This window comes from Kitasatospora sp. NPDC038210, from assembly GCF_055600605.1.
Map to the genome: position 1 here is coordinate 1 of NZ_JBVJYK010000035.1, position 55,135 is coordinate 55,135.

General features: G+C 74.7%; 55 protein-coding genes (1 of these 55 cut by a window edge). 24 read left to right on the forward strand and 31 right to left on the reverse strand.

The genetic code is table 11. The annotated features are described in order from the left end of the window. Positions 1-163: 163 nt before the first annotated feature. Complete coding sequence (locus ACZ7KX_RS38250; RefSeq protein ID WP_470330549.1) at positions 164-658, forward strand: hypothetical protein; 495 nt, start codon at positions 164-166, stop codon at positions 656-658. 61 nt (positions 659-719) lie between these two features. Here the strand turns inward: ACZ7KX_RS38250 and ACZ7KX_RS38255 are convergent, their stop codons facing one another. Next, the gene (locus ACZ7KX_RS38255; protein WP_470330550.1) at positions 720-1,019 is read right to left on the reverse strand and encodes a hypothetical protein; all 300 of its coding nucleotides are present in this window, start codon (positions 1,017-1,019) and stop codon (positions 720-722) included. Here ACZ7KX_RS38255 and ACZ7KX_RS38260 point away from each other — a divergent pair. The 3 genes from ACZ7KX_RS38260 (at position 997) to ACZ7KX_RS38270 (ending at position 4,649) form a co-directional block, all read left to right on the forward strand. Beyond that, the gene (locus tag ACZ7KX_RS38260) at positions 997-1,533 is read left to right on the forward strand and encodes a hypothetical protein (protein ID WP_470330551.1); all 537 of its coding nucleotides are present in this window, start codon (positions 997-999) and stop codon (positions 1,531-1,533) included. The two genes, ACZ7KX_RS38255 and ACZ7KX_RS38260, sit on opposite strands and share 23 nt — an antisense overlap. Positions 1,534-1,825: 292 nt before the next feature. Then, positions 1,826-3,091 carry an MFS transporter gene (locus tag ACZ7KX_RS38265; RefSeq protein ID WP_470330552.1) on the forward strand — a complete coding sequence of 422 codons (1,266 nt, stop codon included), beginning with the start codon at positions 1,826-1,828 and terminating at the stop codon, positions 3,089-3,091. Between the two features lie 367 nt (positions 3,092-3,458). Beyond that, a complete protein-coding gene (locus ACZ7KX_RS38270; RefSeq protein ID WP_470330606.1) occupies positions 3,459-4,649 on the forward strand; it encodes a CapA family protein in 1,191 nt (396 codons plus the stop codon). Positions 4,650-4,748: 99 nt separating this feature from the next. On the opposite strand, the gene ACZ7KX_RS38275 is transcribed toward ACZ7KX_RS38270, so the two are convergent. After that, positions 4,749-5,711 (reverse strand): ArsR/SmtB family transcription factor, encoded by a 963-nt coding sequence (locus tag ACZ7KX_RS38275; RefSeq protein WP_470330553.1) that lies wholly within the window; start codon positions 5,709-5,711, stop codon positions 4,749-4,751. 101 nt (positions 5,712-5,812) lie between these two features. Here ACZ7KX_RS38275 and ACZ7KX_RS38280 point away from each other — a divergent pair, with 101 nt between their 5' ends. The 3 genes from ACZ7KX_RS38280 to ACZ7KX_RS38290 all read left to right on the forward strand — a co-directional run bounded on the left by ACZ7KX_RS38280 (position 5,813) and on the right by ACZ7KX_RS38290 (position 8,532). Next, positions 5,813-7,066: an alpha/beta hydrolase gene (locus ACZ7KX_RS38280; protein ID WP_470330554.1), complete on the forward strand. Its 1,254-nt coding sequence runs from the start codon at positions 5,813-5,815 to the stop codon at positions 7,064-7,066. Positions 7,067-7,154: 88 nt separating this feature from the next. After that, positions 7,155-7,952, forward strand: coding sequence for a DUF1963 domain-containing protein (locus ACZ7KX_RS38285; RefSeq protein ID WP_470330555.1), 798 nt, complete (start codon positions 7,155-7,157; stop codon positions 7,950-7,952). A gap of 166 nt (positions 7,953-8,118) precedes the next feature. Then, positions 8,119-8,532, forward strand: a complete 414-nt coding sequence (locus tag ACZ7KX_RS38290; protein ID WP_470330556.1) for a hypothetical protein — start codon at positions 8,119-8,121, stop codon at positions 8,530-8,532. Positions 8,533-8,588: 56 nt separating this feature from the next. On the opposite strand, the gene ACZ7KX_RS38295 is transcribed toward ACZ7KX_RS38290, so the two are convergent. Beyond that, positions 8,589-9,701, reverse strand: coding sequence for an ABC transporter substrate-binding protein (locus ACZ7KX_RS38295; protein WP_470330557.1), 1,113 nt, complete (start codon positions 9,699-9,701; stop codon positions 8,589-8,591). A gap of 536 nt (positions 9,702-10,237) precedes the next feature. Here ACZ7KX_RS38295 and ACZ7KX_RS38300 point away from each other — a divergent pair. Continuing rightward, on the forward strand, positions 10,238-10,957 hold the full coding sequence (locus ACZ7KX_RS38300; RefSeq protein ID WP_470330558.1) for a DUF2278 family protein: 720 nt from the start codon (positions 10,238-10,240) through the stop codon (positions 10,955-10,957). A gap of 108 nt (positions 10,958-11,065) precedes the next feature. Here the strand turns inward: ACZ7KX_RS38300 and ACZ7KX_RS38305 are convergent, their stop codons facing one another. Further along, positions 11,066-11,749, reverse strand: coding sequence for a lysophospholipid acyltransferase family protein (locus ACZ7KX_RS38305; protein WP_470330559.1), 684 nt, complete (start codon positions 11,747-11,749; stop codon positions 11,066-11,068). A gap of 403 nt (positions 11,750-12,152) precedes the next feature. Here ACZ7KX_RS38305 and ACZ7KX_RS38310 point away from each other — a divergent pair, with 403 nt between their 5' ends. Next, on the forward strand, positions 12,153-12,602 hold the full coding sequence (locus ACZ7KX_RS38310) for a helix-turn-helix domain-containing protein (protein ID WP_470330560.1): 450 nt from the start codon (positions 12,153-12,155) through the stop codon (positions 12,600-12,602). A 124-nt stretch (positions 12,603-12,726) separates the two neighbouring features. Here the strand turns inward: ACZ7KX_RS38310 and ACZ7KX_RS38315 are convergent, their stop codons facing one another. Further along, positions 12,727-13,329 carry a ClpP family protease gene (locus ACZ7KX_RS38315; protein WP_350520437.1) on the reverse strand — a complete coding sequence of 201 codons (603 nt, stop codon included), beginning with the start codon at positions 13,327-13,329 and terminating at the stop codon, positions 12,727-12,729. Position 13,330: 1 nt separating this feature from the next. After that, entirely contained in the window at positions 13,331-13,969 is a 639-nt protein-coding gene (locus ACZ7KX_RS38320) for a ClpP family protease (protein ID WP_396548021.1), read from the reverse strand. Between the two features lie 470 nt (positions 13,970-14,439). Between ACZ7KX_RS38320 and ACZ7KX_RS38325 the strand changes: the two genes are divergently transcribed. The 3 genes from ACZ7KX_RS38325 (at position 14,440) to ACZ7KX_RS38335 (ending at position 18,065) form a co-directional block, all read left to right on the forward strand. Next, positions 14,440-14,991 (forward strand): glycosyltransferase, encoded by a 552-nt coding sequence (locus tag ACZ7KX_RS38325; RefSeq protein ID WP_470330561.1) that lies wholly within the window; start codon positions 14,440-14,442, stop codon positions 14,989-14,991. Positions 14,992-15,237: 246 nt separating this feature from the next. Further along, the gene (locus tag ACZ7KX_RS38330) at positions 15,238-15,936 is read left to right on the forward strand and encodes a DUF1062 domain-containing protein (RefSeq protein ID WP_470330562.1); all 699 of its coding nucleotides are present in this window, start codon (positions 15,238-15,240) and stop codon (positions 15,934-15,936) included. A 620-nt stretch (positions 15,937-16,556) separates the two neighbouring features. Beyond that, positions 16,557-18,065 carry a hypothetical protein gene (locus tag ACZ7KX_RS38335; protein ID WP_470330563.1) on the forward strand — a complete coding sequence of 503 codons (1,509 nt, stop codon included), beginning with the start codon at positions 16,557-16,559 and terminating at the stop codon, positions 18,063-18,065. Positions 18,066-18,254: 189 nt separating this feature from the next. Here the strand turns inward: ACZ7KX_RS38335 and ACZ7KX_RS38340 are convergent, their stop codons facing one another. The 6 genes from ACZ7KX_RS38340 to ACZ7KX_RS38365 form a co-directional block, all read right to left on the reverse strand. Continuing rightward, positions 18,255-18,716: a hypothetical protein gene (locus tag ACZ7KX_RS38340; RefSeq protein ID WP_350520429.1), complete on the reverse strand. Its 462-nt coding sequence runs from the start codon at positions 18,714-18,716 to the stop codon at positions 18,255-18,257. Between the two features lie 138 nt (positions 18,717-18,854). After that, positions 18,855-19,676: a DUF4389 domain-containing protein gene (locus ACZ7KX_RS38345; RefSeq protein WP_470330564.1), complete on the reverse strand. Its 822-nt coding sequence runs from the start codon at positions 19,674-19,676 to the stop codon at positions 18,855-18,857. A 111-nt stretch (positions 19,677-19,787) separates the two neighbouring features. Next, complete coding sequence (locus tag ACZ7KX_RS38350; RefSeq protein ID WP_470330565.1) at positions 19,788-20,963, reverse strand: DUF4190 domain-containing protein; 1,176 nt, start codon at positions 20,961-20,963, stop codon at positions 19,788-19,790. A gap of 341 nt (positions 20,964-21,304) precedes the next feature. After that, the gene (locus tag ACZ7KX_RS38355; RefSeq protein ID WP_470330566.1) at positions 21,305-22,636 is read right to left on the reverse strand and encodes a type III PLP-dependent enzyme domain-containing protein; all 1,332 of its coding nucleotides are present in this window, start codon (positions 22,634-22,636) and stop codon (positions 21,305-21,307) included. A gap of 268 nt (positions 22,637-22,904) precedes the next feature. After that, positions 22,905-24,602, reverse strand: coding sequence for a PucR family transcriptional regulator (locus tag ACZ7KX_RS38360; RefSeq protein ID WP_470330567.1), 1,698 nt, complete (start codon positions 24,600-24,602; stop codon positions 22,905-22,907). Positions 24,603-24,713: 111 nt separating this feature from the next. Then, complete coding sequence (locus tag ACZ7KX_RS38365) at positions 24,714-25,643, reverse strand: aminoglycoside phosphotransferase family protein (RefSeq protein ID WP_470330568.1); 930 nt, start codon at positions 25,641-25,643, stop codon at positions 24,714-24,716. A 253-nt stretch (positions 25,644-25,896) separates the two neighbouring features. Between ACZ7KX_RS38365 and ACZ7KX_RS38370 the strand changes: the two genes are divergently transcribed. Beyond that, positions 25,897-27,867 carry a Tn7 transposase TnsA N-terminal domain-containing protein gene (locus tag ACZ7KX_RS38370; RefSeq protein WP_470330569.1) on the forward strand — a complete coding sequence of 657 codons (1,971 nt, stop codon included), beginning with the start codon at positions 25,897-25,899 and terminating at the stop codon, positions 27,865-27,867. 44 nt (positions 27,868-27,911) lie between these two features. Here the strand turns inward: ACZ7KX_RS38370 and ACZ7KX_RS38375 are convergent, their stop codons facing one another. Beyond that, entirely contained in the window at positions 27,912-28,271 is a 360-nt protein-coding gene (locus tag ACZ7KX_RS38375; RefSeq protein ID WP_470330570.1) for a SpoIIAA family protein, read from the reverse strand. A 77-nt stretch (positions 28,272-28,348) separates the two neighbouring features. Beyond that, positions 28,349-30,025 (reverse strand): hypothetical protein, encoded by a 1,677-nt coding sequence (locus ACZ7KX_RS38380; protein ID WP_470330571.1) that lies wholly within the window; start codon positions 30,023-30,025, stop codon positions 28,349-28,351. Between the two features lie 300 nt (positions 30,026-30,325). Between ACZ7KX_RS38380 and ACZ7KX_RS38385 the strand changes: the two genes are divergently transcribed. Then, positions 30,326-31,291 carry a molybdopterin-dependent oxidoreductase gene (locus tag ACZ7KX_RS38385; protein ID WP_470330572.1) on the forward strand — a complete coding sequence of 322 codons (966 nt, stop codon included), beginning with the start codon at positions 30,326-30,328 and terminating at the stop codon, positions 31,289-31,291. Positions 31,292-31,604: 313 nt separating this feature from the next. Here the strand turns inward: ACZ7KX_RS38385 and ACZ7KX_RS38390 are convergent, their stop codons facing one another. The 3 genes from ACZ7KX_RS38390 to ACZ7KX_RS38400 all read right to left on the reverse strand — a co-directional run bounded on the left by ACZ7KX_RS38390 (position 31,605) and on the right by ACZ7KX_RS38400 (position 34,314). Continuing rightward, the gene (locus ACZ7KX_RS38390; RefSeq protein ID WP_470330573.1) at positions 31,605-32,804 is read right to left on the reverse strand and encodes an NAD(P)/FAD-dependent oxidoreductase; all 1,200 of its coding nucleotides are present in this window, start codon (positions 32,802-32,804) and stop codon (positions 31,605-31,607) included. Continuing rightward, positions 32,801-32,998, reverse strand: coding sequence for a ferredoxin (locus tag ACZ7KX_RS38395; RefSeq protein ID WP_350520416.1), 198 nt, complete (start codon positions 32,996-32,998; stop codon positions 32,801-32,803). Before ACZ7KX_RS38395 ends, ACZ7KX_RS38390 begins: the two co-directional genes overlap by 4 nt. Before the next feature lie 116 nt (positions 32,999-33,114). Next, positions 33,115-34,314 (reverse strand): cytochrome P450, encoded by a 1,200-nt coding sequence (locus ACZ7KX_RS38400; protein WP_470330574.1) that lies wholly within the window; start codon positions 34,312-34,314, stop codon positions 33,115-33,117. A gap of 368 nt (positions 34,315-34,682) precedes the next feature. On the opposite strand from ACZ7KX_RS38400, the gene ACZ7KX_RS38405 reads away from it, so the two are divergent. Continuing rightward, the gene (locus tag ACZ7KX_RS38405) at positions 34,683-35,219 is read left to right on the forward strand and encodes a MarR family winged helix-turn-helix transcriptional regulator (RefSeq protein WP_470330575.1); all 537 of its coding nucleotides are present in this window, start codon (positions 34,683-34,685) and stop codon (positions 35,217-35,219) included. 33 nt (positions 35,220-35,252) lie between these two features. Here ACZ7KX_RS38405 and ACZ7KX_RS38410 read toward each other — a convergent pair whose 3' ends face one another. Next, entirely contained in the window at positions 35,253-36,080 is an 828-nt protein-coding gene (locus ACZ7KX_RS38410) for a maleylpyruvate isomerase family mycothiol-dependent enzyme (protein WP_470330576.1), read from the reverse strand. Positions 36,081-36,499: 419 nt separating this feature from the next. Between ACZ7KX_RS38410 and ACZ7KX_RS38415 the strand changes: the two genes are divergently transcribed. Continuing rightward, positions 36,500-36,844 (forward strand): hypothetical protein, encoded by a 345-nt coding sequence (locus ACZ7KX_RS38415; protein WP_350520412.1) that lies wholly within the window; start codon positions 36,500-36,502, stop codon positions 36,842-36,844. Between the two features lie 255 nt (positions 36,845-37,099). Beyond that, positions 37,100-37,534 (forward strand): VOC family protein, encoded by a 435-nt coding sequence (locus tag ACZ7KX_RS38420; RefSeq protein ID WP_350520411.1) that lies wholly within the window; start codon positions 37,100-37,102, stop codon positions 37,532-37,534. A gap of 55 nt (positions 37,535-37,589) precedes the next feature. Here the strand turns inward: ACZ7KX_RS38420 and ACZ7KX_RS38425 are convergent, their stop codons facing one another. Beyond that, a complete protein-coding gene (locus tag ACZ7KX_RS38425) occupies positions 37,590-38,636 on the reverse strand; it encodes a class I SAM-dependent methyltransferase (protein ID WP_470330577.1) in 1,047 nt (348 codons plus the stop codon). Positions 38,637-39,209: 573 nt separating this feature from the next. Continuing rightward, positions 39,210-39,554, reverse strand: coding sequence for a DUF6223 family protein (locus ACZ7KX_RS38430; RefSeq protein WP_470330578.1), 345 nt, complete (start codon positions 39,552-39,554; stop codon positions 39,210-39,212). 191 nt (positions 39,555-39,745) lie between these two features. Between ACZ7KX_RS38430 and ACZ7KX_RS38435 the strand changes: the two genes are divergently transcribed. Together ACZ7KX_RS38435 and ACZ7KX_RS38440 are read left to right on the forward strand one after the other, a co-directional pair. Then, positions 39,746-40,873, forward strand: coding sequence for a sensor histidine kinase (locus ACZ7KX_RS38435; RefSeq protein ID WP_470330579.1), 1,128 nt, complete (start codon positions 39,746-39,748; stop codon positions 40,871-40,873). Then, positions 40,870-41,538 carry a response regulator gene (locus tag ACZ7KX_RS38440; protein ID WP_470330580.1) on the forward strand — a complete coding sequence of 223 codons (669 nt, stop codon included), beginning with the start codon at positions 40,870-40,872 and terminating at the stop codon, positions 41,536-41,538. The genes ACZ7KX_RS38435 and ACZ7KX_RS38440 overlap by 4 nt, the downstream gene beginning before the upstream one ends. A 30-nt stretch (positions 41,539-41,568) precedes the next feature. On the opposite strand, the gene ACZ7KX_RS38445 is transcribed toward ACZ7KX_RS38440, so the two are convergent. From ACZ7KX_RS38445 to ACZ7KX_RS38460, 4 genes are all read right to left on the reverse strand, one after another. After that, positions 41,569-42,306, reverse strand: coding sequence for a hypothetical protein (locus tag ACZ7KX_RS38445; RefSeq protein ID WP_470330581.1), 738 nt, complete (start codon positions 42,304-42,306; stop codon positions 41,569-41,571). Between the two features lie 15 nt (positions 42,307-42,321). Further along, positions 42,322-42,633, reverse strand: coding sequence for a hypothetical protein (locus tag ACZ7KX_RS38450; protein WP_470330582.1), 312 nt, complete (start codon positions 42,631-42,633; stop codon positions 42,322-42,324). A 46-nt stretch (positions 42,634-42,679) separates the two neighbouring features. Next, positions 42,680-43,420, reverse strand: coding sequence for a hypothetical protein (locus tag ACZ7KX_RS38455; RefSeq protein ID WP_470330583.1), 741 nt, complete (start codon positions 43,418-43,420; stop codon positions 42,680-42,682). A gap of 64 nt (positions 43,421-43,484) precedes the next feature. Continuing rightward, complete coding sequence (locus ACZ7KX_RS38460) at positions 43,485-43,877, reverse strand: hypothetical protein (RefSeq protein WP_470330584.1); 393 nt, start codon at positions 43,875-43,877, stop codon at positions 43,485-43,487. A gap of 270 nt (positions 43,878-44,147) precedes the next feature. Here ACZ7KX_RS38460 and ACZ7KX_RS38465 point away from each other — a divergent pair, with 270 nt between their 5' ends. Next, on the forward strand, positions 44,148-45,326 hold the full coding sequence (locus tag ACZ7KX_RS38465) for an alpha-hydroxy-acid oxidizing protein (protein WP_470330585.1): 1,179 nt from the start codon (positions 44,148-44,150) through the stop codon (positions 45,324-45,326). A 338-nt stretch (positions 45,327-45,664) separates the two neighbouring features. Here the strand turns inward: ACZ7KX_RS38465 and ACZ7KX_RS38470 are convergent, their stop codons facing one another. Then, positions 45,665-47,317 (reverse strand): FAD-binding oxidoreductase, encoded by a 1,653-nt coding sequence (locus tag ACZ7KX_RS38470; RefSeq protein WP_470330586.1) that lies wholly within the window; start codon positions 47,315-47,317, stop codon positions 45,665-45,667. Between the two features lie 67 nt (positions 47,318-47,384). Here ACZ7KX_RS38470 and ACZ7KX_RS38475 point away from each other — a divergent pair, with 67 nt between their 5' ends. Continuing rightward, positions 47,385-48,095, forward strand: a complete 711-nt coding sequence (locus tag ACZ7KX_RS38475; protein WP_470330587.1) for a TetR/AcrR family transcriptional regulator — start codon at positions 47,385-47,387, stop codon at positions 48,093-48,095. Positions 48,096-48,199: 104 nt separating this feature from the next. On the opposite strand, the gene ACZ7KX_RS38480 is transcribed toward ACZ7KX_RS38475, so the two are convergent. The 3 genes from ACZ7KX_RS38480 to ACZ7KX_RS38490 form a co-directional block, all read right to left on the reverse strand. Then, positions 48,200-49,009 (reverse strand): class I SAM-dependent methyltransferase, encoded by an 810-nt coding sequence (locus ACZ7KX_RS38480; protein WP_470330588.1) that lies wholly within the window; start codon positions 49,007-49,009, stop codon positions 48,200-48,202. Between the two features lie 166 nt (positions 49,010-49,175). After that, entirely contained in the window at positions 49,176-50,174 is a 999-nt protein-coding gene (locus tag ACZ7KX_RS38485; RefSeq protein WP_470330589.1) for an ArsR/SmtB family transcription factor, read from the reverse strand. 312 nt (positions 50,175-50,486) lie between these two features. After that, on the reverse strand, positions 50,487-50,687 hold the full coding sequence (locus tag ACZ7KX_RS38490) for a hypothetical protein (RefSeq protein ID WP_470330590.1): 201 nt from the start codon (positions 50,685-50,687) through the stop codon (positions 50,487-50,489). 351 nt (positions 50,688-51,038) lie between these two features. On the opposite strand from ACZ7KX_RS38490, the gene ACZ7KX_RS38495 reads away from it, so the two are divergent. Further along, complete coding sequence (locus ACZ7KX_RS38495) at positions 51,039-51,299, forward strand: hypothetical protein (RefSeq protein WP_470330591.1); 261 nt, start codon at positions 51,039-51,041, stop codon at positions 51,297-51,299. A 3-nt stretch (positions 51,300-51,302) separates the two neighbouring features. On the opposite strand, the gene ACZ7KX_RS38500 is transcribed toward ACZ7KX_RS38495, so the two are convergent. Together ACZ7KX_RS38500 and ACZ7KX_RS38505 are read right to left on the reverse strand one after the other, a co-directional pair. After that, positions 51,303-51,845: a hypothetical protein gene (locus ACZ7KX_RS38500; protein ID WP_470330592.1), complete on the reverse strand. Its 543-nt coding sequence runs from the start codon at positions 51,843-51,845 to the stop codon at positions 51,303-51,305. A 142-nt stretch (positions 51,846-51,987) separates the two neighbouring features. Next, positions 51,988-52,449, reverse strand: a complete 462-nt coding sequence (locus ACZ7KX_RS38505; RefSeq protein WP_470330593.1) for an SsgA family sporulation/cell division regulator — start codon at positions 52,447-52,449, stop codon at positions 51,988-51,990. 568 nt (positions 52,450-53,017) lie between these two features. Here ACZ7KX_RS38505 and ACZ7KX_RS38510 point away from each other — a divergent pair. Further along, positions 53,018-53,743 (forward strand): alpha/beta fold hydrolase, encoded by a 726-nt coding sequence (locus ACZ7KX_RS38510; RefSeq protein ID WP_470330594.1) that lies wholly within the window; start codon positions 53,018-53,020, stop codon positions 53,741-53,743. A 64-nt stretch (positions 53,744-53,807) separates the two neighbouring features. Then, a complete protein-coding gene (locus ACZ7KX_RS38515; protein ID WP_470330595.1) occupies positions 53,808-54,359 on the forward strand; it encodes a Dps family protein in 552 nt (183 codons plus the stop codon). Between the two features lie 148 nt (positions 54,360-54,507). Here the strand turns inward: ACZ7KX_RS38515 and ACZ7KX_RS38520 are convergent, their stop codons facing one another. Next, positions 54,508-55,135: the 3' portion of a 3'-5' exonuclease gene (locus tag ACZ7KX_RS38520; protein ID WP_470330596.1), read on the reverse strand. Its footprint extends 38 nt past the window's final position; only the last 628 of its 666 coding nucleotides appear in the window; the start codon falls outside the window, past its right edge; it ends in the stop codon at positions 54,508-54,510.

The following is a 55,135-nucleotide window of genomic DNA, read 5'->3' on the forward strand; positions in this document are numbered from 1 at the left end:
ATGCTCCGAGACGGCACCCTCTACGAAACCCGCACCCCCGAAACCGCGGCAGCATGACCCCTTCAGCCTTGACGAAGGACATAGAGGCACCCCCCCGGTCGGTGGCGCCGGAGCCCGCGCCCGGGGCTTCAGCGCGGCGACGGGCGGTGGCACGATGCGCAGCATGACCGTTCTGGAAGCGCGTTCGTGGCAGTGGCAGGGAACCGGCGGACCGGCGGGGTGGGAGGCGGCGTGGGCGCGGACGCGGGAACTGCTCGTCCCCGTCGTGCCGGACAAGCGCTTCGCCTTCGAGAGCGACCCCCACCGCGGTGAGATCGCCGACGGGGCGGCCGGGTTGGCGACCGCGTTCTACCTCCTCGCCGGCGGGTGCGCAGCAGCGGTGGCGGACGTACGGCGCGACCAGGTCGAGGAGTTGCTGCGACCGGGAGCGGGCGAGACGGACAGCGACGTCGTGCGCCGGTGGGAGGAACGCCTGCGGACGCTCGGCCACGAGCCGGTGACCGGCCCCGACCCGGTGTGCGAGCGGTGGCGCGTCCTGCGGACCGACTTCGGCTGGGAGGACGACCTCACCGTCATCGGGGAGGTGCTCGTCCGGCAGGGGTACGGCCTCCTGGCGGGCCTCGGGTCCGTCCTCGCCGACCTGCGGGGGGCCTTCTGACCCGACCGCGGCACCCGTCACCCCCGGACGGCTCCCGCCGGGTCGCCGGTCGCCGGTCGGGTCAGTAGCGCTGGGCCTGAGCGACCCTGGAGACCAGCGCCTGGTCCCGGTCGATCGGGCTGAACGCGGTCGGGGTGGCCTTCGCGCCCGGGGCGAGGTCCGTGACGCCCAGGTAGGAGGTGTCCACGACCTTGCCGGTCTCGTCGAGGAACTCCACCTTGATCGCGTACGACGCCGTCGAGCTCGTGCTGTTCACCACCGTCACCAGCGCGGCGTTGAATCCCGCCGCCTGTGCCTTGGGCAGACCGGTGAGCGTGACGTCCGACAGGGCGTTGCCCGTGCCCTGGGTCTTCGACAGCACCTCCTGCGCCTTGGCGCGGCCCGCGGCCACCTGGGCCGAGACCGACGCCTCGAACGAGGACGCCGCCGCCGACAACGAGGACACGGCCTGGGAGGCGGCCGCCGCCGCCGAGGAGGCCGCCGCCGAGGCCGACTCCAGCAACGAGGACTTGGCCGAGGCGATCGAGGAGGGGAGCTGGCCCGAGAAGGAGCTCGCGTTCGGCGAGAACGGGCGCGACGGCGAGCTGGTCGACGACGTACTCGACGAGCTGCAGCCGGCGGCCACCAGCACCGTGCAGCCCAGCACCACGGCGGCGACACCGACCCGCCGGCTCGTACGGCCGGTGCAGCCCGTGCGGTCCGTGCGGTTCGACGTGCTCCCCAGCCTTCCGCGGCCACGTGACATCTTGGTCTGCCTTCACCTCACGGCCGGACACCCAGCGGCCCGACCCTTCTCCGCACCACCCTCTGCCCCGGCGCACCGATCCGACCACCGGGCCTACTGCGATCAGGTTGCCGCCCGGCACTCCCGGTGACCCACCGGCCGCGGCGGCAGGACGCCGGACGCCGGACGCCGGACGCCGCCCCGGCCGGGCGCCCTCCACCGCCGTCCGCCCGCCCCCGCCCTTGGTGACTCCTCCGACCGTCCCCTTCCCGCCGCCCCGCGCGGCCGGACGATCGGACGATTACCGGTGCCCCGCCGTCGCCCCTACGGTCGGGGGGTCACCCGCAGGTCGCTGTCGCCTGGTCGGGCCGGTTGCGGGAGGCGGGCGCCCGGACCGGCTCCGCAGAGGGGCGTGGACCGTGTCCGTGACCGGGAACTTCCGCATGGCGAAACAGCTGACGGGCGGCCGGGTGCTGCTGTGGTCGCTGCTCGGCCGGCTGCCGACCGCGATGAGCCCGATCGGCACCCTGCTGCTGGTCAGCCGGAACACCGGCAGCGTGTGGTCCGGTTCGCTGGTCGCCGGGGCGCTGGCGGGCGGTCAGGCGGTCGGCGGCCCGATCGTCGGCCGGCTCGCGGACCGCCGTGGGCAGCGGACGGTCGGGCTGGCCGCCGCCCTGGCCAATGCGGCGGCCCTGGTCGTGCTGGTCGCCGCCTCCGAGCGCGGGCTCGCACTCAGCTGGCAGATCGCGCCCGCCGCTCTGACCGGTCTGTCGGTCCCGCTGGTGGGCCCGCTGTCGCGCAGCCGCTGGGTCCGACTGGCCTCCGGCGACACGGAGTTGACCTCGGCGATGCTGTCACTGGACGGGATCGTCGACGAGTTCGCCTTCACCGCCGGGCCGGCCCTCGTCGGCGTGCTGGCCGGCGCCGCCTCCCCCGCCGTCGCCCTGCTCGCCGCGGCCGTGCTCTCCGGCGTCTGCGCCGGCCTGTTCGCGCTGCACCCCACCGCCGCACCGGGCGTCCCGGCGTCGTCCCACCCCCAAGGCCGCTCTGCTGGGCGGCTGTTGAGCACGCCGTACGTCCTCCTGCTGGTCGGGACGGCCCTGCTGGGCGCCTGCTTCGGCTCGGTCCAGGTCGGTGTCACCGCGACCACCGAGGCGCTGGGCCGGCCGGGCACCGCCGGGCTGGTGTACGGCTTCCTGGGCTGCACCAGCTCCCTCGCGGGCGTCGTCATCGCCTCGCTGCCCGCCCGCCGGGGCCTGCCGGCCCGCCTCCGGGCCGGCGCGGCACTGCTCTTCGCCGCCTCCTGCGTCCTGCTGCTCACGAGCGGCAACCTCATCGACGACAGCCCCACGAACGGCAGTCTCGCGGCGCTCACCGCGGCCGTCGGCCTCCTCGGCGTCGCCGTCGCGCCGCAGATCATCACCGTGTTCGGCCTGGTCGAGCGCACGGTGCCCGCCACCCGGCTCGGCGAGGCGATGGCAGCGCTGGTCAGCGCGCTGATCCTGGCACAGTCGGCGGGCACCTTCCTGGCCGGCTGGGCGGCCGACCGCGGCACCCCCGGCTCCCCCTTCGCCGTCACCGCCGCGGCCGCCGCCACCGCCTTCGTCCTCGCCGCCCGCACCGCGACCGACCGCCGCTACCACCGCCGCAACGCCGAACCCCGGACGCCCGGGCCCGCCGAGGCCCGCACCGCCGACCCGGCCTCGTGACCGATCCGTCCGTGAAGACCCGGTCGGCCCAGTGGCGGCCCTCGATCGCGTACCGCCGCAGGATCGGCGCCGCGTCGACCCGGCCGAGGGCGGGCAGCAGGGCGAGCACCTGCAGGGCCGGTGCGACCTCGTCCGGATCGTCGCCGTCGTACCCGAACAACCGGTTTCAGGCGACGGGCGCCCGGGCGTCGCCTCGTCCGGTCGCAGCGGTCCGGTCGCAGCGCCGTCCGGTCGTCGCAGGAGGACGGCACCCCCGGGCGGCGGCTGGCCCCGTCGGGTGATCCCAGGGCGCGGGTTCCGCGCCGGCCGGCCGAGGGCTCGCATAGTCGGGAACGTTCATACCAGCCGATCGTGGGACGAGCCGATGATGCGCCTGAAAGGCCGAGAGATCCTCACCGCCGCCACCGCCCTGCTGCTCGCCCTCGCCGGGTGCGGGGCGCCGCAGGGACGGCAGGCCGTACCGTCGCCGCTGCGGGACCCGAGCCCCGCGGCCACGCCGACCCCGACCTGGCCGCGGGCGTTCACCCTGGTCGCGACGGGGGACGTCCTGCCGCACACCGAGATCATCCGGCAGGCCGAGGAGGACGCCGGCGGCGACGGGTACGACTTCAGCCGGATGTTCGCCGGCGTCAAGCCGGTCATCGGCGCCGCCGACCTGGCCATCTGTCACATGGAGACGGTGTACGGCGCCGACGGCGGGCCCTTCACCGGCTACCCGTCGTTCAAGTCGCCCCCGCAGGTCGCCCGGGCGCTCAAGGACGCCGGCTACAGGTCCTGCGACACCGCCTCCAACCACACGCTCGACGACGGGCCGGCCGGCATCCGGCACACGCTGGACGCCATGGACGCCGTCGGCCTGAAGCACACCGGCTCCGCGCGCAGCGCCGACGAGGCGGGCCGCCCCGCGCTGCTCACGGCGGGCGGCGCCACGGTGGCCCAACTCGCCTACACCTACGGCACCAACGGCATCCCCCTGCCGAACGGGCAGCCCTGGGCGGTGAACCTCATCGACCGGGACCGGATCCTCGCCGACGCGAGGGCCGCCCGGGAGCAGGGGGCTGACATCGTCGTGGTCAGCCTCCACTGGGGCACCGAGTGGCAGGACACCCCGGACGAGCAGCAGCTGACACTGGCTCGTGACCTGGCCGCCGAGCAGAGCCCCGGCCGGCCCGACGTCGACCTGGTCCTCGGCACCCACGCCCACATCCCGCAGGCGTACGAGAAGATCAACGACACCTGGACGGTCTACGGCATGGGCGACCAGCTCGCCGGGCACATGTTCAACCACACCGGCGCCGAGGACCCGCGCGGCAACTGGAGCTCGATCGCCCGCTTCACCTTCTCCCCGCCGACGCGACCTGGGCAACGATGGGCCGTCACCAAGGCCGAGTTCGTCCCGCAGCTGACCGACCTCGGCCCGCCCTACCGGGTCCTCGACCTGGCCGAGGCCGTCCGCCGCGACCCCGGGCGCAGCGACTACGCCCGGGCCCTGGACCACATCCGGGAGGTCGTACTGAGCCGCGGCGGCGCGTCGGCCGGACTGACCATGGCGTCCTGAGCGGACGCCTCGCCGCCGGAGCTGCACGTCGGCGGCTGCACGTCGGCGGCCGTCCGCCGGGGGCTGCGCGTCGACGACCACTGGTCGGCGGCACGGGGGTCACCCGGTGCCCGGCCGGAGCAGCAGGCTGCCGAGTGCGGTGCGGCGGTGCAGGACGGCCTTGCCGGCGCGGGAGGTGGAGATCAGTCCGGCGCCGCGAAGCGCCGCGGTGTGGGCCGAGACCGTGGCGGCGCTGACGCGGAGGCGTCGGGCGAGTTCGGTCGTGGTGCGTTCCTCGGCCAGCAGGCGCAGCAGTTCGGCGCGGGTGTTCCCGATCACCCTGGCCAGCGCCTCGGGGCCGGCGGAGCCGTCGGGCTGCGGCGGGAGGCCGGCGCCCGCCGGGTAGGTGACCACGACCGGGCGGTCCGGGAGGTCGGACAGCAGCGGCCCGCCGGTCCAGTGGAAGGTGGGCAGGAGGAGCAGCCCGCGCCCGCCGAGGTGGATCTCCCGCGGCCCGCCCGGGATCTCCCAGACGCCGTCGCGCAGGCGGGCGCCGGGCAGCAGCCCGGCCAGCACCGCACCGACGCCGCCCTCGGCGAACTGCACGGCCCGGCGCACGAACTCGGCGTGGTGCAGGTCCTGCACCTGTGCCCAGACCGGGCCGAGCAGCACCTGGAACGCCGTGTGCTGGGCACGCTGGACCAGGCGCCAGGCCTCGGCGTCGCCGCGGTGCAGGTCGTGGATCCACGCCGGGGCGGGCGTGCGCACGGGGGCGTAGACGCGCTCCAGTTGGGCGCCGACCAGCGCGGGCGGGGCCGAGCGGACCTGTTCCAGGGCGTCCGGGAGGGAGTCCGCCGGCACGTCGAGGAAGCTCGGGGCCAGCCCGGCCGGGACGAGGTCGGCGAGCGGGAGGGTGGCGTTCGGCAGGGCACGCAGGGCCCGGCGCCGCCACGCCCCGTGGAGCAGGTCGCCGTCCCGGCGGCACATGATCGTCAGGGCCACGTTGAGTTCCTGGAGCGGCGCCGGCCGGGGGGCGAGGGTGACCCGGGCGAGGTCCTCGGGGGTGAAGCGGATCCGGAGCACGGCGCCCCCCTTCGTCGGCCCCGACGGTGTCCGGGCGCCATCCTTGAGCCTCGAACCTAAACGATCGCGCGCGCCGCTCGGGGCGGGGCAGCATGCGCCGCATGACGAACGACTCCTCGATCAGCCGACGCACCGTCACCGGGTCGGTGCTGCTGGGCTCCGCCGCGCTGGTGCTCGGCGCCGGTGGCCGCGCGCACGCCACCGGCCGTGCCCAGGACGACGACCGTGCCCGCACCGACGACCGTACCCAGGGGGGCGACGTCGTCCTCACCCTGCCCGCGCCCACCGGCCGTCACCCCGTCGGGTGTCAGCCGGTGTACCTCGTCGACGGCTCCCGGCGCGACCCCTGGGACCCCGGGATCCCCGTGCGGGAACTCATGCTGACGGTCTTCTACCCGGCCCGCGACGTCAGCGGACTGGCTCCCGCTCCGCAGCTGCCGCCCGAGGCCGCGGCGGCGTTCGGCGCGATCGCGCCGCTCGGCCCCCTCCACCTGCCCGCCGCGGGCGTGGACTGGGGCGCCACCCGGTCCCACGCGTTCGAGGGCGCCCCGCCGCTGCCGGGCCGGTGGCCGGTGCTGGTGTACAGCCCGGGCGGCGGCGACCCGCGCGGCCTGGCGACGTCCCTGGCGGAGGACCTGGCCGCCCACGGCGCCGTCGTCGTGGCGGTCGACCACCCCGGCGACGCCGCGGCGGTCCGGTTCCCGGACGTCACGCCGTACCGGACGGACACCGTGCGGACGACCGTCTTCCGCGGCGACCCGCGGGACCAGCCGGCCGTGGCCCGCACGATGATCGACGCCCGGGTCGCCGACCTGCACGTCGTCCTCGACCGGCTCGGACGGGCGGGCGACCTCCCCCTGCCGTGCGGGCTCGCCGAGACGCTCGACCTGCGCCGCCTCGGCGTGTACGGGCACTCCGCGGGCGGGAGCGCCGTGACCCGGGTGATGGACGAGGACCGGCGGGTGCGTGCCGCGATCAACCTGGAGGGCTACCTGGACCACCCGCCCGCCGGGCCCGGCGCCGCCCCCGAACCGTTCCCGGTCGCGGTGCACGGGACGGACCGGCCCCTGCTCCTGCTCGGCAGCGAGGGGTTCGACCGGCGGCGGGAACTGGACCGCTCCTGGTCGGCCGTGGCCGCGTGCTCGGGCCGGCGGGTCCGCAGCGCGCGCATCGCCGACGGCAACCACTGGGTGTTCACCGACTACGCGGCGATGCTCCCCCGGCTCCAGGCGGCCGGGTTGATGACGGCAGCGGCGAGAAGCGCGTCGATCGGCACGGTCAGCCCGACGGTCTCGGTCCCGGAGGTCCGCCGTACGGTCCGCAGGTTCTTCGCGGAGCACCTGGCCGACCGCTGACACGAGTCGCACGGCCCCCGACCCCCAGGGCCGCACGTCCCCGGGGGTCGGGTGCCGTGCGGTGCGCGGGGGTTGAGAGGATCGCCGCATGGAGTTCGACGACCCGGCCGTCATGCGCCGGCTGTGTGTGGAGCGGCTCGGCCCGGAAGCCGGGCAGCGGTTCGCGGCGATGGCCCGGCGCGGGTTCCGGCTGGTCGCGGCCTCGCCGGAGGCCCCCGCCGCCGGGCGGTCCCGGCTCGGCGGGGACGCGCTGCTCGAACCGGGTGTCCCGTGGCCGGCCCTGGAGGGCGTCCCGCTGTCGCTGCACGCCGTGCTCGACACCGATGCGCTAGCCGGCTGGCTCGGGGACCAACTGCCCGTCCGGCCGGGCCTGCTGAACTTCTTCCACCTCGATCCCGACGTGCCGTACGAGGAGTACAGCGCGCTGGACCCGTACAGTCCCGACGCGTGGCGGGTGATTCCCGCCGATCCCGTGCGGGCCGTCACCACGAGCGCCCCCGAGCCCGCCCGCCGCTACCCGGCTCGGCCCGTCCACGCGGTCCGGGTGACCATGCTCCCGGACAGCTGGGACCTTGAGAATGACGACCTCCCGTACGACCGGGACCGGCACTGGGGCGCACCCTCGCTCGTCCTCGACGCGATGGACGACCTCGACGGGAACACCGCCGGCCACCACTGCGCGTTCGGCTGGCCCGACACCTCGTACACGTCCACGGTGACCGCCCGCGACGGCGACGGCCCTGCCGTCCACCTGCTCCAGCTCGCCGAGGACGCCGACCTCGGATGGGGCTGGGGCGACGCCGGGACGATGTACTTCACCATCCCCGCCGGGGCGTTCGCCGCGGGAGACTTCGGCAGGGCCGAGGCGGCCGGCCACTGCTGCTGAGCGGACGTCCGCGGCGGCCGGCCGAGCGGCGCGCGTGCCCGGCCGAGCCGCGCGTGCCCGACCGGGTGACCACCCGCAACGGACCCCGCACCCGGCTCGTTCACCCCCGTGTCCGCCGGAACGCCCCGCGGGCGCACCACAGGCAGAAGAAGGGGAAGGGGCTCGCATGCACCGGGTCGTCACCAGGGCCGCGGCACTCGCCACCGCAGCCGCCGCCGTCCTGCTCGCCACCGCCGCACCGGCCGTCGCCGCGGGCCGGCGCAGCAGCGACGCCTGCACCCACAACTGGTCCGGCCCGCAGGTGTGCATCGCCGTCGACGGACACGACGACTGGGCACGGCACCTGACGGTCACCTGGACCAACCCGGGCGGGGCGAGGCAGTCCACCGCGGTCCTCCACGAGGGCGACCACCAGGTCGAGGTCCACGAGCGGATGACCGGCACCGCCCGCGACGGGAGGATCACCGCGGAGTGGACCGACATCGAGGTCGCCTGGGGACGGCTGTGCGGCTCCTTCACGGACACGCCGAACGTGTGGGCCTGCATCGACATCCACAGCGGCGGCCCGTACTCCTCCTGACCCTCCCGGCGCCGGCCGACCCGGACGAACGGGCCGGCCGGCGCCCGCGGGTCCGCTCAGCCGGAGTGCAGGACGCGGAAGCGGTCGGGTGCCGCCGGATCCCGGTCGACGACCTGGACCGGCGGCCAGGCCCACTGCCAGACGTCGACGCCCGGCGTGCGGGAGAACCGGATCCGCCCGCGGGTGCCCTCGACGCTGACCTGCGGCCACGCTTCGGCGATCCGCGCCCGGTCCGTACCGTGCGAACGCAGTACGTCGGCGAGGACGGTGACCGTGTCGTAGCCCTCGAAGGCGACGAAGGACGGCGCTTCGCCCAGCCGCTCGCGAAGGGCCGCCTCCACGCGCGTGCCCAGCGGGCCGAGCTGCTCGGGCAGGTAGCGCAGGAACGGGATCGCCGCGCCGTCGTCGCCCAACAGCGCCGCCCATTCGGCGAACTCCGGCTGCCCGGCCGGAGCACCGATCAAGACCCCGGCGAGGCGCGGGTCGCGGCGGACGGACCTGACGATCGGCACGGCCGGATCCGGCTGACCGACCAGGACGAGCAGGGCCGTCGCCTCGTGCCGGACGAGTTCCGCGCACACGGCCTCGGGCGCGAGCGCGACCGCGTCGAGTTCGACGACGGTGCCGCCCTGCACGGCGACGTGCTCCCGCAGGATGCGGGTCCCGGCCGCCCAGTAGACGCTCGGCTGCACGGCCACGGCGATCCGCCGGTGGCCCGCGCCGAGGAGGAAGTCCGCGTAGGTGCGCCAGCCGTGCGACTGCGCCGGGCACAGCCGTGCGACCCACGGCGTCGGCTGCTCGACGAGCGCGTCGAGCACCGCCGACGAGCAGAGGTACGGCAGGCCGAGGGCGTCCGCCCTGGCGGCGACGGCGCGGGCGACGACGCTGTGGTACTCCCCCGCCAGGGCGGCCACGCCGAGGCCGGCCAGTTCCTCCACCGCCGCCTCGGCCCGCTGCGGATCGGCCGCGGTGTCCCGGATCAGCAGTTCGAGCGGCCTTCCGGCGATCCCGCCGCCGTCGTTGACCTCGCGGACGGCGGTTTCGAGCCCGGCGAGCACGTGCCGCCCGGCCTCGACCCAGCCGGGCCGGGTCAGCGGTACGAGCGCGCCGATCCGCACCGGTGATCCGTCGGGGTGCGCCGCTCCGGACGACGATGGTGAGGTACTCATGCGTGGGCGTCTCCCGCCTGACGGTTCGGTCGCAGGCAGCGCGGGCGACTTCGGCGGAGCGGCGAGTCCCGGTCGTCCGCGTCCGTCCGGCCCCGCCCCGTTCCTCACCTCCGCGGCGCGCGCACCTGCGGGATCATGCCGGACATTGCATCCACCACCACCGGCGCCGGGCAAGCGAATTACGGCGCCCCCCGGGCCCTCGGGGGCCGGGGGGCGCCGCCGACCGTGCCCGTAACCCGTGCACGTGGGACGAGAGCGGTGCCCGGTCGGGCCGGGGCATCGCCGCGGCCGTCCGGGACTTCGAGCGCTACATCGCCGACGGCCTGGCGACCGACCTGCGGGTCTGCCTCCACTGGCTGGAGGAGCGGCGCTCCCCCCGCACCCGAGGACCGGTTGCCCGATCTGTAGCCACGGGCCCGCCAGCCGGGTCCGCGAGGCCCCATGGACCGCCGGGGCCGCCGGGTGGGCCGGCCGGGCGTCACACGCACGGCCGGTACCCGCTGGGTGGGAACGGCGCCGGACCGGATCCTGGTGGCATGCCCCTCCCCCTGTACGGCGTGGCCGCCGGCACCTTCCACTCGTTCACCCGGGACCCGTCCCACCACTTCGGGCACTGGTACCACGGCCACCTCACCCTCGCCACGCCCGACGGCCTCTGCCCCACCGCCCTCGACGTCGACGCCCCGACCGACGTCGGGGTCTCCTACCGGCTGGTGGACGACCTGACGGTGGACCGCATCGCCGCCGTCCGGGCCCTGGCCGACGGGTTCCACCCGCTGGCCTCCACCCCGGACTCCGGCGCGCTCGACTACGCGCGCAGCCCGATGCTCCAGGACACCGCGTGGCTCGCCGAGGCGGCGGCGCTGTTCCGCAAGGCCCGGATCGCCCTGAACCGCCCCGCACCCGGCTCCCCCGCGTACGGACCGGACCTCGCCGACCGGCTGGCCGCCGGCCTCCCGGTCCGCGCCTTCCCGTGGGTGAGCAGCAACGGCGACAACGCGCTGGACGTCCTGCTCCCGCACGCGCGGGCCGCGAGCCGGATCTACGTCTTCGGGCAGCGCTTCGGCGACGGGCTCGGAATCCACGACGTCCACCTCAACCAGGGCGACCCGGTCGGCAGCCCCTGGTACCAGGACAACGGGACCTGGCAGGACGGCGCCGTGGTGTGCGAGCACACCGACGGGTGGGTGGTCGCCTGGCAGGTCAGGTTCAACACCCAGGTCCTCACCACGGACGACGCCGGCCACCCCCGCTGACGCCCCCGGCGGCGCGTCTCTGGCGGACAGCAGCCCGGCCGACCCCGAGTCCGCAGACCGGGCGCGATCGGGACTCCGGTCGGCCGAGCGCGCCTCCCGCCCGCGGGTTCACGCGGCCCGGTCGGCAGCCGTCCCGGCCGGGCCGAGGTCGCCCGACAGGTGCCGCTCGGCGGCGTGCCAGGCCGCGGTGACGGCGTGGTGGGCGGCAGCCGTCGCCCGGGCGACGTCGCTCTCCAGGTGGAGCGGGGCACCGAGGTGGACGTGCAGGGCCGGGCGCCGCAGTGGGGCGGTGGCGAAGCCGGCGAGCTGCTTGGCGGCGCTGCCGGAGCTCAGGCGGCGGGCACCGCACTGGCCGAGCGGCACCACCGGGGCGCCGCTCGCCGCCGCGAGCCGGGCCAGACCGGTACGGAAGGCGCCGGGCTGCGCGTCACCGGAGTCCCGGCGCTTCGGCAGGCCGCCCTCGCCGTAGATCAGCACGACCCGGCCGGCCGCGAGCGCCGCTGCGGCGGAGTCGAGGGCGGCGGCGGCCCTGGCCGTCCCGCGGTGGACGGGGATGTGACCGCCCGCCCGCAGCACCCCGCCGAGCACGGGCACCCGCCACAGCCCGGCGGTCGCCATCACCACCGGCTCGGTGCCCAGCCTGCGCAGGGCCGCCAGCACCACGCCCGGATCGGCGAGCGAGCTGTGGTTGGCGGCGACGATGCTGCCCGGCGCGACCGGACCGGCCACCTCACAGGTGACGGACAGACGACCGAGGACGGGCACCAGGGCACCGGCGATCCTGCTGAGCATGGCGGGGCTTCCTTCCCGGCCTTCGCGGCCTGCATGGTCTGCATGGCCTTCGCGGCCTTCCTCGCCCTCCGTGGCGCGGCACCGCCATCCTCGCGGGGCGCCGCCACCGGCCGCCTGAGTAGCGGTACTCAGAACGGGACCGGGTGGGGACCGGGTACCGACCCGCCCGGGCTTCGACCACCACCCGGAGCCGGTCGCCGAGGCGCGGATGGTCGCGGCGTCGGTGCTCGACGCCGACGGGCTGTGGGCGGACTCGACGGACGACGTACAACTCCACTTCCTGGTCCACGACCTGGCGCCGGTCCCCGAACCACGGTGACGCCCGCCCCCGAGTCCGCGCGGCTTCACCCAGGGCAGAACGCCGCCGTCTTCCCACGGCGCCGCGGATCCTTAGGCTGAGGGGGTGAGCACTCATGCGCCGAACGAAGCCCGCGTCATCCCCCTGCGCCGGCAGGCCTCGCCGCCCGCGCCCGACGGGGCCGCCCGCGCCCCGCAGCGGCCGGCCGGAGCCGCACCGGAGCCCGCGCCGAGGGAGCCGCTGTGGCGCGACCTCGTCGGCGGTGTGCTGCGCCGCGAACGGCTGGCCCAGGAACGCACGTTGAAGGACGTCGCGGAGGAGGCCCGGATCTCGGTGCCGTACCTGTCGGAGCTGGAGCGCGGCCGCAAGGAAGCCTCCTCCGAGGTGCTCGCGGCCGCCGCCCGGGCCCTCGGGCTCGGCCTCGGCGACCTGCTCTCGCTCGCCCAGGACGACCTGGCCCGGTACGCCCGCAGCCGGACGGCCCGGGCCGTCCGGACGGGCCTGGGGCGCACCACGCCCACGGCGCAGTACGACGGGCTCTGCCTCGCCGCCTGATCCGCCGGAGCACCCGAACCGGCGGCCGGTACACCCCTGTCGTACCGGCCGCCGGTTCGGCCGCCGTCCACACCGCGGCTCAGACGGACGCGGCTCAGACGAGCGCTACTCACACGGACGCGGCTCAGACGAGCGCGGCCCGCCGGCTCAGCACCGCGTCGGCCAGCCCGTAGGCGACGGCCTCCTCGGCCGTGAACACCTTGTCCCGGTCCATGTCGGCGCGCAGCGTCGCTGCGTCGTGGTGCGTGTGCCGGGACAGGACCTCCTCCACCTGCGCGCGGACGCGGACCACCTCCTCGGCCGCGAGGCTGAGGTCGGAGACCGTCCCCTGCCGCCCGCCGCTGGCCGGCTGGCCGAGCAGCACCCGCGCGTGCCGGAGCACGAAGCGCCGCCCGGGATCGCCGCCGGCCAGCAGCACCGCCGCCGTCGACGCCGCCTGGCCGACGCAGAACGTGGAGATCGGCGCCTGCACGAAGGTCATCGTGTCGTAGATCGCCATCAGCGAAGTGAACGATCCGCCGGGTGAGTTGAGGTAGATCGAGATCTCGCGCTCCGGGTTTTCCGACTCCAGGTGGAGGAGCTGCGCGATGACCACGTTGGCGACGCCGTCGTCGATCTCGGTGCCGAGGAAGACGATCCGCTCGTTCAGCAGCCGGCTGAAGACGTCGTAGGACCGCTCGCCCTGCGCGGTGCGCTCGATGACGTAGGGAACCGTGTACGAGCCCATGTCACAGCCCCATCCGTCGGCGCGAGACGGCCGGGCGGATGTCGGCGAGCGACTCCACCACCCGGTCCACGATCCCGTACTCCTTGGCCTGCTCGGCCGTGAACCAGCGGTCGCGGTCGCCGTCCCGCGCGATCGTCTCCTCGCTCTGCCCGGTGTGCTCGGCGGTGATCCGCTCGATGGCCTTCTTGGTGTACTGCAGGTTCTGCGCCTGGATCACGATGTCGGCGGCACTGCCGCCGATGCCGGCCGAGGGCTGGTGCATCATGATCCGCGCGTTCGGCAGCGCGAACCGCTTGCCGGGCGCCCCCACGGTGAGCAGGAACTGGCCCATGCTGGCGGCGAACCCCATCGCCAGCGTCGAGACGTCGTTCGGGAGGAGCCGCATGGTGTCGTAGATGGCGAGGCCCGCGGTGACCGACCCGCCGGGGCTGTTGATGTACAGGCAGATGTCGGTGTGCGGGTCCTCCGCCGACAGCAGCAACAGCTGCGCGCACACCCGGTTGGCCGACACGTCGTCGACCTGGGTGCCGAGCAGGACGATCCGCTGGGCGAGCAGCTGCGCCGCGAGCTGGTCGTCGAAGCGGCTGGGCGGTGTGCCGCCCTCGTCCGCGCGGGGCGAGAGCGTGCCGAGTGCAGTCATCCGGTCTCCTCGGTCGAGGCTGGTGTTCCGTCGCTCTCCACCCTTGCCCCGGGAAGGCCCGCGGGTACGGTTTCTCTGCCCGCCGCAGATTCGCCACGGGCAGAGCCCACCTCCGCCCCCGCCCGCACCAGCACCCGCGCCGTCGGCCCCCGCCCACATCACCGCCGTCGGAGCCCCGTACCGACCAAGCGGGGCCACGCCGTGCCCGGACGGGCAGACGGCTCTGCCCCCGCGACAGCCGCGCGGCCCTGGTGGCGCGTACGCGGACTTGCTCTACTGCCTCCGGACACCCACCCACGGCACCCGCCCACCCACGGCACCCGCTCGCCCCCGGGCACGATCGAGGAGAACCACGCGATGCGCGAACACGTCACCGGGGCGCAGCGGTCGGCACCCGCGGAGCGGGGATCCCGGCAGGCGGGGCGCAGGCCGGCACCACCGCCACGACGGGAAATCAGAAGGCGTACCCGTTGGACTCGGACATCGCCCGCTACAGCATCCTGAAGAAGCACGGCGGCGTGTACGCCGACGTGGACCTGGGCTCGGGGGACATCGACCTGCAGCGGACGAAGCCCCAGCTCCGCGACACCGACGTCCCCGTGCTCGGCCCGCTGATCCGCGACTCGAAGAGCCTGAAGGGCACCCTCGACACCGCCGGGGCCGGGCACGCCTCCGGTCTGCCCGTCGGCGACCAGGTCCGGATCGCGGCCCAGTACCTGCTGGACACCGGCGGCTACGGCAACCACTTCATCGCCGCCCAGAAGAACTCCGCCGTGATGAACCGGATGATCGCCAAGGTGGCCGCGGACACGTCCGACATGGACGCCGAGGAGCTGCACAGGGTGGGCCCCGCGGCCACCGGCCCGTTCGGGCTCATCAAGGTGGTGGACCAGCACCTGAGCGAGGAGTTCGGCGTCGAGAGCCTCCGGACCGGCGAGCACGCCCTGTTCCAGACCGCGGGGCGGCAGTTCCACGAGCACATCCAGTGGCTGACCACGGAGAGCGAGAACCAGAACTACTGAGAGCTGTCCAGCCGATCGGGCACGGGGAAATTCGGTTGCCGCGGGCCGCCGTCTCGATCATGATCGCCCGCATGGACTTTTGATGACTGCCACGTAGTACGTACCTGTCGCGCGATCGACCTCGGAGCCTGACGACCCGGCCCCGGGGCGATGGGTCGCGCCCCTCGTGAGCATCCGTCAGAGAGCGGGAGCCGCCGAGTGAGTTCGGCGTGCCTTCCTGCTGAGTCCTGAAAGCACCCAACACACATGAATACCGACCGCAAGGCCCTGTGGGCCGTGCGTCAGTCCGCCCTGCCCACCGTCGTCCGGTCCTGCCCGGACTGTCCCGGCGTGCGGCACCGCGCCTCGGGGAAGATCCGCGTCAACGCGAGCGGCAAGCTGCTCGACGTCTGGCTGCTGTTGACCTGCGCGACGTGCGACCGGACCTCGAAGGTGCCCGTCCACGAACGCGTCCACGTCTCGACGCTGGAGCCGGCCCGGCTGGTGGCGTACGAGATCAACGACCCGGCAGCGGTACGGGAGTTGGTGACGAGCGCGTCGCTCGCGGCGAAGAACCGGTACCGGCTCGACTGGACCGGGACGTGGGAGCTGGAGGCCCGGATGCCGCTGTACGCGCTCGACGACCCGAACCCGCTCTCGGTGCAGGTGCGCTTCGAGCTGCCCGCGCCGGTCCGGGTGGAGCGGCTGCTCCAGCTCGGTCTCGGCCTGAGCCGGGCCGAGGTGCGCCGTCTGGTCGCGGACGGGCGGATCCGCCTGCCGTTCGCTCCGGACGCCAAGGCGCACCAGGACTTCGAACTCACCATCCACGGACCCGGGTCCGTCGATGCGGCCAAGCACGCGAAGTCCCTCGATGCGCCCGACGCCGAACGCACCGGCCTGGCTCGGATCGGGCTGCCGCCCGCACCCGGCCGGGAGCTCCCGCGCCGGGCCACGGCGCACCAGTAGTGCCTCGTCAGGTGGCTCGTCACGTCGTGTGGTCAGCAGTTCTCCGGTCGCATGAGGGCTGGGGAGCTTGCGGTGTGACGGGGCCGGTTGGAGGAGTTCGCAGCTGAGGCGTTCGCGCCCTTGGCCCGCTGTGACCAGCGGGCCAAGGGCGGTCTGTATCTGCGGGGGGTTGTTTTGACTGATCGTCATGGCAACTCCCCTACCGCGCCCTACAATCGGCCGTCACTGCACATCGCCGAGGGAGTGGCCGTGATCCGGAGGACCTACGGATCCGGATCGTGCACCGCCTGGCCGATCGCACCCCTTCGCACTTCCACTTCGGCCTCTTCAGCGATGTGCTGTGTGCACTCCCCGACACGGGCCCGGCACACCGGGCACTCGAAGCGACCCTCAGGGACGCGTCCCTGTACTTCAACTCCCGGTGCGAAACACTGCCCACGCTCAGCCGCCTCTCCGGTGTCGAGTCGGCGCTGACCGCAGCCTCGGAGCTGCTGGCGCAGTCCCCGGCAGCCGTCGAAACGAGTATCACCCGCGGCGGCAACGTGTACCTCAACAGGTCGGATCCGCGCGCAGTCGTCGCTTCCGTGCTTGCGCGGGTTCAGGATCCCCCGGCGCAGGCCATGGCCGCGGAACTGGCCGAACGGGCATGTGACGAGCTCGGGAGTGCCGAGGACTGGGGAGCCCACTCGGCGGCTACCAAGGGTTTCCTCGCCGACGCCTTCACCGCGCTGGGGAATCCCGGGAGGGCGGTGCGCCTGCTGCAGTCCGAGCGGGCGAACGAGATCACGGTGGCCCGGCTGGTCACGGCCGGAGCGACCTCGGCCGCCGTCGCGGCAGTACGGGAGATGGCGGCGGATCCGCAACGGCTGTCCATCGCCTCGATCGACATCCTCGTGCAGGCCGGCGTGCTGGATCCCGTTCCGGAGATCTGCGCCGATGCGCTCCGGTCCCTTACGGAGGAACTGAGGCGTGTACTGCACGAGCGAGAAGGCCTCGACGAGTGGACCGCGAACCGCCGCGGGAGGGAGATCGGCCGACTGCTCCGGCTGCAGTTGAGAGCCGGTGATCCCGCCCTGTCCTTGCAGGTCATCCGAGCGGTGGCCGGCGGGCCGGCGGAGGTGGATCCGATCCTGGTCCTGTGTGTACGCGCGGCCCCGGAGGAGTTCGCCGATCTCCTGCGGTACGCCGACCGGTCGGGCTTCCAGCAGGCCGTCAGGAACCACCTTCCGGCGATGACGGCGGACCCGGACGACCCCGCCGTCAGGCTGTACGCGAGCCTGGTCCTGTGCGAGATCGGCGAGCTGCAGGACCCGGAGCCGCTGCTGCGGAACCTGCTCGACCGGCGTACGGAGGCCGACAAGCGGCTGGACGTCGTGGAGCGGCTGCTGTCCACGCGCCTGCGCGCCGAGGTCGACGGCGTACTCGTGGCGATGGCCGCCGAGGACGAACTAGGGAAGGACCTCGCTCTCGCGCGCCTGCTGCTCTGGACCGGGCAGGTCGACGTGGCGGCCTCGGTGGCGGAGAGGACGGTGCTCGCGAGCTGTGACGGGGAATCCCACACGCTCGGCAGGGACGCCGTCGATGCCGTACGGATGTTGGCCACGCATGACACCGGTCGTTGCTCCGAAGCCGTCGCACGACTGATCCGGACCATGCCCGGCCAGTTCGCCCGCGATCCCGAGAGTGCCTGCAGAGAGCTCCTCTCCCTGCTGGAGATCCTCCCGGACGGCGGACCTCGGACGACCGGTAACGACGCGGTCTCCGAGTCCTCCGCAGAACTCATCGAGCGCCTGTCCGCGGACGGGACCGCGAGCGGCTTCCGCGCGGCGGTGTGCGCCTCGCTGGCCCTGTCCGGTGGCGCTCGTCACGACGGACGGACCAGAGCGGCGGTGCGACGGGCCTGCGAGACTGCTCCGTGGACGCAACTCGACTTCCGCGACGACTGCTTGGTCGTGGGCACGGCCAACGCGGCCGCGCAGGTCGCGCTGGCCGGCGACTACGCGTACATGCGCCGAATCGTGCGGAGGATCTCCACGTACCAGGGCTGCGCCGATCCACCGGAGGTGCAGGCTCGCGTGCGGGCCGCGGTGGACGGCTGGGTCGCCTCCCTTCCGGGAACGTCCGCCTGAACCTGCCCGGTCACAGGGGCCGTTGACCGGGACGACCGCGGTTCTTCCGGTACCGGACGGGAGTTCCGTGGACCCGGCCGTCGCCGGCACCTCCGGCGGCAAGGTCACCCAGGACACCTGCCCGAGGTAGCGGCCCGCTCGGCGGGCGGCCCCGCGCGGGGGCCTGCGGGCCCCCGTCGGGGCGGCCGCCTACCGTCCCAGGTGGTCGGCCAGGCTCTCGACGGTGCGCCGCCGCGGGGTGTAGGCGGCGACCGCCGAGCCGTCCGCGAAGTGCAGCCGGAACCGGGCCATCGCCTGGAACCGCGGGCGGCGCTCGATCCGGGTGACCAGGTGGCGCGGGGCGTGCCACAGCACGTCGGCGGCCTTCCGGATGTCGCTCGTCGAGACGAACGCGACCCGCCGGTCGGTGACCAGGAGCAGCTTGTGCATCGCCGCACCGGCACCGCTGGGGAAGCCCTGCGCCAGGCTGCCGGCCTCTCCCGACACCGCACCGATCCGCCCCAGCTTGTTGCCGAGCCGGGCGCCGGCCCCGTCGCCCAGGCCCTTGGCGCCGGCCACCGGGTAGAAGGTGGCCACGTCCAGGATCCGCTCCCCCGCCGCCAGCAGCGGCTCCACGGCCTGGCGGTAACGGTTCACCAACTTGTCGGTCATCCGATCAGACTAGCGAAGATCGTCAGGCGGGTCGGCGCCCGCTCCTCCGCCGGGCCCGCCGGCCCGCTCGCGGCACCGCCGGTGCGTGGGCGACCCGCCGCTCACCGGGCTCCCCGCCGCTCACCGGGTTCCCGCCGCTCACCGGGCGGCACGGTCGGCGGGGCCCGGCACCAGGGGCGCCATGACGTGCTGGGTGGGGTTGGTGACCTCGTCGTCGTCGTTGCCCGAGTCCACCGAGGTGGTGATCGAACTGGTCGTCCAGGAGACCACCCCGAGGAGGATGAAGACGACGAGCAGGCCACGCCCGGCTCCGCTGAGGACCAGCGGACGGGTGGCCGACACCGGGCCGTCCGGCTCGCTGCCCGGCTCGTCGCCGAACAGGCGCTTGGGGTAGGCGGAGGAGAGCATCACCAGGTAGGCGGCGTAGCGCGTCCGGTAGCGCAGGATCGCGGTCGTCGCCTCGTACAGCGGCTGCGGCATCCGGCCGAGGACCAGCACCACCAGCCAGCTGATGAACGCCACCATCCACCACCCCGCTTCCACCAGCCCCTGCACGATCGAGGCCGGGATGACGAGGATGATGCGGAACAGGACGGCGAGCCGGTTCAGCTCGCCCGGCCGCAGCCCGACCTGCACCGGGTACTCCGGGGCGTGGAAGCGGAACGGCGGGTAGCGGTCCACGGTGAGCATCAGGTACGCGGTCACGCGGGTCTCGTACGGGACGTACGCGGTGAGGTAGTCCGCGGCGAAGCCGGGCAGCCGGCCGAGCACCAGCGCGCCGAACCAGCCGATGACGGTGACGAAGAACGCCACCACGGACAGCACCCACACCACCACGAACTGGGGGATCAGAAGCAGCGCGCGCAGCAGCACCGTCCAGCGGTTCTGCGGGCCGGACGCCGGCATGTCCAGGACGGGGAGCCACTCACGGCTGACGGGGGCGGGGGGTGCCTGCCACATCCGGGCCTCCACGGTCTCGGGGCGGGGACCCGGCGGTCGGACGCGGGGCCGGGCGTCCTCCGAAGATCGCAGCCCCCCGCCCGACCCGCGCGCCACGCTGCGCCGGACGGGTCAGCCCGGAGAGCCGACCCAGGTGACGTCCTTGCGCTGCAGCCCGGTGCCGTAGTCGAACCGGACCGAGAACGGGTCGGCCGCGCCTTCCGGCAGGGCGTACGCGGACGCACCGGTGGCCTCCTGGCCCGGGGACAGCGAGGCGGGGAGGAACTTCATCCGGTTGCTGCCGTCGATCAGGGTGAAGACGAGGCCGCCGTTGGCGTCCCTGACGGTGGGGCTCCCCGAGCCGTAGAGCGAGAGCTCCTGGGAGCCGGTGTTGACGACGGTGATCCTCACCTGGACGATCCTGGCGTTCCTGGGGACCTCGAACACGGTGCCGCTCGGGACGTACGGCTCCGGTGCGGCCATGGTGACCTTCAGGCCGTCCGGGTATGTGTAGGACTGGCCGAACGACAGGCGCCGGGCCTTCAGGTCCTCGGCCGCCTTCTGCTGCTCCGCCTCGATCCTCTTCCGGTCGGCCTCGGCCTGCTCCTTCACCTTCTCCGCCCGCTCCTGGGCGGCCCGGGACTCGGCCTCGGCGCGGGCCCGGGCGGCGTCCGCCTCCGCCCGCCGTTCCACGTTCGCCGCGTGCACCCGTGCCATGACGAACACCCCGGCGCCGGCCGAGACCACCAGGCCGGAGACGCCCAGGATCACACCCGCCAGTGCCACCGCCCTGTTCGTCGCCACGCCCTTGCGCACGTAGCCCAGGCCGATGATCCCGAAGACCAGGGCCAGCAGGGCCGGCAGCCAGGACAGCCAGAACAGGATGACGGCCAGGCTGAGGACGGCGCCGACGATCCCGAGCACCATGGCCGCGACGCCCAGGCCGTTGCGGGGCGGCGGCGCCGGCACCGGGTACGGCGGCCAGTACGGCACGCCGCCGGGGTGCTGGGCGGGGACCGCGACGGGAGCCGGGCCGACGGGCGCAGGGGCAGCCGCGGGGGCGGCTGCGGGGGCAGGGGAAGCCGCGGGGGCGGGGACCGTGGCCTCGCCCGGCCGCTGGGCCTCGCCCTGACCCGGGTTCAGCGGCGCCCACGGGTCGGCGCCGGCCGCCTCGCCAGAAGCCACGCCGGCGGCCACGTCGGCCACCTCGACAGCCACTTCGGCGGTCGCCACGGCCGCGGGCTTCTCGGCATCCTCCAGGGAGGCCTTCTCGGCCTGCGGTCTGTCGGGTGGGACGGGAGGGGTCATACCGGATCCTTCGCGAACGACGAGATGAGGGGATGAGGAGATGAGGAGGCGGGGAGCGGTCGTCAGCCCCCGGGACGGCGTCTCCCCCCGGGACAACGACTGTTCGGCTCCCCCGCCGACAGGCGGCCCGGTCTGCGGCGCGCAGCGGCCACCGTCCGGGCCGGACCCGCGCGTCGACACACCCCGGCGCGGGACACCGACAGGGCCGGCAGGTGATCAACATACAGGTGCCCGGCGACTGCTCCGACACCGCGGTCCCGGCCCCGGCCGGGCCGCCGGGCCAGGGCCGGCGCCCGTGGTTCGTCCGCGACGGACCGTGACCGGCCGCCGGAGGGGCGTCCTCACCCGCCCGTGCGGCCCAGCAGGTCCTCGACGGTCTGCGCGCGGCGCAGCGTCTCGAAGCGCACCGCGCCGTCGGCCGCCACGGTGACCCCGTGCACGGCGGGTTCCAGCAGGCTGTTGTAGGAGAACGGGGTGGACGTGTAGTAGGCCCCGGTGTCCAGCAGGGCGACCAGGTCCCCGGGCTCCAGCAGCGGCAGCGGGCGGGCCCTGGCGACCAGGTCCCCGGCGAAGCAGGCCGGCCCGGCGACGTCCTGTTCGACCGGCTGCCCGTGCTTGGCCGCCCCGGTCGCGTCGTGCGCGGTGACCCGCAGCGGCCAGGAGTCCGGTGCGAAGACCGTCCGGGTGGCCACCTGCGCACCGGCGTAGGTGATTGCGATCGCCCGCCCGCCGGACTCCTTGGTGTACTCGACGTAGGCGGCGGTGAAACCGCTCTTGGCCAGCACGGACCGGCCGAACTCGGTCACCAGCCGGAACTCACCGGAGAACAGGTCGGGCACGCGTGCCCGCAGCCGCTCGACGTAGTCCCGGTGGTCCGGGGTCACCCGGTCGTCGGCGAAGTTGACCGGCAGGCCGCCGCCGATGTCCAGGCCCACCACCTGACGGCGTCCCAGCTCGCGGTTGATCCGCCGGGCGAGGGCGACGGTCGCGGCGACCCCGTCCGCCATCAGGTCCGGCGGGCAGCCCTGGCTGCCGACGTGGCAGTGCAGCCGGCCGAGCCAGGGCCGCTCCCGGAAGGCCTCGACCAGCCGCGCGGTGTTGCCCTCGTCGGCCAGGGCGATGCCGAACTTGGAGGTCGCGGTGGCGGTGCTCATCGCCCCGATGGCGCCGACGCCGAGCTGCGGGTTGACGCGCACGCCGATCGTGGACTCGCTCCGGACCTTGCCCGCGTGCCCGGGAGTCAGCAGCTCGTCGATCCGGGCCAGCTCCTGCCAGTTGTCGACGTTGACGGCCACGCCGAGCTCCAGCGCCCGCGCCAGTTCGCGGCGGGTCTTGGCCGGGGAGTCGAAGACGATCCGCCCGGGCTCGAAACCGGCCGCGAGCGCCTGCGCGAACTCGCCGGGGCTGGCCACCTCACAGCCCATGCCCAGACCGCGCAGCCGCACCAGCACCGGGACGAGGCTGTTGGCCTTGGCCGCGAAGGCGTGCAGCACCTCCACCGAGTCGGGGAAGGCGCGGTGCAGCGCGTCGACGGTGGCCGCCACCGCGTCCAGGTCGAGGAAGCCCGCGAGCTGCGCGTCCTCCGGGTCCAGCAGGCCCTGGCGGACCGCCGCGCGGAGGATGAGTTCACGGCGCTCGGGGCCGTGCAGGGCCGTCAGCTGGGGGTTCGCCATGGTGGCACTCTCCGTCCGGTCGTCTCGGTCGCACGGCCCCGGGGTGCTCCGGCGGGCCGTGCGACCAGACTGCCCGTCAGCCGGCGGGCAGGCCCTCATCCCACGACCCGGGTTTCCGGCGGTGCCTCCGTGCCGACCGACGGCGGGCGGGCAGCGGCGGCAGGCCTTCGCGCCGGACGACGAACGTGCGGCGCCGTCCTCGTACCGGACGACGAAGTCCCGCAGTGCGCGACAAGCTCCTCGTAGGTCCCCGTGAGGGACGCCGGCCTCAGCCCTCGTCGGCCACCGAGCGCCTGAGCAGCAGCAGTTGGAGCTGGGCCAGCAGCCGGGCGTCGGGGTCGTCGAGGTCGATGCCGCTCTCCCGCACCACCGTCTGGTCCAGGCGGTGGGCGTAGGTGCTGCGGGCCACTCCCAGGGCCTCCGCAGCCCTGGCCTTCTCCCCCGGTTGGTCGAGGAAGGCGCCCAGGGTGTCGACCAGCGGGACCTCGGCCTTGCGGGTGGACGCCAGCAGCCGCGTCACCGGCGTCTCCACCGGCAGATGTCGCGCCGCCCGCAGCGCGTCCGCGAAGTGCAGCAGCGCCACGGCGTCCGCGACCTCCCCGACCCGGGCGACGTCCGGCGCGCCCCGGCCGAACAGCAGCCCGCCCAGCGCCATTTCGGCCGTCCGCCGGGATTCGGGCGCCCCGTCGAGCCGGTCCTGCACCTCGCCGACGCCCACCCGTACCCGCAGCCCCAGCTGCCGCGACAGCTCCCGGGCCAGCGATCCGGCCAGCAGCCCCACCCGCTCGCGGGCCCGTACCGGGTCCTTCGCCAGCCCGCCCAGCAGCACCAGGACGCCCCGCGCCGAGGGCACCACCACCGACACCTCGCCGCGCCCGGTGCAGTGCCGGAACGCCGCATCGACCAGCCGGCCGCGCGCCCGGACGTCCTGCGGGCCGCCCGGCCCGGCACCGACCGACAGCACCGCGCACCGATCCGCCGCCGGCAGCCCGGTGCGCGCCGCCAGCAGTTCGGCGGACCCCTGGCCGTCGAGCAGCCCCCGGACCGCTTCCAGCAGCAGCCGGTCCTGCCCCTCCCGCCGCGCGCGGTCGTGCAGCAGGTGGGCCACGGCCTCCCGCGCCGCGGCGCGCAGGGCCTCGCGGTTGGCCGGGGTGTCCAGGGGCCGCTCGCCCTCCGCCGCCACCCAGATCGAGCCCAGCGGGACGTCCCCGGCCCGGACCAGCACGATCAGGCGCTCAGGGGCCTCGCCGTGCGCCTTGCGGTGGAGCACCCGGTCCGAGCGCAGCAGGTCGCGGTCGAACCCGGCGTTCCGCAGGTCGTCGCGCCGGTGCGCCGGCGGCTTCTGCCCCAGGATGGTCCAGATCCGGACCCAGTCCACGTCCTGACCGATCGGCGAGTAGGCGAGGACGTTGTACGCGGTGTCCTCGATCGTCACCGAGCCGCCGACCCGGAGCGCGATCGCCTTGGCCAACTGCGGGAGGTCGCCCAGCGGCACACCGGCGATCCTCGGTTCGGGCGTCACCGACAGCCCCGCGTGCAGGATCCCGATCACGGTCGGCCAGTCCGTCCACCGGCTGCGGAAGAGCACCGCCGTCCCCGCCTCGGCGGCGGCCGCGCCCAGCGCCTCGTTCCCGGAGCCGGTCTCCACCGGACGGAAGAGCACCGCCGCCGCGCCGGCCTCCCCCGCCCGGCGGACGAGGGCGCCCGCCTCCTCGGTGTGCGGATCGACCCCGACCGCGACGAGCAGATCGCCGTGCGACGCCGGCGGCTCCAGCTCGTCGAGCACGACCAGCCGGCTCACCGGCCGGTCCGCTCCGCCCGGCGCGAGGCGGCCCGGGACGACGAAGTCCCCCGCCATCGTCAGCAGGCTCAACAGGGTCGGCCCCGACCCGAGCCGGTCCGCCCGTGCCGCTCGTCCCGCCTGTTCCGTTCGTCCCGCCTGCTCCGTCTGTTCCGTCTCGGACATGGGCCACCCCTCCCCAGGGCACGCGCGCCACGGTCGGGTCGGCGTCAACTCGGCCAGGGCGTCCACCGGTTCGACCACTGTAGTGCCGCGAGACGGAACCGGGGACGTGAGCTACCGCTCGGTGAGCACCTCCGCCAGCCGGTCGGCGAAGGCGGTGAGCCAGTCCAGTCGCGGGCCGCCGCGGGCGATCCGGAACCCGTGCCGGCGGCCCCAGAACGCGGCCTGGACGGCGTGGAGCTGGGCCCACCGCCGGACGCGTTCGCGGTCGAGTTCGGCCGCCTCGGCGAACACGTCCAGGATGCGGTGGACGGCCCTGCGCGGGTCGTCCGCGTCGAGGAGCGTCAGCGCGCGCGACTTCAGCAGGGTGCCGCCGTCGTAGGCGGGATCCCCGACGTATCCCTTGGGGTCGACGGCGAGCCACGGCTCGCGGCCCGCGCGCAGGATGTTCCCGGCGTGGAGGTCGCCGTGGACGAGGGTGTCCGGCTGGACCGGGCCCAGCTCCCGGACGGTCGCGACGGCGGCGTCCAGCACCGGGCGCGGCAACGGCCGCGCCAGTTCCTCGTCGTCCCGGCGCAGTTGCTCCTCCCAGGCGGCGGCCTGCTCGCGCAGCCGGGGCAGGCCGGGCGGCGCGGGGACGGCCAGGCGGCGGTTGAGCCGCCCGGCGACCGTCACCACCGCGTCGCCGTCCTCGACCTCCGCCAGGGTCTCGGACCGGACCCGCTCCAGCAGCATCGCGTACCGCGCGTCGTCGCGTTCGTGCAGATGGACGGCGCCCCGCCCGGCCCACGCCACGAACGCGTCCGGCTCGTGCACGTTGCCGGGATGCGGGAACGACACCTTCAGCACCGCGGGCTCCCCGCCGCGCCCCCGTACCGGAACGATGACGCCGACGCCGCCGTGCATGACCGCACCGTCCGGCACGCACCCCCAACGCCCCGACAGCTCCTCCACGATCCCGGGCACCTCGGTGAGCCACCGCGCCCCGGCCTCCCCCTCGCGCTCGACGGTGCTCCGCGCGAACTCCTCCGGTACAGCTATCATCCCTGCACCCTACCGAGGCACCCCGGCCGACGTCGCCCGCGCGGAGCCCGTTCCGGCCGCGGGGGGCCCGGGGCCCCGCTCACCGCCTCCGGTCGGCCACCGCGTCGAACCACCACCCGTGATGGCGCGTCACTTCCACCGGAGGCCCGCCCCCGTCGCTTCACGGTGACGCAGCGCGGGCATACTCCGACCTGTTGTCGCGAGCCGTGGGGGGAATGTGCAGGGTCGATCGTCGGCGCCCAGGACGGGTCAGGTGTGGAGCGACGCCGAGGACGCCCGGCTGCTGGAGCTCGCACGGCAGGGCCTGGACCTCGACGAACTCGCCGTCCGGCACGGCCGGTCCGTCGGTGCGATCCGCGGGCGCCTGACGCGGCACATGCCGCTCGCCTTCGCCATGGACGAGGATTTGCTGCGGTGGGCGCGGTCCTTGCCGCCGCCCGCCGACGGCGCGGGCTCCCTCGACGCGGACGCCGACACCGACCCCTGGACCGACACCGGGACCGAGACCTGGACCGCCGCCGACACCGCCGCCGGCACCGGGACCGACGGCGAGGCGCCCGACCCTGCCGAGGTCCTCGCCGATTGGCAGCAGCTGACCGGGTACACCCTCGGCCCCGAGCGGCAGGCGGCCTTTCTGGCCCGCTCGACGGTCGGCAGGCTCGCCGCCGAGGACCCGACGGTGCGCCGGGACGCGGGACGGCGCCTGTGGCGGGGCACCGGGCGACTGCTGCTGGACGACTGGGCCCTGGAGTGCCGGTGCCCGGGCGCCGCCACGCTCGCCCCGCCGTGGAGCGCCATCGCCGAGGGCGACGACGACACCGCGATGCTCCTGCGCGAACTCCTGGCCGCGGCCGTCGAGGAGATCCCCGGCGCCCGCGACCGCCGGATCGTGGCGAGCCGGTTCGGCGTGGGCGACCAGGACGCCCGGACCCAGGAGCGGATCGGTGCCGACCACGGGCTCTCCCGCGAACGCATCCGCCAGCTGCAGAACCGGGCCGTGCGCGCGATGGCCCGCTCCGCCGCGCCCGCCACCGGCCGGCTCCGCACCCTCGTGGCCGAACTCGGGCGCCTCGACGGGCACTCACCGGGCGACGGGGGCACGAACGACGGCGGGGGCACGATCAGCCCCGAGAGCCCGCGGACCGCGGACGGACCGTCCAGCGCCGAGCGGCTGCTCGACCTGGCGCAGGTCCTGGTGCCGTCCATGGCGCCGCGCCAGGCGGTCACCCTGCTCGCCACCATGGCCGGGGCCCGCAAGCTGCCCGCCGACAACCTCGCGGCCCAGGCCATGACGATCCGTACGCTGCGCCACGACACACAGCGCCGCGAGGCCACCCGGCAGGCTCGGATCGAGCGGGCCACCGCCCGGTGGGAGCGCCTGGCGCGCCGGATCGAGTGGTTCGGCACACCCGAGAGCGCTCCCCCGCGCGGCGAACTGTCCGCGCTGCGCGAGGCCGACGACGACGATCCGCGCTCCGGGTCGTGGCACTGCCCCAAGCTCGGACGCGCGGTGGCGTACGAGTCGGAGAGCGAGCTCCACCTGATCCAAATCCTGTCGTTCGCCCCGCAGATCGCGTACTACCAGGAGCAGCCGCTGGCCATCGGCTACGAGTTCGACGGGCGCACGCGCACCTACTTCCCCGACCTGCTCGTCGCCACCACCGACGGGCGCTGCGTCCTGGTCGAGGTCAAGCCGCTGTTCGAGATGGCCACCGCCGTCAACGTCGCCAAGTACCGGGCCCTGGCGCAGCTGTGCCGCGAACGCGGCTGGGGGCTGCTGGTCACCGACGGGAACCGTACCCGCGCGCTGTTGCAGGAACACCGGCCGGACGCCGGGCTCGCCTCCCTCATCGGCCCGTTGCTGGACGACGGGACGGTGCTGGGGTGGCCGCACGTCGTCGCCGCAGCCGGCGGGGAACGCCCGAACTGGATGGACCTCGCGGCGCTGATCCTGAGCCGGGGCTGGGACTGGCGCACCCGGCCGTTCCGGCTGAGCACCGGTCGCGCCGCCGCCCCGCCGGCCCCGGCGGCCACCGTGGCGGTGGACCGGGACGCGGCGGGCCAGGACGCGGTGGTGTGCCCGACCCCCGAGGAGATCGAGGCCGCCCGCACCCCGGCCGGCGGGTGGCGCCGCGACCAGCTCGCGGCGTGGGGCGTGCCCTGGCCTCCCCCCAGGGGCTGGAAGCAGCGGCTGACCGACCGGTCACGCGCCGCCCGCGGCTGAGTCCGGCCCGGCGGCTGACGCCCCGCCAGGCCGGGCCAGCCCGGTCAGTCCTCGGCCGCCCACGCGATCGCCCGGTCCTGCTGGGCGAGCGGGAAGGTCTTCGTGGTGCCCGGCGTCATCCACCCGAAGAGGGCCGTCGCGTGGGTCATCCACTCGATGTCCGTGACGAGGGCGATCCGCTTCCAGGCCCGCAGGTGCTCGGCCCCGATCTTGAGGTCCTCCCACAGTGCGCCGCCGGTCATGCCGTGGAACTCCCGGATGACGATGACGAACCGCACCGCGCCCCGCTTCGCCGCTTCCTCCAGCGCGGGCAGCAGCACGTCCCGGTAGTCCTCGGCGGAGAGCTTGCCACCGGCCTCGAACCCGATGACGTTCTCCGGCAGTCCGTCCAGCTTCTCGATCACGAGCGGATCCCTTCTCTCGTCGGCCCCGAGGACGACCCCCCGGGGTAGGCGGCCGACGGCGGCCCCGCCCGGCCGGCTCAGGACGGGGACGCGGACGCGGACGGCGATGACACGGGCGCCCCGGACGGTGACGGCGACGTCGACTCCGCGGAACTGCCGGGGGCGGACGGCGTCGGCGAGGCGGGCTTCGGTGCGACCTGGAGGCCGGTGACGTGGCCGTCCGCGGTGAGGAAGTACTGGAGTCCGGCGTAGCCGGGCGTGACCAGGATCCCCTGGGTCATCTTGGGCAGTTGGCTGGAGCGGGCGAGTTCGGCGCCGTCCTGGGCCCGGCGCCAGACGACCTGTTCGGTGGTGTACTTCTTGAGCCCCTGGAAGAACTTCACCGGGATGTCGGTCCCGATCAGCACGCGCTGGTCCTTGGGGCCGATCAGGGTCGTGAAGCTGAGGGTCGTCTGGTCCTGCGTCCACGCCACCGACAGCGTGCCGTTCGACAGGTCGATCCCGGCCAGCTCGCCCGCCCCGGCGTCCATCGCGTAGACGCGGTTGTTCTCCGGGTCGACCGAGACCATCGACGGGATGAAGCTGTTCTTGGTGCCGCTGGAGGCGAACGGCTGGATGTCGGCCACCTTGGTCGAGTCGCTCTGGGAGACGGCGACGACGCTCATCGGGGTCGAGGTCGGTTTCCCGCCGTTGGTCATCGCGACGACGTAGTCGTCGATGACGGCCATGGCGGACGCGGCGGTCTGCCCGTCCTTGAGGTAGGGCACCGGCCCCCACGAGGGGTCGGGCGCGAAGCCGTTGTTCTGGTACGAGTAGCGGTAGAGCTTGGTGGCGCCCGGCAGGTAGATCTCCTGCGTGCCGTCGAGCGTGGCCGTGGTGATCCGGCCGCCCATCATCTCGGGCAGCGTCACCTGGGAGATCACCTGGAGGGTCTTCGGGTCGATCGCCACCATGATCGAGGGCGGCACGGCCGTCGGGTCGGGGCAGTTCAGGAAGGCGCTGAACCCCTGCTCCGTGCAGCCGGGTTGCCGGTTGACGGTCTTGGCGACGATGGTCCCGTCCGGCAGCGCGTCGTAGCCGTTGTACGCGGTGTCGCGCGGGGCCGACTGGCCGGTGGGCAGCGTGGTCCGGGCGAGGACCCGGCCGGTCTGCGGGTCGATCCGGGCGATGTGGTAGCCGTAGACGACCACCAGGCTGCCGTCCGCCAGGACGTTCAGGACACCGGGGTAGTCCCACTCGTCGGTCGCGTTGGTGTTGATCAGCACCTGGCGCCAGACCTCGTTGTACGTCCCGGGTTCCACCCGCGAGACGAACGAGCCGGAGGCGCCCTGGCCGTCGCCGTAGCCGCCGCCGTAGACGTAGAGCTCGTCGGGGCCGCGGTCCACGATGTTGTACGGCGTGGCGTAGACCTGCTGCGAACCGTAGGCGTAGACCTGGTTGTCGGACGGGGCGCCCCCGAAGTGCGCGCACCCGTACCGGTGCGTCCGGTTCGAGTCGTGGACCTCGAAGGCCGCGATGGTCGGGTACCACGGGGCGTTGCCCTCCGCGGCCGCGCAGGACTGCTCGCCGGGGACGAGGGCGGGATCGCCGACCAGCGGACCGCCCGCGGCCACCACGTCCGCCGGCGGGGAACTCCCGTGCGCCTCGGCCGGGCGCGCTCCTGAGCTCGAACCGGCGCTGGAGCAGGCGGAGAGGGCGAGGAGCAGGGCCACGACGGCGGCCGTCAGCCGGGGAACGGGCGACCGGTGCGGCAAGGGAGGCTCCTCGGGTCGGATCGGCGTGCCGGTGTGCGGCTCGTCCGGCAGCGGGCCGCGGAACAGGCTCGCAGAGCCGCCACGCCCTGCCCGGCGGACACGCCGCGCCCCCGCTCCCGCCGCCGGGCCGATCACCCAGGCGGACCCGGCGGCGGTCGCGCGACCGGTCCCCGACAGGTGCCCGAGCGGTCCCCGGGCGAACCCCGACAGGTCCTCGTGCGGTCCCGCCCGGGGCGGTGTCAGTTGCTCCTTGTACTGTCGATCGCGCACAACGATTCGTTCGACACGGGGGCATGAGCAATGATCAGGACCGATCCGGCGACACCCGACCTCTTCCTCACACCGGTCGAGGACGTCTTCGTCCGCAACCACCTCGGGCCGCACCCGCGGCTCGACCCCGCGACGTGGTCGCTCACCGTCGAGGGCCTGGTGGAGCGGCCGCTGCGGCTGGACCTCCCGGCCCTGCTGGGCCTGCCGCAGCGCCGCTTCACCGCCGTCCACGAGTGTTTCGGCAACCCGCTGCACCCCACGGTGCCGACCCGCGCCGTCACCAACGTGGAGTGGGCCGGCGTCCCGCTCGCCGCCGTACTGGAACTCGCCGGCCCGCGCCCGGAGGCCCGGCACGTCTGGCTGGAGGGCGCCGACACCGGCGACTTCGCGGGCGAGAGCGGCGTGAGCTACCTCAAGGACCTCCCCGTGGAGCAGGCGGGCGCCGAGGTCGTCCTCGCGCACACCATGAACGGCGAACCGCTGCACCCGGACCACGGCTACCCGGTGCGGGCGGTGGCACCCCTGATGTTCGGGACCAACTCGGTGAAGTGGCTGAGCCGGATCGTGCTGGCCGCCGACCGCCCCGACCACCTCTTCACCACCCGCCTGTACACCCGCGTCCTGCCCGGCGAGAGCGAGTCCCGGCCGGTGCGCGAGAAGGACGTCAGCAGCAAGCTGCTCACCCCGGGCGACGGGCGCACCGTCCCGGCCGGGAGCTGCGAACTCGCCGGCTACGCCTGGAGTTCCAGCGAGGTGACGTCCGTCGAGGTCGCCGTGGACGACGGCGACTGGCAGCCCGCCGCACTCGACCGGCGCGGCCCGGACCCGGCCTGGCAGCGCTTCCGCCTGCGCCACGACCTCGCCCCGGGCCGGCACCGCATCCGCTGCCGGGCCACCGACTCCGCCGGGCGCGTCCAGCCGCTCACGGGCGACCGGAACGCCGTCCACGAGATACACGTCGTCGCCGAGGCAGGTGGGCAGCCGGCCCGGGTCTGACGTCCGTCCCAGGGCCCGGCGTCGACCGGGCCCGGGGTCGCTACGCGGGCGGGGGGGCGGGGTGGGTCGGGTTCGTCGAGGAGCAGTTCCAGGAGCGGGAGGGCCTCTTCCAGCTGCCGGCACTGGTCGGGGGTCAGGCGGGTGCTGCGCCGGGAACCGGAACGTGGACCGTGGAACTCGATGGCTTCCGTCACCTGACGGTAGTCCCGGCGGCCGTTCCCCCGGTGGACCCCCGAGGGGAGGGGTCCACCGGGGGAACGGGCCGTCCGGGGGTTGCGACGGCCGACGGCGGTGACGACGACGGCCGGCCGGGTCAGGCCTCCCCGGGCGGCCAGGGGCCGTGCGCCGCGACCTGGCTGCGCAGCCCGCGCAGGGCACGGGCGGCGGCGATGCCGACCGCGCCGACGACCCGCCCGTCGCGGACGCAGGCGGCGGCGAAGCGGTGCTCCGCCACGCTGCCCTCGACCGGTTCGAAGCGGTCGGCGTCGCCGGGGCGGCCGTACGCCTGGATCCGCAGGCCGTACTGGTCGGTCCACAGGTACGGGACCGGGGTGTAGACCTGCCGGGTCCCGTCCGGGCCGGCCAGCAGGTTCCGGGCGACGAGCAGGGCCTGGTCGGTGGCGTTGGTGCGCTGTTCGACGCGCCGGTGGCGGCCGGTGTGCGGGTCCGGCCAGGAGGCGGCGTCGCCGGCCGCCCAGACGCCGGGCCCGACGGCGCAGTGGGCGTCGCAGACCACGCCGTCGTCCAGCCGCAGGCCGCTGCCGGCCAGCCAGTCGGTGGCGGGTTCGGAACCGACGGCCATCAGGACGGTGCCGGCCGCGAGGTCGGTGCCGTCGGCCAGCCGTACGCCGGTGGCGCGGCCGGCGCGGTGCAGCAGGCCGGTGGCCGCTCCCCGGTGGATCCGTACGCCGTGTTCGCGGTGCAGGCCGGTGAGCAGGGCGGCGGTCTCGGTGCCCAGGGCCGCTGCCAGCGGGGTGTCGGTGGACACCAGCCAGGTGACCTCGGCGCCGAGTCCGACGGCGGTGGCCGCCACCTCGGCGCCGAGCAGTCCGCCGCCGACCACGAGCAGCCGGCCCCCGGCGCGCAGGTCCTCGCGCAGGGCGAGGGCGTCGGCGAGGGTGCGCAGCACGTGCGCGCCGGCGAGCGGGGTCCCGGCGCCGGGCAGCCGGCGCGGGCGGAGCCCGGTCGCGATGACCACCGCGTCGCAGGGCACCTCCCGGCCGTCGGCGAGGTGGACGGTGCGGGTACGGCGGTCCAGGCGCCGGGCGGGCACCCCCAGGCGCAGGTCGAGCCGGAGCTCCTCCAGGGCCCGGGGGTCGCGCAGGGTGAGCCGCTCGGGCTGCCACTGTCCGGAGAGCAGGTGCTTGGACAGCGGCGGCCGGTCGTACGGTGGCGCGTCCTCGGCCCCGATCAGGGTGAGCCGGCCGTCGTAGCCGGCCCGGCGCAGCGCTTCGGCGGTGTGCAGTCCGGCTGCGCCGGCTCCGACGACGGCGATCCGGCGCGGTGCGCTCACGCGGTTTCCAGGCGGATCGCGGCGGCCGGGCAGACGGCGGCGGCGTCCTGGACGGCCTGGTGGACGTCGGCGGGCGGCCGGGCGTCGAGCAGGACGACGATGCCGTCCTCGTCGCGCTGGTCGAAGACCTCGGGGGCGGCGAGGACGCAGTGTCCGGCGCCGCAGCACTTGTCCTGGTCGATGTGGACGAGCATGCGGGTTCCCTTCGGGGCAGGGCCGATCGGGGCCCTGGTGGTGGTGAACTGTGGTGTCGGTGAACGGTGTCGGTGATCGGCGGAGCGCTCGGTTCGCGGGCCGCGCGGGCCGGGGTTCACCAGGCGATCGGCAGCCCGTGGACGCCGTAGATGAGCATCTCGCCGCGGAAGCGGACCTCCTCGAACGGGACGGCCAGGCGCAGTCGGGGCAGTCGGCGCAGGATCGTGTCGAGGGCGATCTGGAGCTCCAGGCGGGCGAGCGGCTGGCCGAGGCACTGGTGGACGCCGAAGCCGAACGCGAGGTGGCGGCGGGCATCGCGGGTCAGGTCGAGCTCGTCGCCGCCGGGGAACTCCAGGGTGTCCCGGTTGGCGGTGTTGATCATGCAGATGACGCCCTCGCCCGCCCGGATCCGCACGCCGCCGACCTCGACGTCCTCGGTGGCGACCCGGGTCAGGCCGGAGTGCACGATGGTCAGGTAGCGCAGCAGTTCCTCGACCGCGCCGGGGACGGACTCCGGGTGGCGGCGCAGGTGGTCGAGCTGGTCGGGGTTGCGCAGCAGGGCCAGGACGGACAGCGCGGTCATGTTCGCGGTGGTCTCGTGTCCGGCCACCAGCAGCAGCCGGCCCATCGCGCCGATCTCCTCGGTGCTGAGCTCGCCGCGGGCGACCAGCCGGCTGAGGATGCCGTCGTCGGGCTCGGCGCGCTTGGTCTCGGTGAGCTCGACCAGGTAGTCGGCCAGCCGGTCCCGGGCGGCGTCGACCTCCTCGGGCGAGGAGTCGCGGCGCAGCAGGACGCGGCTGCACTCCTGGAAGAAGTCGTGGTCCCGGTAGGGGACTCCGAGCAGCAGGCAGATCACCAGGGAGGGCAGCGGCAGGGCGAACTCGTGGACGAGGTCGGCGCCGGTGCGTCCGGCGGTCATCCGGTCGAGCAGGTCGTCGGCGATGCGCTGGACCTCGGGGCGCATCGCCTCGACCTTCTTGATCATGAACTCGCCGGTGAGCATCCGGCGCAGGCGCGCGTGCTCGGGGTCGTCCAGCCTGATGAAGGTGGGCTGACCGGCGTTCAGCTGCCGGGCGCCGGCGCTGATGAACGGGAAGCCGGGGCGGGTGGAGTCGGAGCTGAAGCGGGCGTCGGAGAGGACGGCCTTGACGTCCTCGTGACGGGTGACCAGCCAGCTGGGCGCGCCGTCCCACAGGGAGACGCGGGTGACCGGCTCCTCCTGGCGGGCCTGCTGGTAGGCGGGGGGCGGGTCGAAGGGGCAGGCGCCGCGGGCGGCGGGGTGGGTGATGCCGGGGGTCTGGGCGGCCGTGGCCATGAGGGGGCTCCCTTCTCGGAGCTGGGTGTCGCCAGCTCGGGCCTGCGTGGCGCCGCTGGTGGCGCCGCGTGGGGGTGTGCCGTGCGCTGTGTGCCGTGTGCTGTGCGCGGTGTGCTGTGTGCTGTGTGCTGTGCGCGGTGCGGTGCTGTGTGCGGCGTGCTCTGTGCGGTGGGTGGCGCCGTGGGGGGTGGTGCGGCCGGGGTGCAACCGGGGCCATTTACGTGCCCTAAGCAACTAACTCACCGTCACGCTAACTCGCACTCCGTTGCAACGAAAGGCCCCGTCCCCCCAGCGAACGAATCTGTCCGAAATCCGGTCGGACCCCCGGGTCACCCTCACGGCCCGCACCGGATCGCTACAGTTCCCCCATGCCGGACGCCGAAGACCCCGAAGACGAACGGACCACCGCCTCGGACCTGGAGGCCGTACTGGCCACCCTGGCCTACCTGCTGACGCGTACGCAGCAGCACGAACGCCAGACGGCCCGGGCCGGGATCACCGCCGCCCGCTCGGACATCTACCTGCTGCGCGCGCTCTCCGAGGCCGACGGCGCCAGCCGGATCGGCGACCTCGCCGACCGGCTGATGGTCAAGCCCTCCCACGTCACCCGGCAGATCGACCGCCTGCAGGGCCAGCAGCTGGTGGAACGCACCCGGGACGCGACGGACCGGCGGGCCCGCCAGGTCGAACTCACCGCCGAGGGACGGGCCGTACTCGACCGACTGAAACAGGCCAACATCACCGGGCTGACCGACGCCCTCGACGGCGTCCCGGACCCGGACGTCGCCGCCACCGTCCACGTGCTGCGCCACCTGGTCCACCGCTACGTGCAGCGCGTCCGGACCACCATGTGCTCCGAGGACGGGCCGCTCCCCTGCCCGCGCCAGGCGGAGACCAGCGCCTGACCCGGCTGCACCGCCGCCGGGCGCAGGGCCTCCTCAGGGGGCCGCGAACAGCCCCGGGAAGCCCGCGGCCAGCCAGGGCTTGCGGCCCCAGGCGAACACCTTGCCCCGGAGGAGGGCGTCAGTGGCGGTGCAGCGGCCCAGCGCGATGAGGAGGAACGCCACCGGCTCGGTGAGGATCGTGCAGTCCGGGCGGCGCGGCGGCTGCGGGCTCACCACGGCGACACCGTCCGTGAAGGTCACCGCGAAGGCGTCCAGGCCCCGCACCCGCAGCCGGTAGCAGGCGCTGTGGCCGGCCGCGGCGCGCGCGTCCGTCACCCACGGCATGGCCACGCGCAGGAACGGCATCGTCTGCCCGACGCGGTGCCGGTCGATCGGGTGCGGCCGCCCCAGGGCCACGGCGATGTCGTAGAGGTGGCCGAGCATGTGGGTCAGCAGGTAGGCGCCGAGGGTGTCCAGGTCCATCGGCCCCAGCGGGGTCAGCACCGGTTCGGTACCGGCCCGTGGCCCCGCGGCCACCGTGAACTCCCGTGCCCGCCGGGCGATCTCCCCGGCGAGCACGTCCGGGTCCCGCTCCGGCCGCTCGGCCAGCGAGGCCTCGTTCGCCGCGGCCAGCGAGCCCGCCGTCCCGTCCCCGTACGGCCGCTCCTCGCCGGCCGCCAGCGCGGCCATCAGCTCGTTGGCCATCGCCAGGTGCGCGGCGGCCTCGGCGACCGTCCACTCCGCACCCGGTATCGGGGTGTCGCCACGACAGCCGGCGAGCAGGCTGACGGCCTCGCCGCCGACCGCGGTGAGCGCCTCGAACAGCGCGGTGCGTGCGGCGGCGGTGAGGGGTTGCTGCTGCTGGGGGAACGGGAGCGTCATGGGGGTGAAGACTGACCGACCCCCGCGCCGCTGTCCAGACCCGTGACGCGCCCGACCCGTCTCCCGGGCGCAGCGGGGCGGGCGCCGGGCGCGGTGGGACCGGAGCAGGCGACAGCGGACGGGCGACGGCTTTCGGCCGATGAGCGTCCGCGCGGGTGGGGCTCCGGTGGCCCGTGCGGTCCGGCGCGCCACGCCTGGTGCACCCTCCGGTCGGGCCCGGGCGTACGGGCAGCGTGCGGCCGCCGTGGCGACATTTCCGCTGTCATATGCGGAACTTCACCATCCCTCCCTATATTCGCCGGAGCACGTCATCGAGGTACGTCATCGAGGTGCGTCATCACCGACGTACGTCATCGAGGCACGTCCCGGCCGCGGGTTGCAGCGGCACTGTCACCACCGACAACGAGGGCGGAACCATCGTGCGCAGGAACACCAGGGGCAAGAGGATCGGCATCGCCGGCTGTCTGCTGGCCGGATTGGCGGCGGCCTGCGTCGTCGCGGCCCCGGCAGCCGAGGCGCAGTCGGCGTCGCCGGCCCGGGTCGAGGGCATCAACTGCTCCACCCCGACCATCGGATTCCTCAACAACCAGTGGTACTACGGCATCTCGTGCTCGGGCTGGGGCACCACCAAGTGGTGGGTGAACGTCAGCTGTTCGGACGGCTCCTACCGGAGCGACGGCCCGCACACCGACTTCCTGAACGTCCTCCTCTACTGCCCGCCGAACACCACCGTCACCAGGGGCTGGGTCAGCTACACCCCGTGAGCCGAGCCCTCGGGCCGTCCCAGCGGATCTGACCCCGACCCGCGCCGACACCGGCGCGAGCCACCCCGGTGGACGGTCGACGCAGCACGCCGCACCACACAGCACGCCGCACGCACCGCACCGCACAGCGCGCGGCACGCGGCACGCGGCACGCGGCACGATGCCGTCGACCGTCCACCACCCACCCGGCGCCGACCGCCGTGACATGCGCACCCCGGGCCCCCTGAGCGGAGCGCGCGCCACTACGGTGGACCGATGGCATCGATCAAGCACGTCCAAGTCACCTTCGACTGTGCCCAACCCGAGCGCGTCGCCCGTTTCTGGTGCGAGGTGCTGGGGTACGTCGTACCACCGCCGCCGCCGGGGTTCGCCGACTGGGACGCCTTCAACCTCTCCCTGCCGACGGAGCGTCAGGGTTCGGCGTTCGCGTGCGTGGACCCCTCGGGCGTGGGCCCCCGCCTGTTCTTCCAGCGCGTTCCCGAGGGCAAGGTCGTCAAGAACCGGGTGCACCTCGACGTCCGGGTCGGCACCGGTCTGGTCGGCGAGGAGCGCCTCGCCGCCCTGGAGGCCGAGTGCGCACGACTGTTGGCACTCGGCGCGGTGCGCGTGCGGCTCCTGCGGGCCGACGGCTTCAACGAGTCGTGCATCGTGATGCAGGACGTCGAGGGCAACGAGTTCTGCCTCGACTGACCGGCTCTCCCGGCTGAGCCCGGTCCGACCGGGTCGGGCTCAGCCGCCCCTACGCTCAGCCGCCCCGGCGCTCGGCCACGGCGACCAGCGCCACCCTGGGGACCTCGGCGATCCAGCCGCCGGCGGCCGGGCGCACGAAGGGCCGCGCGGGCGCCGCGAGCGGGCCGCAGAGCTGCGCGAGGTGCGCGGTGTGGTCGAACGCGTCGGCCAGCAGCTCCCAGCCGGCGTCGGTGCCGAGGTCGTCGAGGTGGTCGGCGAGCCCGAAGGTCGCACCGAAGTGGGCCACCACGGCGGCCTTCGCCCCGTCAGGGGTTGCCGCGCGGAGCGTGATCGGGTCGTAGACGTCGACCAGGCGCACCGCGACGGGATGCGGCGCGAACAGGTCGAGCAGGTCGATGCGGCTGAAGTGCCGGTAGTCGTGGCGGATCGCGGCACGGGGGTCGACGACGGTGCGGAAGAAGTCGGCCATCGGGCTGTGCGGCTCGAAGTCGTGCAGGACGACCCGGCCGCCGGGGCGCAGGACCCGGACGGCCTCGGCGACCACGGCGGGGCGGGCGGCGGGCGGGATGCGGTGGGTGCCGTAGGCCAGCAGCACCGCGTCGACGGTCCGGTCGGCCAGCAGCATCCGGTCAGCGGCCTGGCGCACGGCGGGCAGGCCGTGGGCGAGGGCTGCGGCCACCATCGGTCCGGAGATGTCACCGGTCAGCAGCCGCAGCCCGTCCGGCACCTGGTCCGGGCGCAGGGCCGAGGCGCGCGCCAGCAGTCCGTCCCCGCCCAGCGCGTCCAGCACCAGCGCCTGCGCCGCGCCGCCGCTCCGGGCCTGCGCCCCGCGGCCACTGCGGGCCTCCGGCACGGCCAGGCGCAGCAGCTGCCGGGCGCCGGTCCAGCGCACCAGCGGATCCCGGTGGGCGCGCCGGTGGGAGTCGCCCCGCCCGCCGCTGTCCGGGGCGAACTCGTTGGTCCACGCGCGGAGCCGGTCGGCCGTGGTGGCCCCGTCGACCCGTCCCGGGTCGAGCAGCCGGTGCCAGCCCGGATGCCGGTCCGCGAGGTGGCCGAGGTACTGCTCCACGGTCATGTCGGGAAGGTAGGACGGCGCGGGCACGGGCGACTCCTTCGTCGGCTGCGGGGGCACCCCATGCCTGCCCGCCCCCGCGCCGGGCACACCCCGCTCTCGGGCGCACGCGCTCCGCGCGGACCGGCCGGGCGTGCTCCGGGAGGGCGCCACGGTGCGCCGGACCCTCCCGCTCGACGGGAAGGCCGACGGCTGCGTACGCCCTCGCACCGCGGCCGTGCCGGCACGACCGACCCCCACCCGGCAAGGGGTATGCGTTCGAATACCACCAACCGGCGACTTCCGCCCTGAACACTGATGGTTGCGTACAGAAGCGGTGCCCGTGCCGTCGGGTGTGCGGCCGTCAACCGGACACGGCCGATGGCAGATGAGCGAAAGGCAGAAGCCATGACCATGATCCAGACCGGCAAGCTGCAGCTGAACTTCGAGATCCGCCTGAACGAACTCGTCGGCACCGGCCGGACCCTGTCCAACGGCCCGCGCACCGCCGAGACCGTCGGCTGGATCGCCGGCACCGTGTGGCCCCGCATCCCCCGCGGCCCGGCACCGGCACCGGGCCGCCGGGGGCTCGCCACGCGCGGAGCGGGACATCCGCGGTCCGCGTCACCTGCGACGGGCGCGGGCCAGCGCCCGCCCGCCGAGGACGGTGCCGGCCAGGCCCAGCAGCATGGCGACGTACGCCCCGCCGAGCCCGTTCCCGGTGCCCAGCCCGCCGTCGGCGGTGGCCGCGACCAGCGCGCCGAGGGCCGTCCCGACCGGGCCCGCGACCAGTGCCAGCCCGGCTCCGAGCGGCCCGTTGGCGGTGCCGAGGCGGCCGGCGGGGCGGGCCAGCGCCAGCCCGGCGACCGTCACGGCGGCCAGGGCCAGCAGCGCGGCCGTGATGGCGCCGATCCGCCCGGCGCTCAGGGTGGTGATGCTCGCGGCGAGCGGCAGGTGGGGTACGGGCATGGCGTGACCTCTTCCGACGACGGGCTGTCGCCCGAGCATGCCCGCTCGTCCCCGCCCCGGTCGTCCGGCGGGCGCAGGCACTTCGTCCTGCTGTCGGCGCCGTAGCGACCGGGCGGATACCGCCGACGCGGTAGTCGTCGATCATCCGCAGGCAGGAGCCGCCCACGCGGCCACCCGGCTAGGGTGCGCGCATGGGAAGAGGACGGGCCGGGCGCCGGGCCGCGGTCATCGACTGGGCGATCGCCGTCGGTGTGGCGACGACACTGCTGGTCGCCGGGCTGACCGGGCAGCGCTCCGACACGGCCTCCGTACCGCTCGGAACCGGGCTGCTGGCAGCCGGCGGCTTGGCGCTGGTCGCGCGGCGCCGGGCCCCGCTGCCGGTCCTGGCCGTCACCGGACTGTGCGCGGCGGGCTACCAGGCGGCCGGGTTCGACGTCCCCGCCGTCGCCTACCTCTTCGCGGTGTACGCGGCCGTCCGGGCGGGCCACCGTGCCGTCACCGCGGCCGCGAGCGTGGCCATGCTGGCCGTGCTCCCGCTGGCCGCGCTGGCCTCGGGGCTGCACGACACGGGCCGGGCGCTCGCGCAGGCCCGGGGCGCCCTCGAAATCGCCTGGCTGGTCGCGGCCGGCGCCGCCGGGGAGGCGCTGCGGCAAGCCGAACGGCGGGCGGACGAGGCGGAACGCAGCCGGGAGGAGACCGCGCGGCGCCGCGCCGACGAGGAACGGCTGCGGATCGCACGGGAGTTGCACGACTCGCTCACCCACCAGATCTCGGTCGTCAAGATCCAGAGCGATGTCGCCGTCCACGTGGCCCGCAAGCGCGGCGAGCAGGTGCCGCAGGCCCTGCTCGCGATCCAGGAGGCCGCGCGCGAGGCGAGCCGTGAGCTGCGCGCCACCCTGGAGGCGCTGCGCGACGACGACACCGCCCCGCCGCGCGGGCTCGACGACGTTCCCGAACTGGTCGAGCGGGCCCGGACGTTCGGCCTGGACGCGAGGCTGGTGATCGAGGGGCGGCTCCCCGACGTCCCGGCCGCGGTGGACCGGACGGTCTACCGGATCGTCCAGGAGGCGCTCACCAACGTCGCCCGGCACGCGGACGCCGCCACCGCGACCGTCCGGATCGACTGCCGGCCGGACGTCCTCGTGGTCCGCGTCGACGACGAAGGCCGGGGGACCCCGGCCGCCGCCCCGGTGCCCGGCCTGGGGCTGATCGGCATGCGCGAACGCGTCACCGCCCTCGGCGGGCACCTGTGCGCCGGACCGCGCGGCGGGGGCGGCTTCACCGTCCGGGCCCACCTCCCCGTGGACCGGACACCGTGATCCGGGTCCTGCTGGTCGACGACCAGCCGCTGATCCGCAGCGGATTCCGCGCGCTCCTGGCACTTGAGGACGACATCGAGGTGGTCGCCGAGGCCTCCGACGGTGCGCAGGCGCTGGCCCTGGCCCGGGAGCACGTGCCCGACGTCGCCCTCGTCGACGTCCGGATGCCGGGCGTCGACGGCATCGAGGCGACCCGGCGGATCGCCGCCGACCCGGCCCTGGCCGGGGTGCACGTCGTCATCCTGACCAACTACGGCATGGACGAGTACGTCCTGGAAGCGCTGCGTGCCGGTGCCGCCGGGTTCCTCGTCAAGGACGTCGAGCCGGACGACTTCCTGCACGCCGTCCGCGTCGCCGCGCGGGGCGATGCCCTGCTCGCGCCCTCGATCACCCGCCGACTGATCGACCGGTACCTCGCTCGGCCGCCCGTCACCGGTGCGTCCTCCGTCACCGGGCTGGAGGAACTGACCGGCCGCGAACGCGAGGCGGTCACCCTCGTCGCCCGCGGCCTGTCCAACGACGACATCGCAGGCAGCATGGTGATCAGCCCGCTGACCGCGAAGACCCACGTCAACCGGGCCATGGCCAAGCTCGGCGTCCGCGACCGGGCCCAGCTCGTCGTCCTCGCCTACGAATCGGGCCTCGTCGCCCCGGGCGGCGTCTGAGCGCCGCGGCCGGCGGCCCGCGCCCGGCCGCTAGGCGGGCTTGACCGACACCGGCCAGTGGCCGCCCGGGAACTGGCTGTTGTCGACGGCGTTGCCGTGCAGCGCGGCCATCTCCTTGGCCTGGGCGCCGAGCAGCACCATCAGGGCGCTGACCGCGGCGACGATCACCGTGGTGTTGACCCCGGCCTCCTCAAGGATGATCAGGAAGCCCGCCCAGGAGAAGACCACCGAGCCGAGCGACGCGATCGCGGCGATGGTGGCGCCGATGAACTTGACCAGGACCAGTGCCAGCGCGAGGTAGAAGGTCAGGCCGGCCGCCGCGCAGATCTCCAGCGAGGTGGAGGTCTTGTCGCACGTCCCGCCCAGCAGGGTGGCGGCTGCCGCCTGGCGCGGGATCTCCTTGCCGTAGGCGTCGGCCGCAGGGCCCTTCCACTCCCCGGTCGAGCCCAGCACCTGCGGCTGGAGTTGGCCGGTCACACCGTTCGCCAGGCCGCGCAGGGTCTCCCACTGGAAGCCGTGGACCATCATGTAGACGGGAGCGGCAGCGCCCTCCAGACACTCCTTGATCTTGTTCAGGATCCAGGCGCCGATCTCGCAGATCTTCTTCCCGAACCAGATCACCTTGTCGGCCAGCCAGTCGGGCACCCACCACCGGTCGGCGGCGTCGTTCGCCTTGCCGGGCACCGAGTCGAGCTTGGCCGACAGGTCGCCCAGGCCCGAGGTCAGCTTGTCCACGGTTGCCTGGTACTGCGCCGCTTGGAATGCCACGTCGATAGCTCCGCTTCAGTTGCCGGTTATTGCCGTGAGGTTGGCCGAGGTCTTCTGCTCGTGGTGGTCGTAGTTGTCCGCCACCGTGCGCAGGCCGTCGGCGACCGCCTTGAGGTTCTGCTGTCCCTCCAGGGAGCGGTCGTGAACGGCCGTCAGGACCTCCGCGTAGGCGTTGACGACGAGCTGGAAGACGCCCGCCTGGAAACGGTCCATCGACATCGAGCCGACGGACGCGGCGATCTTGCCCAGCTCGTCGCTCTGCTTGTCCCAGAGCCCGGCCTCCATGCGGAGTGTTTCGGTCGTGACCTTGAAGCCGTCGTCGGCCATGGTGTCGCTCCCTTCCTGGGTCGTCCGGCCCGGCGGCCGGTCCGCGTTACGAGTTGTGGAGCTTGCTCGGGTCCGCGAGCAGGGCGAGGGCCTCGCGCAGCATCCGGTCGGTACCCGCGGCGGCCTCCTCCTGGGCGGACCGCACGGCGGCGGCGAGGTCGGTACGGGCCTTCGCGAGGGCGGCGGCCAGCGCGTGGTTCAGCGCGGCGGTGCCGGTCTCGGCCGCCCACCGCCCGTCCGGTTCGCAGGACACCAGTCCACCGCGCGAGAGCACCACGGTCACGTGCCCGCCCTCGTCGCAGCCGCGGCCCTGCACGGGGACGCCCGGTGCGCCCGCCCGGTCGAGCGCCGTCAGCACGTCCTCGGCCAGCTGCTCCAGCGGCCGGGGGGTGACCTGGCTGACGTCGCCGACCGCAAGGGTCAGGTCGAGTGCGGGCTCGGCCACGGCGCCCGCCGACGCACCGTCGTCGGGCAGCCGGTCCGGTACGGCAGCCCAGGCCGCCTGCCCGGCGTCCTGCTGCCAGACCGACAACCGGTTGACGGCGGCGGCCTGCCCGGCCTCGACCGCCGCGCCGCCGAGCGCCTCCGGTGACAGCCGCTGCTGCCAGCCGGCCTCGACCGTGATCGACAGCGGGAGGTCCTCCGGGCCGAGCACGACGGTCACCGAGCCGGTGCGGTCGGTGCCCTCGGAGCGCTGGGGGAGGATGTCGCGGGTCTCGGCGAGCGCATGGGTGAGGTCGCCCAGGAAGGCGCTCATCTGCTGCAGGTCGCGCAGCGGGTCGTTCATCGCACGGGCCTCTCGTACCGACGGCCCGGGTCCCGGGGCGATCGGTTGACGTGGTGGGAGACGGTCAGGAACGCGTGGTCGCGGCGAGGGTCAGCTGGTTGCACAGGAGGGCCAGTGCGACGACCGCACCGACGAGCAGCCAGCCGCTGGAGGAGACGTGGGAGTCACCGAGGAAGAGGGTGGCCGCGACCACCGCCGCCAGGCCGGCGGCTCCGCCGACCACGGCGGACGCACGCCTGACGCCGCGTACCGGAACCGGGCGGCGCACCGCGACGAGCACGGCCGCTGCGGTGACGGCGGCCACCAGGTACAGCGTCGTGTCCACCCACCAGGCGGGCGCCCATGACCTGCCGTGCCAGATCACCAGCGGGCAGAGCAGCAGCGGGCACTCGGCCATCACTCCGAGCAGCACGGTCGTCGTCCGGTCGGCGTGCTTCGATCGATTCTTGTCACTCACGTGGGACCCCCGTCTCCGGCCGTCACTATACATTCGGGGCGACCGGCCACGGCATGGAGCATCATTATTGACATTCCGTCACACAAGGCTCCCGCGGTTCTCGGGGGCGCCCCCGCTCCGGTCGCACGCACCGCGTCAGTCCACGGCGACAAGACCCGGCCGGTGTCCGCCGGCCGCGGGGCCTGGCCTGCGGCCCGCCCGCTTGGCACGGTGGGAGGCGCCGCCCCGGGAGGGTCCCGGCGGGCGGTGCCTGGAAGGACGGCGATCACGGTGAACGTGAACTCCAAGGGACGGTACGGGGATTACCAGAACGAGATCTACTTCGACGGGCTCTCCGGCGTGCTGCCGACGATGCCGATGACCTTCCCGGAGCTGGAGGCGCGGGCCCACGCCGCGCTGCCGCCGTCGGTGCTCTCCTACGTCGCCGGCGGCGCCGGGGACGAGTCCACCCAGCGGGCGAACGTGTCGGCGTTCGAGCGGTACGGCCTGGTGCCGCGGATGATGGTCGGCGCCACCGAGCGGGACCTGGGCGTCGACCTGTTCGGGCTGAAGCTGCCGTCGCCGCTGTTCATGGCGCCGGTCGGGGTGATAGGGCTGTGCGCGCAGGACGGCCACGGCGACCTCGCCACCGCCCGCGCCGCCGCGCGGAGCGGCGTGCCGATGGTCGCCTCGACGCTGACCGTGGACCCGATGGAGGAGGTGGCCGCCGAGTTCGGCGAAACCCCCGGCTTCTTCCAGCTCTACACGCCCACCGACCGGGCACTGGCGGAGAGCCTGGTGCACCGGGCGGAGGCGGCCGGCTTCAGGGGCATCGTCGTCACCCTGGACACCTGGATCACCGGCTGGCGCCCGCGCGACCTCGCCACCGGCAACTTCCCTCAGCTGCGCGGCCACGCACTGGCCAACTACACCTCCGACCCGGTCTTCCGGGCCAGGCTCGCCAAGGCGCCCGAGGACGACCTTCAGGCGGCCGTCGTCGAGTGGGTGCGGATCTTCGGCAACCCGCTGACCTGGGACGACCTGGCGTGGCTGCGGTCGATCACCGACCTGCCGGTCATCCTCAAGGGCATCTGCCACCCCGAGGACGTCCGCCGGGCGAAGGACGGCGGCGCGGACGCGGTCCACTGCTCCAACCACGGCGGCCGGCAGGCCAACGGCGGGCTCGCGGCGATCGACCTGCTGCCCGACGTGGTGGAGGCCGCGGACGGGCTGCCGGTGCTGTTCGACTCCGGCATCCGCACCGGCGCGGACGTCGTCAAGGCACTGGCCCTCGGCGCCACCGCGGTCGGCGTCGGCCGCCCGTACGCCTACGGCCTGGCGGTCGGCGGCGTGGACGGCATCGTGCACGTGCTGCGCTCGCTGCTCGCCGAGGCCGACCTGATCATGGCCGTCGACGGCTACCCGACGCTGGCGGACCTGCGCGCGCAGGGCGCGATCCGCAGGCGCTGACGCACCGCCGACCGCATCGGCCCGGCCCCCGACCGGGGGCCGGGCCTTCGGCGTTCGCGGCCCGGGGCCGCGCCGGATCGGGCGGTGGCTGCGCCGGAGCCGGGCCGGCTGGGCGGCCGACTGGCGGTGGCCTCGCCGAGAGGCCGGGGCAAAACGCCTCCACGCCGCCCACGTCGACCGACCCCGGCACCGTCAACGAGCCCCTGCCCACCTTCACCGCCTCCCTCCCCTCCGGCCGCTGACGACCCGATCACCCGGAACCACCCCCCTCCACCCGAGAGACCGGGGCGAACGCCATCGCCGCCGTCCGGCTCAGAAAGGGTGGGGGCGAGCCCCGGTCAGTCGAGCAGGACGCCCGGGTTGAGGATGTGGTGGGGGTCGAGGGCGGTCTTGGCGGCGCGGAGGGCGAGGGCGAAGGGCTCGGGGCGCTGGCGGTCGTAGGCGGGGCGGTGGTCGCGGCCGACGGCGTGGTGGTGGGTGATGGTGGCGCGGTGGCGGTGGAGGACGTCGTTCGCGGCGGCCTTGATGTCGTCCCAGATCCGGACCTCGTCGCCCGGGCGGCCGGCGACGGCGACGGTGAAGTAGGGGGCGGCGCCGTCGGGGTAGACGTGGGTGAGGCGGCAGTTGACGGTGGCGGGGTGTCCGGTGGCCTTGCGGGCCGCGGCGGCCACCTCGGTGCGGACGTCGTCGATCAGGGCGGGGATCCTGTCCCAGGTGGCGGCGGTCTCGAAGGTCTCGACGACGGCGCCCATCCGGGCCAGGCCGTCGCGCAGGTAGGGCATGCGCAGGAAGGCCGAGCGCCAGGCGCTGACGGCCGGGTCGGTGTCGGCACCGGCGGGTTCGGTGCGGGCGTCGGCCGGGTTGGTACGGGCCGGGGCGCCGCGGTCGGGGCCGGGCGACGCGGTGCGGCCGCCGTGGGCGCGGGCGACGTCGAGGGCGCCGGCCAGGCGGTCGCGGACGGGGCCGGTGGCCGACTCGAAGCCCAGGACCAGCACGGTGGAGCCGTCGTGGGAGGCGCCGGAGAACAGCGCCTCGCCGGGGTCGAGCAGACGGCAGTTGGCCGGGGCGAGGTCGGTCCGGGCGATGGCGCGGACGGCGTCGAGCGCGCGGTGGAAGTCGCCGAAGGCCACCGAGGCGGAGGCTTTGTGGCGGGGACGTTCCTGCAGCCGCATCCAGGCTTCGGTGATGACGCCGAGCGCGCCCTCGGAGCCGAGGAAGAGGCGGTCGGGCGACGGACCGGCGCCGGATGCGGGCAGGCGCCAGGAGGTGCCGGCTCCGGCGGGCGTGATCACGCGCATGGACTGCACGAAGTCGTCGATGTGGGTGCGGACGGTGGCGTAGTGCCCGCCGGCCCGGGTGGCGAGCCAGCCGCCGAGGGTGGAGAACTCGAAGCTCTGCGGGAAGTGGCGCAGGGTCAGGCCGTACGGGCGCAGCCGGCCCTCCAGGACCGGCCCGAGTGCTCCGGCCTGGATGCGGGCGGCTCGGCCGACGGTGTCGATCTCCAGGACCCGGTCCATCGCGGTCAGGTCGAGCGACAGGACGGCGCGGTGGGCGTCGCCGCGGTACTCCACGCCGCCGACGACGGAGGAGCCGCCGCCGAAGGGGATGACGGCCACGCCGTGTGTGCCGGCCCAGTCCAGGAGGTCGGCCACGTCCTGGTCGCCGGTCGGGTGGGCGACCAGGTCGGGGATCCGGCCGGGCCGGCCGCGCAGGGCGCGGATGACGTCGCGGTAGGCCTTGCCCATCGCGTGGGCGGCGCGGGCCCCGGGGTCGGCGGTGACCAGGTGCGCCAGGGAGGGCGGGGGCGTGACGGCGGGGCGGGCGACGGCCAGGTCGGCGATGCGGGGCACCGGCAGCGGGCGGGCCAGGGTGCCGGGCAGGAGGGCTCCCAGCGCGGCGCATTCGGCGTCGTCGGGGTGGGCGTCGGCGTAACCCCAGCCCCACCAGGAGCGGGTGCGGGGGGAGCCGGGGTCGGACGGGGCGGCAGGCATGGCGGCGCTCCAGCGGGGTCCAAGGAATTTACCCAGTGGTAAATTACCCTAGGGTAAGATCGGTTCCATGACAACGCTCCCTTCCAAGGCCGACACCCGGGCCGGCACGCGGGCCGACACCCGGGCCGGCACGCGGGCCGACACCCGTACCGGTACCCGGGCCGGCACCAAGGGCGTGCCGCGGGCCGACCGCGAACGGCAGGTCCTGGCCGCAGCCACCGAGGAGTTCGGCCGCCACGGCTTCGAAGCCACCACCGTCGCCGCCATCGCCGCCCGCGTGGGCGTCACCAAGCCACTGCTGCACCAGTACTTCGGCAGCAAGCAGGACCTCTACCTCGCCTGCCTCGACCCGGTCGGCGACCGCCTGCTGCACGCCATCCGCACCGCGATGGCCGAACCGGACACCGACGCGCCGCCCACGCCCCTCCGCGTCCTGCACGCCCTCTTCGCCGCACTGGACGGGCAGCGCGAGGCATGGTTCGTCCTCTACGACCCGTCACTGCCGCCCGGCAGCGACGCCGCCCACCGCGCGGCCCACTACCGCGACGCCATCGACGACCTCGCCGCCGACGGCGCCGCCGGTCTCCTCCGGGCCGCCGGATCCGACGACCCCCTGGACGCCGACGCCCTCCGGTACGCCTGGCGCGGCCTGTGCACCGCCCTGGTCCGCTGGTGGATCAACCACCCCGACCAGTCGCCCGACGCCATGGCGCGACGCTGCGCCCGGCTCTTCTCCGCCGCCCGCTCCGTCGTGCCCGCCGACGGCGAACCCGCCTGAGCCGCACCGGCGTACCGGCGTACCGACGTACCGACCTGCGCGCACCGGCGCCCCCGGGCCGGGGCCGGCTGGTGCCAACCTCGCGCCGATCCGTCCTCCTGCGGTCAGGCCACGCCGCGGAACACGTACGCCGTCATCGGGGCGGTGACCGGCCCCGCGCCCAGACGGGCCGTCACCTCCGCCAGGACCGCGGCCCGGACGGACCGCCCGTCACCGCGCTCCTCGACGGCCGCACGCACCGGCGTCCCGGTGAGGAACCCGAGGGCGACGTCGGCGGCCGACGCGGCCCGGCCCTCCAGCGTCAGCTCCCGCTCCTCCTCCACCGAGAACCCGGCGGCCGCGAGGTCGACGGCCACGGCGGCGGGATCGGCGTAGCCGTGCGGGACGGTGGGGAGGAACCGCGGCGGGTCGACCGGAAAGGCCCGCTCCAGCCCGGCCTGGACGGCGGAATCGAAGGCGTGGCTGCCCAGCGGGCCCCAGGTGTTGAACAGGAACCGGCCGCCCGGGGCCAGCACCCGGCGGACCTCGGCGAAGGCCGCGATCCGGTCCGGGAAGAACATCACGCCGAACTGGCAGGCCACCAGGTCGAAGCCGCCGGCCGCGCCGGCCGGGAACGGCAGCCGCTGCGCGTCGGCCTGCCGCCACACCGCACCCGGGGCCCGGGCCGCCCCGAACGCCACCATGGCCTCGTTCAGGTCGGTGGCCGTCACCTCGGCCGACGGTGCCGCCGCGAGCAGCGCCGACGTCAACACGCCCGTCCCGGCAGCCAGTTCGAGGATCCTCCGGGGGTGGAGTGCCGCCGCTCGGGCGGCCAGGTCCTCGGCGAAGGGCCGGAAGAGCACCGGTGCGAGGTACTGCTCGTAGGCCGCCGGCATGGATTCGGACCACCGCCGGTCGGCATCGCTTGCCGTCATCCTCACGACGGTAGCGCCGCACCGGAAGGCCTCCGCCCCGCCGCGCCGCCGTACGGCCGGGCGGCCGGGCGGCCGGGCGGCCGGGCGGCCGGGCGGACCGCCGGGCACGGCACGACGCGCGGAGCCGGGCACGAGCGCGGCGCTGCCGGTGTCCGTGGACACGGCGTCAGAGCGGGCGGCCGCCGAGCCGGGGGCGGACTGCGAGCCGCTGGTACAGGACGCGGCGGGACCGGCGCTCGCGCGTGACGAGCCCGGCGCGGTGCAGGATCTGCAGGTGGTAGGAGACGGTCGCCGAGGCCAGGTACAGCCGCTGGGCCAGCTCCGCGGTGGAGCGGGGCTCGCTGAGTTCGGCCAGGATCCTCGCCCTCGTCGCGCCGATGAGCCGGTCCTCGCCCGACGGCGCGAGGCAGTCGGCCGGGGCCGCCGGATAGATGATCAGCGGGGTGCGCGGGGCGGGCGCCCCCGGCTCCCCGGCGCAGAAGATCGCCTGGTTGACGAAGACGCTGGGCACCAGGACCACCGCGCGGGCGTCCATCGTCAGACCGTGCGGGCTGCCGGGGCGCAGGCGGAGGGTCAGGCCGCCGTCGCACCATGCCAGGTTCGGCGCCAGCCGGTTGAGGGTGTCGGCGAGCCCGTGGTACGCGATCGCGGTGGCGCGGGTGCTGACGTCCGCCTCCAGCCGGGCCCGGATGCCGGGCCACGACGGCTCCAGCGCCGCGTGCCAGAACTGTGCCATCTCGTCGGCGAGGCGGTGCGCGAAGGACCGTTCGCCGCGGTCCAGGGCCTGGAGGAGCGGTCGTGGCGCCCCCTCGCCCGAGGCCGGATCCCACGGATGGCCGTTGACGGCCAACGCCAGCTCGTAGCCGATCCGTTCGGTGGGGGCGGTGGCGACCCGGTGCAGGGCCGCGTCGACGCTCGTCTCGAAGCCCTGCGACTCGGGCCGCAGGAAGTCCGGGGCGTAGCCGCACGGGCCGCCGCCGCCCACGGCACCCAGCAGGCCGAGCCGGTGCTGCACCAACGCTTCCCTGGTCCGGGCCCGCCACTCGGCGCTGAGCGCCTGCGGGGTCCGTCGGAGGGAGTAGATCAGGTCCTTCGCGGAGTCCAGCGGGGACACGGCGAACCTGACGCCCCCCAGGCCTTCGGCGCCCAGGTTGATCCGTATCACGGTCCGTTCCCCCTCGCACCGGAATGTGAAAACCATCGAATCATTCGACCGGCCCCACCGATCGGGGATTTCCTGGATTCACCGCACCAGCCCGCACCAGCCCCGTCCGTCCTGTCCGTCCGCTCCGCCCCGCACGCGGTCCCGGCGACACCGGCACGGGCGGCGCCGCTCGGCGCGATCGACTCGGGAGGCTCGGGAGGCTCGGGAGGCTCGGGAGGCTCGGGAGGCGGCTGCGGTCAGCCGTCGGGCTCCGCCCTCATCGGGGGTAGGGCGGAACCCGACGACCGGGCCCCTGCCGGACTGCGGCCCGGGTCAGTGGGTCGCCTCGACGGCGATGCCGACGAGGCGGAGGATCGCGTGGCCCCAGGCGGTGGCGGCGATCAGGACGCCGAAGACGACGGCGGTGAAGACGGTGAACGCCTCGTCGCTGCGGCTGCGGGCCTCGGTGCGGCGCCGGAGTCGGATGACGATGAGGATCGCGAGGAACGCCGTCGCGCTGATCGTGTACTGCACTGTCCGCCCTTGACACTGTGTGAGGAGCCGGTCACCCGGCGCATGCTGCCGTTCGGGTGAGCATGCCAGAGCGAGAGGCGGCCCGGGGCGGGTTTCGGGAAATCAGCCGGGTGCGAACGGCCCCGGCGGGCGCACGGCGCCGGGCATCGAACGCGGACGTTCGGACGACGGCCCGGGAGGGGACGGCCCGTGCCCGCTCGGGGGTTCGGGCAACGGGCCGACCGTCTCCAGCGTGCGGTGCGCGAGCGCTCGGCGCATCCGCGGCTAGGCCGGCAGGTGACGCAGCGACGAAGCGGGACAGCGCGGGCACGGCACTGGAGGCACCGGCGAGGCAGCCGGTGCGGGCGTGGCGTGGCCACGGCCACGCACCTGCCCCGGAGGTTGGCGCTCTCGTGGCCCGACGCACTCTGTGCGGCGCTCGCCCGCGGCGGACGGCACGTCGTGCGCTACGACCTGCGCGACAGCGGCACGTCGACGACCGTTGACCCCGAGGCTCCGGCGTACACGCTGCGCGAGATCCCCGGCGCGCGGCCGCCCGTGCTCGAACAGGCCGCGACCGCGATCCCCGGTGCGGCCGCCGAGGAGATCGCCGCGGCGATGATCACGCTCTGATCGTCAGGAAGCCGGTCGGACGATCCAGAAGCGGGACTGGACGTACGCGGCGCGGCTGGGGTCGTCGGCCGCGACGTGGAGCGGGGTGTGGAGGCAGAGGACCCGGCCGCCCAGCCTCTCCTGCTCGGCCGCCAGCCACCGGGACTGCCAGAGCATCGCGGCCGCCACGCCCGCCAGGAACATGCCGATCGGGGTCCCCGTGGCATAACTGGCCGCGAGTCCGATCGCCAGGACGAGGAGCAGCGGCACGGTGAGGCCACGGGAGAGCAGGTCGAAGGTCTTGTCCCTGGCGACCGTCTCGGCGGTCGGCGGCGGAGGGGCCAGCTGCTCCAGCCGCGTCTCGTACCAGGGCCGACGGGCCTTCAGGTAGCTGAAGAACATCACCACGAAGAGGATCACGCCGACCAGCACGCCGTGCACCGGGTCCGACCCCTGGTCCGCGGCCGTGAAGGCCGGCACACAGCTCACCAGGCTCACGGAGAGCAGCAGAACCGCCTGGATCCGTACCGACTCGACGAGACCCACCAACCTCAGACCACTGCTCACGAAACCGTCCCCCGCCATTCGACCAAGATCGTCGGAATCGTAGCGGGCATCGGCCGCCCACCGGCACGCCGGGGCCGCGGAAGGCGGAGGCGACGTGAGGCCGGGGCGCGGGGCGACAGGGAGCGGCGCAGGTCGGCGCGGGTCAGTCGGAGTCGGGCAGGCCGCGGAGCTCGGTGTCCCAGTCGATGAGGTTCCCCTCCGTGCCCTGCGGGACCAGTGCGAAGGTCTCCCGGCGCAGCCAGCGGCGCACCTGTCGGGCCGGGAGGTCGATCAGGACGGTGCCGTCGTGGCCCCGCAGCATGATGCGCAGGGCAGTGCGGCCGTGGCAGGTGCAGGGCGGCCAGATGCGGACGTCGCCGAGGCCGACGGGCTTCTGCAGCCCCTCGCAGAGGAGGTCGCGGGCGAACTGCCAGATGCCTCCGTCGGCCGCGGGCCCGAGGAATTCGAGGGCGACGGCGAGCGGGTCGTCGGCGTGGTACTCGAAGCGCACGGGGATGTCGACGGACCGGTGCTCGCCGAGGACGAGCCGGGCGTCGAGGAGGAGCTCGGTGCTGGCGGCGTCCGGGCGGGACTGGGGGCTGGGCAGCGGCTGGGGGACGGGCACGGGTGCTCCTGTGTCGGTATCGGTATCGGTGATGGTGTCGGTGTCGGTGGCGGGACAGGGACCGGCCGTACGGGGTGACGGGCGCACGGGCGGGATGCCGTTCCCGACCCGGGCGGGGCCGGGCGATCCGACGGCGACGACGGCGACGACGGTGGCGGCGGTGGCGGCGTGGGCTCCCGCCCCGGGCTCTGCGCACCGCCCGGAACCAGGGAAGACGGATCCGCGGACCAGGCTAGGAAGCGATCCCGGTGAAGGTGTCCGGCCCGTGCACCGGCACGTGTCGATCCGCGCACCGTTGCGTCGATGCCGCCACGTCGGGTGCGCCCACCTGCTCGCGACGGGTGCGCCCAGCGGCTGGACCCGGTGCGCCGTCGGAACAGGCGCCGGGCCTGCGTCTTCCTAGTCTGATGCCGCTTCGCACACCGCTCCGGCCGGAGCGGTGTGCCCACGCCTCGCCCCGCAGAGCTTCGAGGGCTCCGTAGAGCTTCGCAGAGCTCCGTAAAGCTTCGAGAGCTCCGTAGGGCTCCGTAGGGCTCCGTAGGGCTTCAGAGAATCCGAGGACTCGACAATGACGACCCCTGACCCTCCCACCGTCGTGCTCGTGCACGGCGCCTTCGCCGACGCCTCCAGCTTCGCCCGGGTCATCCCGCAGCTGCTGGCCGACGGGCTGAACGTGGTGGCGCCGGCCGTGCCGAACCGCAGTCTGGTCGGCGACTCCGCCTACATCGCCTCGGTGGTCCGGCGGATCCCCGGACCGGTCGTGCTGGTCGGCCACTCCTACGGCGGCGCCGTGATCACCGTGGCGGGCGCCGAGGAGAACGTGCGGGCGCTCGTGTACCTGGCGGGCTACGCGCTGCAGGAGGGGGAGAGCCTGGGCGAACTGCAGGGCAGCTTCCCCGACTCCGAGCTCGCCTCCGCCCTGGTCTACACCCCCTTCCCGATGCCGGGCGGGGACGGCGAGGGCACCGACGTCTCGGTCGAGGTCGACCGTCTTCCGGCCATCTTCGCGGCCGACGTCGACCCGGAGCTGGCCCGCGTCCTCGCCGTCTCGCAGCGGCCGCTCGCCGCCGCCGCATTCGGCGAGGCCGCGCCCACCGCCGCCTGGAAGACCAAGCCGTCCTGGGGGATCGTCGCGACCGCCGACCGGACCATCAACCCCGACGTCCAGCGGTTCGGCTACGGCCGAGCCGGCGCGACCGCCGTCGAGGTCGACTCCTCGCACCTGGTCATGCTCGCCCACCCCGAGCGGGTCGTCGACGTGATCCGCGAGGCCGTCCGGACCGTGACCGGCTGACCCCGCCGACCGGCGGCCTCCCCGGACCCACTCCCCTTCCCACCCCGAGAACCCCAGGACCACCATGACCAGCCAGCCACACCTCCACCAGCACGGCCCCGAGATCCAGGAGTTCGGCACCGTCGCCCAGCTGCCGATCGCCCTCTCCCACGACGCCCGCCAGTACTCGTGCCAGCGGCTCAACCGGGTCCTCGCGGACACCCAGTTCCTGTACGCGCTCTACAAGAAGTGCCACTGGGGCATGCGCGGGCCGACGGCGTACCAGCTGCACCTGCTCTTCGACAAGCACGCCCAGCAGCAGCTGGAGCTGGTCGACGCGCTCGCCGAACGGGTGCAGAGCCTCGGCGGCGTCGCCGTCGGCGACCCCCGCCACGCCGCCCTGATCACCGGCGTCCCGCGCCCGCCGGACGGCATCGAGGGCGTGCACTCGATGCTCTCGCGGCTCCTGGACGCGCACGAGACCATCCTCGCCGACACCCGCGACGCCGCCACCCGCACGGCCGGGCTCGGCGACGACGGCACCCAGGACCTCCTGGTCTCCCAGGTCATCCGCACCGGCGAGACCCAGGTCTGGTTCCTCGCCGAACACCTCGTCTCCCCCGACGCGGGAGCCTGACCCCGGTCCGGCCCGGTCCGGCCCGGGCCGGTCCGGGCCGGTCCGGACGACCGCGATCCCGACCCCGGCCTGTCCCGTTCGACGAGGGCCCGGCCGGGGTCGTCCCGGCCTGTCCCGTCCTGTCCTCCGGCTCCGAGGCTCCCGGCTCTCAGAACAGGGCGTCCTGCTCCGTGGCCGACGGCGCGGCGCACCGCTTGGGCGGCCGGCCGGCCGCCAAGTCCAGGCCGAGGAGGGTGTGCCACCGGCCGGCTGCGCACCCGTCGGACAGCAGCCGGGCCAGTACCCGGGCGGTGACCTCGACGTCCGGCATCGCCCGGTGGCGGCCGACCGGCTCGGGGATGCCGTAGTGCCCGAGCAGGGCGTCCAGCCGGTAGGAGCCGAGCCCCGGCAGGACCGCCTCGGCGAGGCGGATCGTGTCCAGGAGCCGGGTGCCCGCCAGGACCGGGCAGTGCGCGGCCCGGTGGGCGATCAGCCCGGCCTCCGTGGCGGCGTGGTGGGCCACGATCCGGTACGGCGGGCCGGTCAGGTGGGCGTCGAGGCGGGCCATCACCTCGGCGGCCGGGGCCGCGTGGGCGAGCAGCTTCGCGGTGATGCCGGTCTGCCGTACGTCCCACGCGGTGACGGGGACGTCGGCGGGCGGGCGGATCAGTGCCTCGAACCGTCCCGCCTCGACGAGCCCGCCGCCGGCAGGGCGCAGCGCGAGGACCGCGACCTCGATCGGCTCGGCCGGACGCCCGGCGGGCGTGAGCGCCTCGAAGTCCACCACCAGGAGGGTC

Excerpts from the sequence above, each read along its gene's own strand:
- ACZ7KX_RS38330 (WP_470330562.1), top strand. The coding sequence starts at position 15,238 with ATGAATACCGACCGCAAGGCCCTGTGGGCCGTGCGTCAGTCCGCCCTG.
- ACZ7KX_RS38315 (WP_350520437.1), bottom strand. The coding sequence starts at position 13,329 with ATGGGCTCGTACACGGTTCCCTACGTCATCGAGCGCACCGCGCAGGGC.
- ACZ7KX_RS38475 (WP_470330587.1), top strand. The coding sequence starts at position 47,385 with ATGACAACGCTCCCTTCCAAGGCCGACACCCGGGCCGGCACGCGGGCC.
- ACZ7KX_RS38340 (WP_350520429.1), bottom strand. The coding sequence starts at position 18,716 with ATGACCGACAAGTTGGTGAACCGTTACCGCCAGGCCGTGGAGCCGCTG.
- ACZ7KX_RS38450 (WP_470330582.1), bottom strand. The coding sequence starts at position 42,633 with ATGGCCGACGACGGCTTCAAGGTCACGACCGAAACACTCCGCATGGAG.
- ACZ7KX_RS38470 (WP_470330586.1), bottom strand. The coding sequence starts at position 47,317 with ATGCCTGCCGCCCCGTCCGACCCCGGCTCCCCCCGCACCCGCTCCTGG.
- ACZ7KX_RS38365 (WP_470330568.1), bottom strand. The coding sequence starts at position 25,643 with ATGATAGCTGTACCGGAGGAGTTCGCGCGGAGCACCGTCGAGCGCGAG.
- ACZ7KX_RS38510 (WP_470330594.1), top strand. The coding sequence starts at position 53,018 with ATGACGACCCCTGACCCTCCCACCGTCGTGCTCGTGCACGGCGCCTTC.
- ACZ7KX_RS38250 (WP_470330549.1), top strand. The coding sequence starts at position 164 with ATGACCGTTCTGGAAGCGCGTTCGTGGCAGTGGCAGGGAACCGGCGGA.
- ACZ7KX_RS38335 (WP_470330563.1), top strand. The coding sequence starts at position 16,557 with ATGGCCGCGGAACTGGCCGAACGGGCATGTGACGAGCTCGGGAGTGCC.
- ACZ7KX_RS38405 (WP_470330575.1), top strand. The coding sequence starts at position 34,683 with ATGCCGGACGCCGAAGACCCCGAAGACGAACGGACCACCGCCTCGGAC.
- ACZ7KX_RS38360 (WP_470330567.1), bottom strand. The coding sequence starts at position 24,602 with ATGTCCGAGACGGAACAGACGGAGCAGGCGGGACGAACGGAACAGGCG.
- ACZ7KX_RS38355 (WP_470330566.1), bottom strand. The coding sequence starts at position 22,636 with ATGGCGAACCCCCAGCTGACGGCCCTGCACGGCCCCGAGCGCCGTGAA.
- ACZ7KX_RS38305 (WP_470330559.1), bottom strand. The coding sequence starts at position 11,749 with ATGCTCAGCAGGATCGCCGGTGCCCTGGTGCCCGTCCTCGGTCGTCTG.
- ACZ7KX_RS38300 (WP_470330558.1), top strand. The coding sequence starts at position 10,238 with ATGCCCCTCCCCCTGTACGGCGTGGCCGCCGGCACCTTCCACTCGTTC.
- ACZ7KX_RS38285 (WP_470330555.1), top strand. The coding sequence starts at position 7,155 with ATGGAGTTCGACGACCCGGCCGTCATGCGCCGGCTGTGTGTGGAGCGG.
- ACZ7KX_RS38350 (WP_470330565.1), bottom strand. The coding sequence starts at position 20,963 with ATGACCCCTCCCGTCCCACCCGACAGACCGCAGGCCGAGAAGGCCTCC.
- ACZ7KX_RS38400 (WP_470330574.1), bottom strand. The coding sequence starts at position 34,314 with ATGGCCACGGCCGCCCAGACCCCCGGCATCACCCACCCCGCCGCCCGC.
- ACZ7KX_RS38385 (WP_470330572.1), top strand. The coding sequence starts at position 30,326 with ATGATCAGGACCGATCCGGCGACACCCGACCTCTTCCTCACACCGGTC.
- ACZ7KX_RS38435 (WP_470330579.1), top strand. The coding sequence starts at position 39,746 with ATGGGAAGAGGACGGGCCGGGCGCCGGGCCGCGGTCATCGACTGGGCG.
- ACZ7KX_RS38420 (WP_350520411.1), top strand. The coding sequence starts at position 37,100 with ATGGCATCGATCAAGCACGTCCAAGTCACCTTCGACTGTGCCCAACCC.
- ACZ7KX_RS38345 (WP_470330564.1), bottom strand. The coding sequence starts at position 19,676 with ATGTGGCAGGCACCCCCCGCCCCCGTCAGCCGTGAGTGGCTCCCCGTC.
- ACZ7KX_RS38280 (WP_470330554.1), top strand. The coding sequence starts at position 5,813 with ATGACGAACGACTCCTCGATCAGCCGACGCACCGTCACCGGGTCGGTG.
- ACZ7KX_RS38270 (WP_470330606.1), top strand. The coding sequence starts at position 3,459 with ATGCGCCTGAAAGGCCGAGAGATCCTCACCGCCGCCACCGCCCTGCTG.
- ACZ7KX_RS38290 (WP_470330556.1), top strand. The coding sequence starts at position 8,119 with ATGCACCGGGTCGTCACCAGGGCCGCGGCACTCGCCACCGCAGCCGCC.
- ACZ7KX_RS38410 (WP_470330576.1), bottom strand. The coding sequence starts at position 36,080 with ATGACGCTCCCGTTCCCCCAGCAGCAGCAACCCCTCACCGCCGCCGCA.
- ACZ7KX_RS38455 (WP_470330583.1), bottom strand. The coding sequence starts at position 43,420 with ATGAACGACCCGCTGCGCGACCTGCAGCAGATGAGCGCCTTCCTGGGC.
- ACZ7KX_RS38430 (WP_470330578.1), bottom strand. The coding sequence starts at position 39,554 with ATGCCCGTACCCCACCTGCCGCTCGCCGCGAGCATCACCACCCTGAGC.
- ACZ7KX_RS38320 (WP_396548021.1), bottom strand. The coding sequence starts at position 13,969 with ATGACTGCACTCGGCACGCTCTCGCCCCGCGCGGACGAGGGCGGCACA.
- ACZ7KX_RS38515 (WP_470330595.1), top strand. The coding sequence starts at position 53,808 with ATGACCAGCCAGCCACACCTCCACCAGCACGGCCCCGAGATCCAGGAG.
- ACZ7KX_RS38395 (WP_350520416.1), bottom strand. The coding sequence starts at position 32,998 with ATGCTCGTCCACATCGACCAGGACAAGTGCTGCGGCGCCGGACACTGC.
- ACZ7KX_RS38480 (WP_470330588.1), bottom strand. The coding sequence starts at position 49,009 with ATGACGGCAAGCGATGCCGACCGGCGGTGGTCCGAATCCATGCCGGCG.
- ACZ7KX_RS38265 (WP_470330552.1), top strand. The coding sequence starts at position 1,826 with ATGGCGAAACAGCTGACGGGCGGCCGGGTGCTGCTGTGGTCGCTGCTC.
- ACZ7KX_RS38295 (WP_470330557.1), bottom strand. The coding sequence starts at position 9,701 with ATGAGTACCTCACCATCGTCGTCCGGAGCGGCGCACCCCGACGGATCA.